Below are 55935 nucleotides of genomic sequence, written 5' to 3' on the forward strand. Positions count from 1 at the left end.
GGTGGTCGGCGGGGAGACCGCCGGCATTCCCTTCGGCGCCTGGATCGCCGACCGGATGCTGGCGCCCATGGCCTATGTGCGGAAGAAGCCGAAGGGCTTCGGCCGCAATGCGCAGATCGAGGGCGAGGTGCCGGTGGGCAAGCAGACGCTGCTGGTGGAGGACCTGACCACCGACGGCGCCAGCAAGATCCGCTTCGCGACGGCGCTGCGCGAGGCGGGTGCGATCTGCGACCATACCTTCGTGGTGTTCTACTACGGCGTCTTCCCCGGCAGCTTCGAGCAGATGAAGGCGATGGGCCTGAACCTGCACCATCTCTGCACCTGGTGGGACGTGCTGGAGGTGTGCCGGGAGCGTCCCTATTTCTCCGAAGGCGCGCTGAAGGAAGTGCGCAAGTTCCTGGAGGACCCGGTGGGCTGGTCGAAGGCGCATGGCGGCATCGGCAGCCTGGCGGAGGCGCGGCCGAAGGACGCAGCGGAGTAGGCGTTGTATCCGCATGGCGCCGGTGCCCTTCACGGAGGAGTGGATGGTTGCTCCACGCGCGGCCATCCGGATTCCGCGCGGCGATGTCGGTGAGTCGCTGATTGCCGGGATCGACACTTCGGTCCCGGGACGTCTGAAGGGGCGACGCAACTGGCACCGCGAGCGTTACTGTATCGCCGCGTTTATGCGGCATCTCTGTGCCACAGCACCGAATGTGTTCCCGGCCGAGTTGATACGTCAGCAATCACCGGACTTCATGCTGGTGTCGGAGGTTTACACGCGGGCTTTGGCGATCGAACGTACAGATGCATCTGCGGTCGAGTTCCAGGACCGTCTCGACGCAGAGGCGACGCTTTCCGATCCGGAGGCGAAATTTCTACCTCCTCACGGCTCTGGTTCCGCCGACACGTGGAGGCGGGACCTCCGCTCCGCAGTACAGCGCAAGAGTTCACCGAATCGCTGGCGCTATTCCGTGCCGGGGAGCGCCCGCTGCCTGCTCGCTCATGAACTGATGGAGAGCTTCATGTTCGTCGATGACGATGAGGCGCACCTCGCACGCGGCGTGCTGGCAGACGCACAGAGCACAGGGATCGAACTTGACTGCATAGCAGTGATCCGGGGAAGCGAGGTCAGGGTATGGGCTGGAAAATCCGCCGCGGACTTGCTGAGGTCGTGAACGTCGCAGCGTGCAGCCGATCGCTGGTGATCGTCGGGATGGTCGCCGCCGCGCCTGCCCTCGCGCAGCAGCGCGAGCAGCTCACCATCGGCATCACGCAGTATCCCGCCACGCTGCACCCGAACATCGAGAGCATGGCGGCGAAGTCCTACGTGCTCGGCTTCACGCGCCGGCCGCTTACCGTCTACGACCAGGACTGGCGCCTGACATGCCTGGGCTGCGAGACGCTGCCCTCCCTCGAAAACGGGCTGGCGGAGCGCGAGACCACGCCGGATGGCAAGGACGGCATCCGCGTCACCTGGCGCCTCCGCGAGGACTGGCGCTGGGGCGACGGCACGCCGGTGAGCGCGGAGGACCTGCTCTTCGCCTGGCGGGCCGGGCGCGACTTCTCGACCGGCTTCGGCGGCAGCGAGTTCTACCGCACCGCCTATGAGGCGATCGTGGTGGACCCGCGCACCATCACGCTACGCTTCGACCGCGTCACCTTCGAATACGCCTCCGCCGGCGACTGGCAGCCGCTGCCCGCGCATATCGAGCGCAGCCGCTGGGAGCAGGAGCCGCGCAGCTATCGCACGCGCAGCGCCTATGAGACGGAGCCGACCAATCCCGGCCTGTGGAACGGCCCCTATCGCGTGGCGTCCGTGCAGCCCGGCGCCGGCATCACGCTGGAGCGCAACGACGCCTGGAACGGCCCCGCACCCGCCTTCCGCCGCATCGCGGTGCGCACCGTCGAGAACACCGCGGCGCTTGAAGCGCAGCTGCTGGCCGGGCAGCTCGACATGATCGCCGGCGAGCTCGGCCTGCCACTCGACCAGGCCGCCGCGCTGGAACGCCGCGCGCGCAATCGCTTCCGCGTCCACTACAAGCCGGGCCTGATCTACGAGCATCTCGACGTGAACCATGACACGCCGATGCTGGCGGACCGCCGCCTGCGACAGGCGCTGATCCTCTCGCTCGACCGCGCGCAGATCGTGCAGCGGCTTTTCGGGGGCCGTCAGCCGGTGGCGCACACCAATGTCAATCCGCTCGACTGGGTGCACGACAACGACGTGCGGCAATGGCCCTTCGACCTCGCGCGCGCCGGCGCCGTGCTCGACGAGGCGGGCTGGCGCATGGCCCCCGACGGCATCCGCCGCAATGAGGCCGGGGAGCGGCTGACCATCGAGCTGATGACCACCGCCGGCAACCGCTCGCGGGAGGCGGTGCAGCAGGTGGTCCAGGGCATGTGGCGGCAGGCCGGCATCGAGGCGCGCATCAGGAACGAGCCGCCGCGCGTGCTGTTCGGCGAGACGCTCTCGAAGCGCCGCTTCACCGGCGCGGTGATGTTCGCCTGGATCAGCGCGCCGGAAAGCGTGCCGCGCACCACGCTGCACTCCGACGAGATTCCCCGCCCCGAGCGCAACTGGTCGGGCCAGAACTACACCGGCTTCCGCAACGCGGAGGTGGACGCGCTGCTGCAGGCAATCCCGATCGAGCTGGACCGCGAGAAGCGCCGCGCGCTCTGGCACCGGCTGCAGGCGATCTACGCCGAGGAACTGCCGGCGATCCCGCTGTGGTTCCGCGCCGATGCGCATGTCTGGCCGACCTGGCTCGATGGCGTGCGGCCGACCGGGCATCTCGCGCCGTCCTCGCTCTGGGCCGAGGAGTGGCGGGTACGGTGATCCGCCTGCTCGGCGCGCGCCTGGTGCAGATCGCGGTGACGATGGCGGTGCTCTCCTTCGCCATGTTCCTGCTGATCGGGCTGATGCCGGGCGATCCGATCGACCTCGCCATCGCCGGCGATCCGCGCCTGACCGCGGAGGATGCGGCGCGGCTGCGGGCGCTGCACGGGTTGGACCAGCCGCTGCTCGCGCGCTACGCCGCCTGGGCGGGCGCGCTGCTGGAAGGGCGCTTCGGGCATTCGCGGCTGTTCGCGCAGCCGGTGGCCGACATCATCCTGCCTGCACTTGGCTCCACGCTGGTGCTGCTCGGCGCGGCACTGGCGGTGGCGGCGACGCTTGGCATCGGGCTCGGGCTGCTGGCGGCGGCACGGCCGCGGCTCGCGCCGCTGGTGGATGCCATCGCCATCCTCGGGCAGTCGGCGCCGTCCTTCTGGCTCGGTATCCTGCTCATCATCCTCTTTGCGGTGACGCTCGGCTGGCTGCCGGCGGGCGGGACGAGCGAGACCGGCGGGCTCGACCGGCTGCGCTTCCTGCTGCTGCCGGTGGTGACGCTCGCCATCGCCAACCTCGCCGCCTATGCGCGCCATTCGGCTTCCGCGGTCGGCCTTGCGCTGCGCGAGCCCTGGGTGACGGCAGCGCGCGCCCGCGGCAATGCCGAGGCGCGGGTGCTGCTGCGCCACGCCCTTCCCAATGCCGCGGTGCCGATCCTGCAGGTCGCGGCGCTGGATGCCGGTGCGCTGGTCGGCGGGGCGCTGATCACCGAGACGCTGTTCGCGCGCCCCGGCATGGGCAAGCTGATCTACGATGCCGTGATGGGGAACGACACCAACCTGGCGCTCATCGCGCTGCTGCTGGTGGCGCTGGTGACGATGCTGGCGACGCTGGCAGCGGACCTGGCGCAGCGCGCGCTGGATCCGCGACTGAGGGACGCATGAGGTTGGCGCTCGGCGTCGCGCTGCTGCTTCTGCTGGCGCTCGCCGCGCTGGGTGCGCCGCTGGTGGAATCCTGGCTCGGCCATGATCCCTTCGCGCCGGACCTGTTCAAGCGGCATGAGCCGGCTTCGGCGGAACACCCGCTCGGCACCGACGATCTCGGGCGCGACCTGCTGCTTCGGCTGCTCCATGGCGCGCGAATCTCGCTCGCGGTCGGGCTGGTGACGGCGCTGGCGGCGACCACGCTCGGCACCCTCATCGGGCTGCTCGCGGCGTGGCGCGGCGGCGCATTGGATGCGGCGCTGATGCGGCTGGCGGACGGCATGCTCGCACTGCCGGCGTTGCCGGTGCTGGTGGTGCTGGCCGCGGCCGATACCGGGCGCATCGGCCTGCCGCGCGGCGAGCCGGCCTCCGATATCATCCGCATCGTCGCGATCCTGACGGTCTTCGGCTGGGTGGGCGTGGCGCGGCTGGCGCGGGCGGCCGCGCTCTCGGTGCTCGCTCGCGACTATGTGCGCGCGGCGCGCGCGCTCGGCGCCTCCGAGGCACGCGTGCTGCTGCGGCACGTGCTGCCGAATGTCGCCGGGCCGGTGGCGGTGGCAACGGCGCTCGCGGTCGCGGGCGCGATCCTGGCGGAGAGCACGCTGTCCTTCCTCGGTCTGGGCATCGCGCCGCCGGCGGCGAGCTGGGGGAACATGCTGGCCAACGCGCAGGACCTGGTGTTCAGCGCGCCCTGGGCAGCGGTCTGGCCGGGGCTGGCGATCCTGCTGGCGGTCGCAGGCTGCACGCTGGTGGCGGACGGGATCCGGCGTTAGAGGTTCGGGGCAGAGGGGAACGCCATGCAGAGCAATGCCGAGCGGATCCTGACGACCCACACCGGCAGCCTGCCCCGTCCGCGCGCGCTCACCCGCCTGTATGCGAGGCGCGCCAGGGGCGAGGCGGTGGACCTGGCGGAGCTGCATGCCGCCGCCCGTGCCGCGGTGCAGGCCATCGTCCCGAAGCAGCTCGCCGCCGGCATCGACATCCCCAATGACGGCGAGCAGGGGCGTGAATCCTTCGTGCTCTACCTGCGCGATCGCCTCACGGGCCTTGGTGGCGAGAGCCGGCGCGTGCCCTTCCAGGACGTCGCCGCCTACCCCGACTTCCAGGAAGAGTTGAAAGCCAGCTTCGCGGGCAGGGAGACGGCGAGCCTCACCTCCCACCTGCCGGCTGCGATCGGTCCCGTGGCCTATGTCGGCGCCGAGGCGATGCGGGCGGAATGCGCGGAGTTCCGCAACGCGCTGAGCGCAGCCGGCGCGGGGCAGCGTCAGGCCTTCATGGCCGCGCCCTCCCCCGGCATCGTCGCCGCCGTGGTGCAGAACAAGCACTACGACACCGACGACGCCTACCTCGCCGCACTGGCAAAGGCGCTGCGGGCGGAATACGCGGCGATCATCGAGGCCGGCTTCACCCTGCAGCTGGACTGCCCGGATCTCGCGCTGGAGCGGCACGGCGCCTGGCAGGACCGGCCGCTCTCCGACTTCCTGGATTTCTGCACGCGCGTCGTTGCCGCGATCAACGGCGCCATCGAGGGTCTGCCGCGCGAGCGCATCCGGCTGCATGTGTGCTGGGGCAACTACGAGGCGCCGCACGATGCCGACGTGCCCTTCGAGGAGATCTGGCCGGTGATCCGCCAGCTGCAGGTCGGCGCCTTCGTGCTGCCCTTCGCCAATCCGCGCCACGCGCATGAGCACCGGGTGTTCCGAAAGCTGCCGCTGGCGGAGGACCAGGTCCTGGTCGCCGGCGTGATCGACACCCTGACCAACTTCGTCGAGCACCCCGAGGTGGTCGCCGAGCGGCTGGAGCGCATCGCGCAGAGCATCGGCGACCCGACGCGACTGATGGCCGGCACGGATTGCGGCTTCGACACCTCCGCCGGGCGCGGCCGCGTGGCGGCGGATGTGGTCTGGGCGAAGCTGCGCAGCATGGCGGAAGGCGCGCGCCTGGCGTCCGACCGCCTGCTCGGCAAGGGGCGCACTTGATGTGCTGGCTCTGCGGCATCAGGCGCCCGCCCCAAAAGCCGAAACCGAAGCCGGCGGAACCGGCGAATGGGAGAGAGACCATGAAGCGACGCACCATCCTCGCCTCCACCGCCGCAGCGCTCGCCGCACCCGGCCTGGCCCGCGCGCAGGGCGCGGACTGGCCGGGCAACCGGCAGGTCCGCATCGTGATCACCTACCCGCCCGGCGGCACCAGCGACTTCGTGGCGCGACTCTACGCGCAGCAGCTCGGCAAGCAGACCGGCGGCAACTTCATCGTGGAGAACCGTTCGGGCGGCGGCGGCGTGGTCGGCTGGACCAACGTGGTGCGCTCCGCCAATGACGGCACGACGCTGCTGCTGACAGACAACTCGCTCGCCACGGCGCCGCCGCTCTATCCCAATCTCGGCTTCGACGTCATGACCGACTTCACGCCGGTCTCGCTGCTGCTGGACTACCCGACGGTCTTCGTGGTCCCCGGCAATTCACCGGCCCGCAGCCTGCGCGACTACGTGGAGATGGTGCGCGGCAAGCCGGCGGACCAGAACTTCTACGGCTCGATGGGCGCCGGCTCCTCGCCGCATCTCTACACGGAGTACCTGCAGGACATCGCCGGCATCCGCATGACGCACGTGCCCTATCGCGGCATGGGCCCGGCCTTCGCCGACCTGCTGGCCGGGCGCGTCGGCCTGCTGATCGCCGCCCCCGCCACGGTGATGGGCGCGGTGCGCGATGGCCGCGCGCGGGCCATCGCCATCGGCACCACCCATGGGCGCATCCCGCTGCTGCCGGACGTGCCAACGGCGAAGGAGCAGAGCTTCGATTTCACCTATTCCTTCTGGTACGGCATGCTCGGCCCGAAGGGGATGAACCCCGCGCTGGTCACGCGCATCAAGGCGGAGCTCGACAAGGTGCTCGCCACGCCGGAGGTGCGGGAGCGCTTCGTGCAGCAGGGCGCAACACCGGTGGCGGGTGACGGCGATGCGCTGCGCGCGGTGATGCAGAGCGACCTGGCGCGTTGGAGCGAGGTGATCCGCGTCAAGGGCATCACCATCCAGAACTAAAAAGTTCGAGGGGCGCCGCGTCTCCGCGGCGCCCCCTTTCGCCTGCGATGCGGCAGTTCAGCTGCCGATCTCGCCGCCGCCCTTCTTCACAACCGCGATCACGGACGGCCGCGGCGGCATGCCGTCGGCGAAGTCCGGCCAGCGGGTGGAAGGACGGTCGAAGGTGCTGCCGGCGCTCTCGGCCGGATGCTGGATCGCCAGGAACACCGTGTTGCCATCCGGCGTGAAGCAGGGGCCGCAGACCTCGGCTCCGATCGGCGCCTGGTAGAACAGGCGCGTCAGCGCGCGGCCATAGCCGGAGGTGTCGGCGCCGTAGAGGCCGTCCGCCACGCCGGCCGCGCTCGGCGCGCCGTCGGTGGCGATCCAGATGCGGCCCTTCTTGTCGAAGGCGCAGTTGTCCGGGCAGGAGAGCCAGCCCTGGTCGGAGGTGGCGCGATGGTAGCGCGCACCGGCGTCCACGCCCGGCTTGCCGGCCATCAGGAACATCTCCCACCGGCCTTCCGTGGCGGCATGGTCCACGCGCGCCGTGCCGGCACCCGGAGGGATGATCTCGATGATGTGGCCCTGGGTGTTGGCGGCGCGGGGATTGGCCGCGTTCACCTGCTGCGCCGTGCGACGGGAGTTGTTGGTCAGCAGGACATAGATCCGCCCGTTCACCGGGTTCGGCTCCACGTCTTCGGGCCGGTCCATCGGCGTGGCGCCGAGCAGGTCGGCGGCGCGGCGGGTGTTGATGGCCACCTCGGCCTGGCTGGCGAAGCCGTTCGCCGCGGTGAGTGGGCCCTGGCCATGCGTCAGCGCCAGCCACTCCACCTTACCGTCGTCGAGGAACTTGGCAGCGTAGAGCGTGCCGTCATCCAGCAGGTCCCGGTTCGCCGCGCGGTCGTTCGGGTTCCACGGGCGCGCGGTGACGAACTTGTAGACGTAGTCGAAGCGCTCGTCGTCGCCCATGTAGATCACCACGCGGCCATCGGCGCTGAGGGCGTGGTGGCAGCCCTCATGCTTGAAGCGGCCGAGCGCGGTGCGCTTCACCGGCACGCTCTGCGGGTCATAGGGGTCGAATTCGACGATCCAGCCGAAGCGGTTGGGCTCGTTCGGCTCCTTGTCGAGGTTGAAGCGATCCATGGTGTTCGGCCAGGCATAGGAGGCGCGGCGCGCGATGCCGTAGCGCTTGTAGGCCTCGGCCTGCGGGCCGGTCTCGGCGGCGGCACCACCGAAATACTGGTTGAAGTTCTCCTCGGCGGTCAGCACCGTGCCCCAGGGCGTGTTGCCGCCGGCACAGTTGTTCAGCGTGCCGCGAACGCGGGTGCCGGTGGCATCGGCCGAAGTCCGCATCAGCGCATGGCCCGCGGCGGGGCCGCTGATGCGCATCTCGGTCTCGCCGGTGATCCGGCGATTGTAGCGGCTGTCGCGGACATAGTTCCAGGCGCCGTTCTGCTTGCGGATCTCGACCACCGCCATGCCATGCGCCATCAGCTCGACCTGCGCCTGCTCCGGCGTCACGCGCTGGCGGGCGGCGCTGCCGGCGGGCATGCCGGGGAACATCAGCTGCGTCGAGCAGTATTCGTGATTGACGCAGAGCAGCCCGTGCTCGGAGCTGTTCGAGCCGGCGGGCAGCGGCATGAAGTCCAGATAGTCGCAGTTGTAGCCGAACTGCTGCGCCTGGGCGGCGCCGGTCTGCGCGCGCGGATCGAAGGCCGGCGCGTCGGAGGAGAGCGGATCGCCCCAGCGGATGATCGTCTGGCTTTCGTAGCCATCCGCCACCGCGTCGCGCTGGCCGAGTTGGTGACGCAGCTCGGTGAAGGTCAGGCTGGAGGGGCCGTTGGCCTGCGCCAGTGCCGGCTCGGCGGCAGCGACCAGCTGGTCGGTGAGCGTCGCCGCGGCGGCAGCGCCGCCAAGGCCGAGCAGCGCGGCGCGGCGGGTCAACCGGCGCTCGGCGATCTCGCCGATGGTCTCGTTCGGCGCGGGATTGCTGCCGATATCCTCGATCTCGGTCGGCTCGTGGTCCGGCGGAAGCATGTCGGGCATGGGGCCTCTGTCCTGCTGGGGCGCGCGGGAGCGGCGCGCCGTCGCGGGAGCCATAGACATGCTTGGCGAAAGGCCGATGACGGAATGATGATGCAGCGATGACGCTGCACGAGCGAACGGATCATGCCGGCCCGGCCTATCCGCCGTAGCGCGTTGCCTTCCAGAAGCCGGGCGGCGTCTCCGTCATGCGGCGCAGGCCGGTGCGGTCGAGCGCGAGGCCGATCTCGCGCGTCGCCGCCTCCATCACCTCCTCCTCGTCCACGCTGAGCACGCAGCGGCCGGCCATCACCACGCGGCCGCCGACCAGCACGGTATCCACGTCGGAGCCGACGGCGAAGCAGACCAGGCGATAGAGCGGCATGTCGCCCGGCCAGAGATGCGGCCTGCGCAGCTCCACGATGGCGATGTCGGCGCGCTTGCCGGGCTCAAGGCTGCCGATCTCGGCCTCCAGACCCAGCGCGCGGGCGGCATCGCAGGTGATCATCTCAAGCGCCTTGCCGGGCGGCAGCACCTTGGCGTCGCGGAAATGGCGGCGGTGGTAGTGCATCGCCTGGAACATGTGGCGGAACATGTCGAAGCTGCGATCCGGCGCCGTGCCGTCAGAGCAGATGGCCACCGTCGCGCCCGCATCCATCAGCTCGATCGCCGGGCAGCGGCCAGTGATGGACATGTTGGCGGAGGGGTTGTGCGCGATCTTCGTGCCGGTTTCCGCAACGATGCGGATCTCGTCCTCATGCAGGTCTATGCAGTGGGAAAGCAACGCATCGGGGCCGAGCAGCCCCGCCGCATGCGCCGCACGCACCGTGCCACCCTTGTGGCCATCCTGGGTGAAGCCGACGCCGAGCCGCCGCGACAGCGCGCGCACCTCGCGCGCCGCGGCATCGTAGAGGCCCTCGGTCTCCGGCGTGACGCCATGCCGGCCCGGATAGGCGACCGGCGCGCAGAGCATGATGCGGCTCATCCCGTCATGCGCGCCGTGGCGCGACGCAACCAGCGCCTCGCAGACCTCCATCTGGCGTTCGAGCGTGATGTCGAGCGGTTCCGCAGCGTCGCCATTCCAGCGGTGGAAGCGGTTCGGATAGGGCGGCGGCGAGACGCCGGGGCAGAGCACGCTGCGCACGCCGACGCGCCGGTAGCCCTCGCAATGCGCTTCGGCATGCGCCGGCTCGTCGGTGCGCGAGCCATAGGCGCCGAAGATGGACAGGCCGGTGGTGACGCCGGCCTTCAGCCGCTCGAGCGCCGCCAACGCGCCGTCGGCGCCCCAGAAGTCGGGCGTGGCGCCGCGCGGGTAGATGGTCTCGACCGCTTCGGTCCAGCGCGCGGAATCGCCGCCGCCCAGCGTCTTCACGAGCGTGTGGCCGGCATGGGCGTGCGCGTCGATCAGGCCCGGCAGCACGGCCTTGCCACGCGCGGAGATCTCCGGCGTGCCGGGATGCGCATCGCGCAGCGCGGGCGTCTCGCCCACCGCAGCGATGCGGCCACCTTCGACCAGCACGGCGCCGTGTTCGATCACCCGGCGATCCGCATCCATCGTGACGACGAGGCCGTCCGCCACCAGCACCCGATCCTGCATCTGCCGCTTCTCCCGCCTTCGACGGAGAGCTTAGCACCACTGCGCCGTGCGGTCAGGCGTCGTAGGCCAGGCGGCAGCCGAGATGCCCCGCGGAGGTGTCGGGGCTGCGGCCGCTGCGCGCGGCGATGCGGTAGCGATAGCAGTAGCTGCGATGGCAGAGATAGGAACCGCCCTTCATCACCCGCTCGCGCTCCGCCGTCGCTGCGCGGTTGCGCTGCTTCGCGGCGGCGGAGAGCGAACGCACGCGGAAGGCGTCGGCGCACCACTCCCAGACATTGCCGCAGATGTTGAACAGGCCGTAGCCATTGGGTGCGAAAGCATCCACCGGTGCGGTGCCGATCCAGCCATCGGCGGCGGTGTTGCGGCGGGGGAAGTCGCCCTGCCAGATGTTGCAGGGCGCGCCGGTGTCGTCCGGCTCCGCATCGCCCCAGGGGAAGCGTGCATGGTCGTTGCCGCCCTTGGCGGCGTGCTCCCACTCCGCCTCGGTGGGCAGGCGGCCGCCGGCCCAGGTGGCGAAGGCGGCGGCGTCGTTCCAGGCAATGTGGACCGCCGGGTGGCCGGCGCGCTGCGCGACATCCGACCCTGGGCCTTCCGGCGCCGCCCAATAGGCGCCGTCCACCTTGCCCCACCAGGGCGTGCCGGGTGGGGTGGGCGCATCGAGACCCTTCGGCACGAACAGGTGGAACACGTAGGACCAGCCATAGCGCTCGGCCTCCGTGCGGTAGCCGGTGGCGGCGACGAAGGCGGCGAAGCGGCGGTTGGTGACGGCATGCGCATCCATGCGGAAGGGGCGCAGCATCACGCGCCGGGCCGGGCCCTCGCCATCCTCGCGCAGCTCCGGCGCATCGGTGCCGATGGTGGCGCTGCCGCCGGGGATCGCGACCGTCTCGGCGCGATCGCGACCGCCTCCATGGAGTGCCGGCGCCGCGGGGACGGCCCGCGCTTCGCGCCCGCCCGCGGGGCAGCAGGTCATGCGCCCTCCAGGGCGGCGAGCCGCGCGCGGCGCACTGCCGAGAGGTGACGGCGCATCGCCGCGCGAGCCCCGGCTGCATCGCCGGCGGCGATGGCGCTGGCGATCGCCGCATGCTCTGCCAGGTTGTCGCCGCGGCGCGCCGGCGAGACGGCGAGGTCGGTCAGCCGGCTGGCCAGCGGTGCCGTCTGGTCGCGCCACAGCGAGGCGACCAGGCGCGCCAGCGCGGTATTGCCCGAGGTCTCGGCGACCGCCAGGTGGAAGCCGCGATCGGCCTCCTCATCCGGCCGGCCGGCGGCGCGGGCCGCGGCGAGGCGGGCGAAGGCCTCGGCCACCGCGGCGCGGGCGGGCGGATCGCGGCGCGCGGCGCGGGCGGCGCATTCCGGCTCGACCAGCAGCCGCGCCTCCAGCACATCGAAGGGGCCAGGCGAGTCGGCCGACGGCGCCGGCGGCTGCGGCGCGGGCGTGCGGACATAGACGCCCGAGCCGCCGCGCACCTCGACCAGGCCTTCGAGTTCCAGGGCGATCAGCGCCTCGCGCAGCGAGGGGCGGCTGACCGCGAGGCGCTGGGCGAGTTCGCGCTCACCGGGCAGGCGGCTGCCGGGCGGCAGGTCGCCTCGCGCGATCATCGCCGCGATCTGCTCGGCGATGCGGCGGAACAGGCGACGGGGCTCGATGGGTTCGAAGGGCATGGTCTCCGGCGCGCGACGCAGCGTGTTGACACCTGTTTCGCATCGGCGCCAGCATGGATCAACTGGTCAGGCCACTTTGCCACATCACCACGGGAGGAAACCATGTCCGATCACCGTTCCGGTATCGCCGCGCGGCCAGGCCGGCGTGCCGTGCTGCAGGGGATGGCGGGCGCGCTCGCGCTTCCCAGCCTCGCATGGGCCCAGGGCGAGTGGCCGGCGCGCAACATCCGCATCGTCGTGCCCTTCGCGCCGGGCGGCTCCTCCGATGTCTCGGCAAGGCTGGTGGCGAATCACCTCTCGGCGCGGCTTGGCCGACCGGTGGTGGTGGAGAACAAGCCCGGTGCCGCGACGGTGGTCGGCACGCAGGAGGTCGCACGCAGCGCACCGGATGGCTACACGCTGCTGCTGACGCCGCCGCCCTTCGCCATCATCCCCTTCGCCTATGCCAGCCTGCCCTTCGATTCCGAGCGCGACTTCCGCCCGGTGTCGCTGCTGGTGCTGAGCCCGAACGCGCTGCTGGTGCGTGGCGAGCTGCCGGCGCGCAACGTCGCGGAGTTCATCGCACTGGCGAAGTCGCGGCCCGGCGCGCTGAACTACGCCTCGCCGGGGAACGGATCGCTGCCGCATGTGGCGTTCGAACTGCTCAAGCTGCGCGCCGGCATCGACCTGACGCATGTGCCCTATCGCGGCGGCGGCCCGGCGGTGGCAGACCTCGCCGGCGGGCGCGTGGATGCGATGATCGCAAGCCCGCTCGAGGCCGCCGGGCAGGTGCAGGCCGGGCGCGTGCGGGCGCTGATGGTGGCGGGAAACACCCGCATCTCCGCCTGGCCCGAGGTGCCAACCGCGGACGAAGCGGGGCTGGCGGGCTTCTCGACGCCGGGCTGGTTCGGCCTCACTGCGCCTTCCGGCGTGCCGGACGCGATCGTGGCGCGGCTCAACGCGGAAATCCGCGCGGTGCTCGGCATGGAGGAGGTGACGAAGCGCCTGGCCGACATGGGCGCGCGCGCGGCACCGGGCTCGCCGGAGGAATTCGGCCAGCTGATCGCGGCGCAGCGCACGCAATGGGCCGAAGCGGTGCGCGCGGCGGGAATCCGCATCGAATGACGGTGCGGCCGAACATCCTCTGGATCTGCACCGACCAGCAGCGTTGGGACACGGTGGGCGCGCTGGGCAACACGCACATCCGCACGCCCGCGGTGGACCGGCTCTGCGCCGGCGGCACGGCGTTCAACCGCGCCTACACGCAGTCGCCGATCTGCACGCCATCGCGGGCTTCCATGCTGACCGGGAAATACCCGGCGAGCCACCACGTCTATCGCAACGGCAACGCCTTCTTCCCGCCGGGGGAGGTGTTGGTCACGAAGCTGCTGGCGGATGCCGGTTATGATTGCGGGCTGATCGGCAAGCTGCACCTCTCCGCTGCGAAATACCACGAGAAGCGGCCGGATGACGGCTACCGCGTGTTCCACTGGAACCACCACCCGACACCGGATGCCGCGCGCGGCGACGCCTACGAGCATTGGCTGCGGCACGAGAAGAAGGTGGATCCGCAGGCGCTCTATCGCGACAAGGGCGCCTTCTGCGCCGCCGGCGTGCCGGCCGAGTACCACCAATCCACCTGGTGCGGCGAGATGGCCACGCGTTTCATCACCGACAGGCGTGACGGGCCGTGGTGCCTCTCGCTGAATTTCTTCGACCCGCACGCGCCCTTCGATGCACCGCCGGAGGCGCTGGCGAAGGTGGACGCCGCCTCGCTTCCGCTGCCGCTGTGGCGCGCCAGCGATGCGGAGCGCTGGCGCGACTTCTCCCGCGTTGACCAGCAGCAGAAGAAGCCGGTGGATCCCACCATCCGCCGCAACGCCGTTCCTGCCCCGCCGCCGGCGCATCGCGACCACGACAAGGTGGCGAGCCATGTGCCGGAGGATTACGACGCGCTGCAGGTGAAGGCGAACTACTACGCCATGATCGAGCACCTGGATGCGCAGGTCGCCCGCATCATGGAGGCGCTGGAGGCCAGCGGGCAGCGCGAGAACACGATCGTGCTGTTCCACTCCGACCATGGCGAGTTGCTGGGCGACCACGGCCTGGTGCTGAAGGGCTGCCGCTTCTTCGACGGCCTGGTGCGCGTGCCGATGGTGTGGTCCTGGCCCGGCCGGGTCCGCGAGCGGCTGACCAGCGACGCGCTGGTGGAACTCGTGGACATCGCGCCGACGCTGCTGGAAGCGGCGGGGCTCGAGGTGCCCTGGCAGATGCAGGGGCGCTCCCTGCTGCCGATCCTGGAAGGCCGCACCGATCCTCACACGCACAAGGCGTGCGTGGTCAGCGAGTTCAAGGACAGCATCGGCGGCCACCCGGACCACACGCATGGCTCGATGGTGTTCGACGGGCGATACAAGTCCATCGTCTACCACGGCCATCCGAAGGGCGAGATCTTCGACCACGCCAACGACCCCGGCGAGTTCGAAAACCTCTGGGGTGATGCGGCGCTGCGGGCGGATCGGCTGCAGCACCACCTGGATGCGCTGGCCGCCACCATCAGCGCCGGGCCACCGCGCAGCGCGCTGTACTGATTTTCAGGCAAGGAGAGACAGGATGCGACGCAGAACCCTCGGCCTGCTGGCCGCCGCCGCGCTCGCCGCGCCACGCACGGCGCGTGCCGCCTGGCCGGAGAGGCCGGTGACGGTGGTCGTCCCCTATCCACCCGGCGGCAACAACGACATCCTCGCCCGGCTGGTCGGCCCGGTGGTGGAGCGAGAGATCGGCCAGCCGCTCGTGGTGGAAAATCGCGGCGGCGGCGGCGGCACGATCGGCGCCGCGGCGGCATCCCGCGCGGCGGCCGATGGCTACACGCTGCTGTTCGCGGATATCGGCAACCTGGCAATCGCGCCGCACCTCTTCGCGCGCCTGCCCTACGACCCGAATGCCTTCACGCCGGTGATCCGGCTCACCGAGGTCTCGTTGCTGGTTGGCGTGCCGAAGGACAGTCCGCACCGCACCATGGCCGATCTCGTCGCCGCCGCGCGCGCCCGGCCGGAAGCGCTGAACTTCGGCACGCCCGGACCGGGCACGGCCGGCCATCTCGCGACGCAGATGCTGATGGGTCTCGCCGGCATCCGCATGACGCACATTCCCTTCCGCGGCAGCGCGCCAGCGGCACAGGAGCTGGTGGCCGGCCGCATCGACCTGCTGATCGACGGCACGCTGCTGCCGGCAGTCTCGCAGGGCACGGTGCGCGCCCTGGCGGTGACCGGCGCCCGCCGCAGCCCCTTCACGCCCGACCTGCCGACCATCGCCGAGGCCGGCGTGCCGGGCTACGCCTTCGCCTCCTGGCACGGCGTGGTCGCGCCGCGCGGCACACCGCCGGAGGCCATCGCGAAGCTCAACGCCGCCTTCAACGCGGCGGTCCGCGACCCGGCCGTGCTCGCCCGCGCGCGCCAGCTCGGGCTGCCGCTGGTCGGCGGCAGCGCCGCCGATTTCGACACCTGGATCAAGGCGGAGCGCGAGAAGTTCGGCCCGCTGGTGCAGGCGAGCGGAGCGCGCGTGGAGTGACGCGCCCAAACATCCTGTTCGTCACGGTGGACCAGTGGCCGGCCTCGCTGACCGGCTACGAGGGCCACCCGACGATCCTCACGCCCACCCTCGACCAGTTGGCGCGCAACGGCGTGCGCTATTCGCGCGCCTATTCCGAATGCCCGATCTGCATCCCGGCGCGGCGCACGATGATGACAGGCACGACCGCGAAGCAGCACGGCGACCGCAGCTTCGACCCGGCGCTGCGCATGCCGGACCTGCCGACGTTGCCGGGACTGCTGCGCGATGCGGGCTACCAGACGCTTGCGGTCGGCAAGTTGCATGTCTATCCGCCGCGCGACCGCATCGGGTTCGAGGAAGTCCACCTGGCCGAGGAAGGCCGCCCGCATCTCGGCGGCTATGACGACCACGAGCTCTATGTCAGCGACCAGGGCTTCCCGGGCCAGGGCTTCGCGCATGGCATGAACAACAACGACTATCTCTGGCGGCCCTGGCACCTGCCGGAGCACTGCCACGTGACGAACTGGGCCACGTGGAAGCTGTGCCGCGAGATCAAGCGGCGCGACCCGACGCGACCTGCCTTCTGGCATCTCTCCTACACTGCGCCGCACCCGCCGCTGATCCCGCTGCAGGCGTACCTGGACATCTACCGCGATGCCGAGCCGCCGCCGCCAGCGTGGGGCGAATGGGCGGAAGACGAGGCGACGCAGCCCTATGCGCTGCGCGCCATCCGCGACTACTGGGCGCATGTGAAGCCGCATCATCTGCGCGGCATCCAGCGGGCTTTCATGGCGCTCTGCACGCATATCGACCACCAACTGCGCCTGGTGATCGGCACGCTGCGCGAGGAAGGGCTGCTGGACGAGACGGCCATCCTGTTCACCGGCGACCATGGCGACATGCTCGGTGCGCACGGGCTCTGGGCGAAGCGCCTCTACTACGAGGACAGCGCGCGCGTGCCGACGTTGCTGATCGGACCGGCGGGCGATGCACGCACGCCGGCGGGCACGGTGGATGACCGGCTGGTGGGGCAGGCCGATATCCTGCCGACGCTGCTCGACTTCGCTGGCGTGGAGACGCCGGCGCATGTCGAGGGGCTCTCCATGGTCGGCGGCACGCGGCGGGAGGTGCTGCTCGGCGCCTGCCGCGAGGATGCCTCCGCCACGCGGATGGCGACGGAAGGGCGCTACAAGCTGCTGTGGTATCCCTGCGGCAATGTCGTCCAGCTGTTCGACCTGCAGGAGGATCCGGGCGAGTTGCACGACCGCAGCGCCGACCCTTCGCTCGCACCGGTACGGGCGAGGCTGGAGGCGGCGCTGGTGGAGGGCGCCTGGGGCGCTGACCTCGACTGGGTGCGCGACGGCAGGCTGGTCGGCATGCCGGCGCGGGAGTTCCGCGGCCAGGTGAATCGTGGCCTCTCCGGCCAGCGCGGGCACCACTTCCCGCCGCCGCCGATCATGGATGCGAGCGTGGTGGTGGGCACGCCAGGCTAGCCGGCGGCGCGGCGCATCGCAGTGGGGTAGAGTCGACCGCCCTCGGCGGTGCGCATCGTCTCCAGCACGAAGCCACGCGGTAGCGCGAGCAGCGCCTCCGCGGGCGGTGCGTCGGCGCCTGCCTCCCAGGCTTCACGTAGAGCGCGGCCCTCCATGCCATCGGTGCCGAGGCCGAGCAGGTGCAGCACGCTCGGCGCGATGTCGGTGAGGTCGCAGGGCGCGGCGATCACCGCGGCACGCCGTATCGGGCCGCCCTGCATCACCAGCACCGTCGCGAGCTCTGCGCGATGCAGCCCGCCATGCATGCCGCCGCCTTCCGGCACGTCGGGCGCGTCGAAGGGTGCATGGCCGGGCAGGCCCCACTCGTCGGGTTCCTCGCTGCCGGCAAAGGTGACGACCAGGTCGGCGCTGCGCGCGTGCCCACTGCCGAGGGTGGAGAGGGCCAGCGCGGCGCCTTCGGGCAGGATGGCGGGGTCGCGCGCCAGCAGCGGCCCGCACCATGGCTGCATGGCGAGCCATCCGGCGACGTCGCGCACCGGCGCCGGGTCGCGGAACCAGAGGCCAGGTGCCGCGGCGGGCGCGACGACCACATCCACCTCAGGTGAAAGACCGGTGCCGGCGCGGAAGCCGGCGCGGCGCAGCTCGGCTTCCAGCGAGAGCTTGCCGCGGCCGGTGACATGCCCGTGGTCCGATAGCACGACCAGCACGATCTCCGCCGCGTCCGGCTGCGCATCGCGCCAGGCGACGACCTGGCCGACAATGGCATCCGCCGCGCGCAGCGCCTCGCGCGCATGCGGCGCGCGCAGGCCGCCCCAATGGAAGGAGACGTCGGGCTCCGACAGCCAGACCAGCGTCACGTCGGGGCGCAGCTCCGGCAGCACATGCTCGAGCAGGATGCGCGCGGCGTGGCTGAGGCGCGGGAGGTTCGGCACGGCATGCGGCGGCGTCTCGCCGAAGCGCGCGCGCATCGCCGCCGCCGTCTCGCCCTCCACATCCTCTACGTTCCAGCGGAACATGCCGAGGCGATCGGCTGCCGGATGCAGCAGCCGCGCCGCGCCGGCCGTGCCGGCGCTGACGAGCGCGAGGCTGCGCCCCCCCGCGGCAAGCCGCTCGCCGAGGCTCGGCCGCTGCAGCGGCGATTCGTCGCCACGCGCCATCGCCATCACGTCCGTGACGAGCTTGGTGCGCAGCAGGCGGTCGGGCGCAACGCTGGCGTCGAACAGCGTGTTCGCCACCATGCCATGCCCGCCGGGACGGCAGCCGGTGATGAGCGACGGCGTCGCCACCCGCGTCTCGGAGGGGAAGATGCTGCGCGCATTGGCGAAGCGCGTGCCTTCCGCCGCCAGCGCGGCGAGCTGCGGCGTGGCCTCGGGAGAGACCATGTCGGGACGCAGCCCATCCAGGGCGAGCATGACGAAGCGGTGCATGGATGTTGACTCTCAGCGAAGCGTCGGGTCGAGGCGGTCGCGCAGCCAGTCGCCGATCAGCGAAACCGACAGCGTGGTCACCACGATGGTGATCGCCGGCGCCAGCAGAATCCAGGGCGCGCGGGTGAGATATTCGCGCCCATAGCCCACCATCGAGCCGAGCGAGGTTTCCGGCGGCTGCACACCGAGGCCGAGGAAGCTGAGGCCGCTCTCCAGCAGGATGATCTCCGGGAAGGCGAGCGTCATCGAGACGATCAGCGTTGAGGCGATGTTCGGCAGCACATGGCGTCCGTAGATCCGCCAGGGCGAGGCGCCGAGCTGCCGCACCGCCGCCGCATAGCCCTGCGCGCCGGCACTCAGCGCCAGGCCGCGGGCGATGCGGGCATAGCGCTCCCACGCATGCAGGCCCAGCAGACAGATCAGCAGCACCATGGAGTTGCCGAAGAAGGCGAGCACCGAAAGCGCGAGGATCAGGAAGGGCAGGCTGGCGGAGAAATCGACCAGCGCGAGCACCGCCTGCTCCACCAGTCCGCGGAAATGTGCGGCCAGGAAGCCGAGCGAAGTGCCGACCAGCGCGCCGATGATCGTCGCGCCGAAGGCGATCAGCAGGCTCGTGCGGATCGAGTAGATCAGCCGCGCCAGCACGTCGCGGCCGAGCTCGTCCGTGCCGAGCGGATGCAGCCAGGTGCCGCCGAAGCCGATCGGCGGCGAGAGACGGTTGCGCAGGTCGAGCGCGGTATAGGCGTAGGGGCTGATCAGATCGGCGAGCAGCGCGACGACCAGCATCAGCGACAGCCAGACCAGGCCGAACAGCACCATCGGCGGCGGGCCCGCCTGACGGCGCAGTGGCGGCGCGGCAACAGCGACGGGGAGCGGGGCTTCCGGCATGTCAGAGGCCTCCCGCCGCGCGCGGCTGGTTGCGCAGCCTGGGGTCAAGCAGGCCGTAGAGCAGGTCCACCACCAGGTTCGCCATCACCATCGTCGCCGCCACCAGCAGCAGGATACACTGCACGACCGCCAAGTCCCGGTTCGCGACGGCGACCACCAGCAGCCGCCCGACGCCCGGCCAGGAGAAGACGCTCTCCACCACCACCGCGCCGGCGATCAGGGAGCCGACCATGAAGCCGATGATGGTCACGGTCGGGATCGCGGCGTTCGGCAGCGCATGCCCCGTCACCACCGCGCGCCAGGGCACGCCCTTGGCGCTGGCGGTGCGGATATAGGGTTGGCCCAGCACCTCCAGCATCGCGCTGCGCGTGAAGCGGGCGAGCACCGCGGCCCCGCCGAAGCCGAGTGTCACCACCGGCAGGATGGCGTGCTTCCAGCTCTCCTGCCCGCCCGAAGGCAGCCAGCCGAACTGCACCGCGAAGACCAGCACCAGCAGCAGGCCGAGCACGAAGGAAGGCACGGTGAATCCGGCGACGGCCACCACCATCACCATGCGGTCGGCCAGCGAGTTGCGGTGCAGCGCCGCATAGACGCCGGCCGGAATGCCGAGCGCGAGCTTCACGGCGAGCGCCGGCAAGGTCAGCGCTAGCGTCGCCGGGATGCGCTCCAGCACCAGCACGATCGCGTCGCGCCCGTCCCGCATCGAGCGGCCGAGATCGCCGCTCAGGATGGCGCCGAAGTAGTGGAAGTACTGCTCCCACACCGGCCGGTCGAGGCCCCAGGCGGTGCGGAAGGCGTCCACCGCCTCAGGCGGTGCATCGGCACCCATGATGATCTGCGCCGGATCGCCCGAGAGGCGCAGCACAACGAAGGCGAAGGTGACGACCAGCGCGATGGTCAGCGCCGCCCGCAGCACACGCACGGCCAGGAAACGGAGCATGTCAGGCCGCCTTGCGCAGTTCGGGAAGGCCGCTGCCAGCAGGAACCTCGCCCTGCGCCACGTGGCAGGCGACGAGCCGGCCATCGCCGGGGCGCGGCTTCAGCGCGGGTGATTCCCGCGCGCACAAGGCGGACGCCACCGGGCAGCGCGGGTGGAACGAACAGCCGGAGGGACGGTCGGCGGGGTTCGGCGGATCGCCCTGCAGCACGATGCGCTGGCCGCCGCGGCCGGGATGCGGGATGGAGGAAACCAGTGCGCGCGCATAGGGGTGGGCGGGATCGTGCAGCACCGCGTCCGGCTCACCCTCTTCGATGATGCGGCCGAGATACATCACGGCGACGCGGTGGCTCACCTGCCGCACGGCGCGCAAATCGTGGCTGACGAACAGCATGGCGGTGCCGAAGCGCTCCTGCAGCTCCACCAGCAGGTTGAGCACCTGCGCCTGGATCGAGACATCGAGCGCGCTGATCGGCTCGTCGCAAACGAGAAGGTCGGGTGAGGTGGCGAGCGCGCGGGCCAGCACCGCGCGCTGGCGCTGGCCGCCGGACAGCTCATGCGGATAGCGCGTCGCCTGATCGGGGCGCAGGCCGACATCGCGCAGCAGCGTCTCCACCCGGCCGGCGCGCTCGGACGGCGTTCCGATGCCGTGGATCTCGAGCGGCTCGGAGACCTGTGCGCCGATCGGCAGGCGGCGGTCGAGTGCGCCGAGCGGATCCTGGAACACCATCTGCATGCGCGCGCGCTGCGCCCGCCAGGCGGCCGAGCGCGGTGGCGGCAGCAGCTTGCCGTCGAAGCTGACGCTGCCTTCGTCCGGCGCCTCCATACCGAGCACGAGCCGACCGGCGGTGGACTTGCCGCAGCCGGACTCGCCCACCAGGCCCAGCGTGCGCCCGCGCTCCAGCCGCAGCGACACACGATCCACCGCGCGCACCTCGACCTCGCGACCGAACACGCCACGCCGCATGGCATAGCGCCGCACCAACCCGTCAGCTTCCAGAAGCGACGTACCGGCCCTCATGCGGAGAGCCTCTCGGCGATGGCGGGTGCGACCGTCGCGCGGATGCAGGCGGCGTGGTGGGCACGGTCGAGCGGCACTGCGGGCGGCGTGCCCGCGTCGCAGGCGGCGAGGCGCTGCGGGCAGCGGGGCGCGAAGGCGCAACCCGGCGGCATCGCCCAGGGTTCCGGCACGCCGCCGGGGATCGCCAATAGCCGGCGGCGCGGCCCGTCGATCGGCGGCAGCGCGCCGAGCAGGCCGCGCGTGTAGGGGTGCGTGGGCTGGGCGAACAGCCGCGAGGTCGGTGCCTGCTCGACGATGCGGCCGGCATACATCACCGCCACCTTCTCGCAGGCATCGGCGACCACGCCGAGGTCGTGCGAGATCAGCACCAGCGCCATGCCGGTATCGCGACGCAGCGACTGCAGCAGGTCGAGGATCTGCGCCTGGATGGTGACGTCGAGCGCCGTGGTCGGCTCGTCGGCCACGAGCAGCTCCGGCCGGCCGGCGAGCGCGATGGCAATCATCACGCGCTGGTTCTGCCCACCCGAAAGTTCATGCGGATAGGCATCGAGGCGGCGCGCCGCATCGGGGATGCCGACCTGGTCGAGCAGGCGCTTCGCTTCCGCGCGCGCCGGCGCGCCGGACATGCCGCGATGCAGCCGCAGCGCTTCCATCACCTGACGCCCGAGGCGATGCACGGGGTTGAGGCTGCTTGCCGGATCCTGGAAGATCATCGCGATCCGGCCGCCGCGCACCTTCTCCAGCACCGCCGCCGGCGCGCCGAGAAGCTCCGCGCCGCCGAGCCGAACGCTGCCCGAGATCTCCGCGCGGCCGGGCAGCAGGCCGAGCGCGGCGAGCCAGGTAACGGACTTGCCGCAGCCCGACTCGCCCACCATGCCCACCGCCTCGCCCGGCGCGACCGAGAGGTCGATGCCGCGCAGCGCGGCCTGGCCGTCGAAGGCGACGCGCAGGCCGCGCAGCTCGACCAGCGGCGCCGGCGCGCTCATGTGCCGAACCTGAGATTGCCGCCGCGGAAATCCATCGCCCAGCCCTTTGAGGCGCGCCAGGCGATGTCCTTGCGCTTGGCGGTGAAAGCGGCGGCGTGGTGCAGCACGATATAGCCGGGATCCTCGCGCTCCAGCAGTTCCAGGATGCGGCGGAACAGCGCGCGGCGGCGGGTCATGTCGGTCTCGACCTCCAGCGCCGCGCTGGCGCGGTCGAGCTCTGGGTTCACCCATTCGCCAGTGCGGGTCGCCTCGGTACGCGGGCCGAAGCTGCGCAGGATGCCCGCCACCGGATCGCCGAACAGCGAGGTGTTGGACCAGTCGCGCACGCCGCGTCCCGGCGAGCGTTCCGTCACCTGGGTGAAGTTCTCCTTCATCTCGATCTGCACGTTGATCCCGGCGGCGCGCCAGCCTTCGATGACGATCTGCGCGTTCGAGACCTGGTTGGTGTAGTAGTTGTTCAGCAGCCGCCAGGTGATTGGCTCCCCGCGGTAGTTGGCCTCGCGCAGCAGGCGGCGCGCCTCGGCGGGATCGTGGCGCGGATTCTCCCAGTCGCGGAGATACATCGCGCCGTAGCTTTCCATCTGCATGCCGCGCGGGATCGCGGTGCGGCCGGCCCACAGCGCCTGCACGATCGCCTCCCGGTCCACCAGGTGCGACATCGCGCGACGGATGCGCGCATCGGCCAGCACCGGATTCGTCTTGTCGAAGGCGATCTTGCGGATGTTGTTGATCGGGCTGCCCTGCACCTCGAAGCGCGCATCGCGTTCCACCACCTCCACCTGGTCGGGCGGAATGTCGCAGGCGAAATCGAACTCGCCGGAGAACAGGCCGTTCACGCGGCCCGAGACCTCCGGCACCTCCACCAAGCGGATGCGCCGGACCGGCGGGCGGCCGCCCCAATATGCGTCATGCGCCTCGAAGGTGAGCGAGACGTCGGGGCGGTATTCGGCGATCGCGTAGGGCCCCGTACCGATCGGCTGGCGCCCCCAGGCAAGCCAGCTCGGCGCGGCGTCGAAGGCGGCGCGCGAGAGGATGGCGCCGACGCTCTGCGCAAGGCGCCCCTCCAGCGTCACATCGGGCGTGCGGTTGACGTAGCGGACGGTGTGGCGGTCCACCACCTCGATGCGCGCGAGGCCGGGATAGGTGCGGCGCGCCACCGCGATCACCTCCGCCGGCGGCTCCTTGCCGGTGGTACCGGCGAGCACGGTGCTCTGGCCGCGACCGCTATGGCCTTCGGTGCCGAACAGTCGCGGGCCGAAGGAGAAGGCGACATCCTCGGCCGTCATCTCCCGCCCATCATGGAAGCGCACGCCCGGGCGCAGGGTGAACTCGACGGTCGTCGCATCCACCCGGCGCCACGCGGTGGCAAGACCGGGACGCAGCGACAGGTCGCCGATCCAGTCCGTCTCGATCAGCGGCTCGGCGTAGATGTGGTGGATGCGGAATCCGACATTGGACTGTTCGCGCGGGGGCTCCAGCGTGTTGGAGTTGGAAAGGCGCTGCACCGCGATGGTGAGCACAGGCCTGTCATCCGCCTGCGCATGGCCGATGCGGGGCAGCGTGGTGACGGCAGCGGCGAACAGCGCCGCGCGGCGGGTGATGGCGGCCATTGCTCAGGCTCCCCAGTTCGTGCCGCGGAAGTCCATCACGAAGGACTGCGCGGGCCGCCAGGCGATGTCGCGCCGCTTGGCGGTGAAGTTGGCGTTGCGGTGCAGGACGACGTAGCCGGGATCCTCGCGCTCGATGATCTCCAGCATGCGGCGCCAGACAAGGATGCGGCGCGGGCGGTCCACGCTGGTCTCGAGCTCGGCGGCAAGCGCGCCGAACTCCTCGTTGCGCCATTGGTTGCGCACCCAGGGTGCGCCGGCGCGGCCCCAGGTGCCGGACATCTGGATCGAAGGGTCGTTGACCACCGCGGCCGCCGACCAGTCATGCACGCCACGCGTCTCGGGCTCGCCACCCTGGATCTGGCCCCAGTTCTCCACCATCTGGAGCTGGACGTTGAGGCCCACGGCCCGCCAGCCCTCGACCATGATCTGCGCCGTCGCGGTCTGGTTGGTGTAGTAGTTGTCGAGGCAGCGATAGGGGATCGGCTGGCCGCGATAGCCGGCCTCGCGCAGCAGGCGGCGGGCCTCGGCGGGGTCGAAGCGCGGCACCTCGATGTCGCGAAGATACATTTCGCCGTAGAATTCCCATTGCAGGCCGCGCGGGACGCTGGTGCGTCCGCCCCACAGCGCGGCGACGATCGCTTCGCGATCCACCGAGTGGCTCATCGCACGCCGCACCAGCGGATCTGCGAGCACTGGATGCGACTTGTTGAAGACCAGGTAGCGCGTGTTGTTGATCGGGCCGCCGACGACCTCGAAGCGGCGGTCGCGCTCGATCCCGGCGATCTGGTCGGGCGGGATGTCGGAGGCGAACTCCGCCTCGCCCGAGAACAGCATGTTGACCCGGCTGGCAACCTCCGGGATCTCGGCGAAGCGCAGCCGGCGCAATGGCGGGCGGCCTTGCCAATGATCATCGAAGGCATCCAGCACCAGCGCCTGGTCCGGGCGGTACTCGGCGATGCGATAGGGGCCGGTACCGATCGGGCGGCGCGCCCAATCCATCCAGGATGGTGCCTGCTCGAAGGCGCCGCGAGGCGCGATCACCGCGATGGTGCGCACCATGCGGCCTTCCAGCACCACATCCGGCACCTTGCTGACCACACGCACCCGGTGCGGCCCTAGCGCCTCGATTCGCTCGAAACCGGGGAAGGCACGGCGCGCGGCCTGCACCACCGGCGTCGGCACCTCCCGCGCGCCGCCGCCCCACATCCGCTCCGGCCCGAAGGAGAAGGCGACGTCCTCGGCGGTGAAGGCGGCGCCGTCGTGAAAGCGCACGCCCTCCCGCAGGTCGAACTCCACCACCTGGTCGTCCACGCGCCGCCAGGCGGTGGCCAGGCCCGGGCGCAGCGACATGTCGCCGACCCAGTCCGTGTCCACCAGCGGCTCGACATAGTTGCGGAAGATCCGCGTGCCGACATTGGACTGTTCGCGCAGCATCTCCAGCGTGTTCGACGTCGAGATGTTCTGCACGGCCACCGTGATCGCCGGCCGGCCGTCGGCCTGCGCAATCGCGAAGCGTGGCAGCGTGGCGACGCCGGCGGCAGCGGCCAGCAGATCACGGCGGCGCATGGCGTCAGGCCCCCCAGTTGCCGGGCCGGAAATCCATCGCGAAGGCGGGGCTCGCTTTCCAGGCGGTGTCGCGGCGCTTCGCGGTGAAGGTCGCGTTCTGGTGCAGCACCGTGTAGGCGGGGTCCTCGCGCTCCGCGATCTCCAGCATGCGGCGGAACACCGCGCGGCGGCGGGCCCGGTCGGTGCTGGTCTCGAGCTCGCCCGAAAGGCGGTTGAACTCGGCATTCGTCCACTCGCCGACCTGCTGCTGCTGACCGTTCGGGCCATGCTGGTTGACGAGCGAGGAGACCGGGTCGTTGAAGGGCGCGCTGTTGGACCAGTCGCGGATGCCGCGCTGCGTCTCGCGGCTGAAGATCTGCGCCCAGTTCTCGACCATCTGGATCTCGACGTTGAGACCCGCCTGGCGCCACATCTCCACCAGGATCTGCGCGGTGCCGACCTGGTTGGTGTAGTAGTTGTTCAGCAGGCGATAGGGGATCGGCTCGCCGCGGTAGCCGGCCTCGCGCACCAGCTTGCGTGCCTCCGCCAGGTCGAAGCGCGGCACGCTCCAGTCGGCGTGGAACATCTCGCCGTAGTAGTCCCACTGCAGGCCCTTCGGCACCACGGTGCGGCCTGCCCAGAGGCTGTCGACGATCGCCTGGCGGTCGATGCTGTGGGTCAGCGCGCGGCGGACGCGCGGGTCGCGCATTGCAGGCTGCGCCTGATCGAAGCAGCTGAGGCGGTGGTTCAGGATGGTGCCGCCCTGCACCTCGAAGGCACGGTTGCGCTCGATGCCGGAGATCTGGTCCGGCGGAATGTCGCAGGCAAAGGTGTATTCGCCGGAGAGCAGGCCGTTGATGCGGCTGGCGACTTCCGGCACCTCGACGAAGCGGATCTGACGCAGCGGCGGGCGACCACCCCAATACTGGTCATGCGCCACCAGAGTCAGCGACACGTCGGGGCGGAACTCCGCCACCATGTAGGGTCCGGTGGTGATGGGCTTGCGCGCCCAATCGAGCCATGTCGCCGCCTCCGAGAAGCCGCGGCGCGAGCAGATGTCGCTGCCGTAGCGGGCAAGGCGGCCTTCCATCGTCACGTCGGGCGTGCGGTTGACGAAGCGGACGGTGTGCCGGTCCACCGCCTCCACCTTGTCCAACGCCGGCCAGTTGCGGCGTGCGACGGCGATCACCTCTGGCGGCAGCTCCTTGCCCTGCGGCCCCTGGCCGGGAATGCGCGCGAACAGCGTGCCGGAGGTTGGCGCGCCCTCCCCCGTGCCGAACATGCGCTCGCGGCCGAAGGAGAAGACCACATCCTCCGCGGTCAGCTCGTCGCCATTGTGGAAGCGCACGCCGGGCCGCAGCGAGAGCTCCACCGTGCGGTCGTCGATCCGGCGCCATTCGGTGGCGAGCGAGGGCACGCTCTCGAGGTTGCCGAGCCAGTTCCGGCCGATCAGGCCTTCCCACAACGAGGAATAGAACACGCGCTCGCCGACATTGGACTGTTCGCGCAGCACTTCGAGCGTGTTGCTGTTCACCACCTTCTGCACGGCGATGACGATGCTGGGGCGCTGGTCGGCCTGGGCGATAGCGAAGCGCGGCAGCACGGCCAGCGCGGGCGTGGCCAGCAGGAGGCGACGACGGATCATGGGTTCTCTCCTCGCAGGTTGGAAGCGGGTCACTCGGCGGCGCGGGGAAGGCCGGTCTGCGGAACGGCGACACGCTCCTCCAGCCCTTGCGGCGTCGCGCGGTAATGGGTCAGCGTGCGCTCGGCGTGCTGCATGCGCTTGGACAGCGCCTTCTGCGCGTAGTCCTTCACCAGGCCGGCATGCGCCCGATCTTCCGCCAGGTTCTCGAAGCAGTGCGGATCTCGCGCCAGGTCGAAGAACAACGGGGGCAACGCGGCGAAGTGCACGTATTTGTACCTTTCGTCCTGCACCACGCAGAGAGAGCTCTCGTCCATGTGCAGGCCGAGGCTGCTCTCCGGCTTCGAGTAGTGGACGTCGCGGAAGTCGTATTCGTAGAACAGTACATCGCGCCAATCGGACGGCGCCGGTCCTTCAAGCAGCGGCAGGATGGAACGCCCGTCGCAGGCGCGAGGTATGGTGCCGCCGAGCGCCTCGAGGATGGTCGGCATCACGTCCACGCTCTCGGTGAAGGCATCCTCGATCGCACCAGGCCGGTCATTGCGGCCGGCATCCTTCACCACCAGCGGAATACGGAAGCTCTCGTCGTGGTAGCCGATTTTGCCGAGCAGCCAGTGGTCGCCGAGTTGCTCGCCATGATCGGAGGTGAAGACGATCATCGTGTCGTCCCACTGGCCGTTCTGGTCGAGCCACGCGAAGACACGGCCGAGGCAGTCGTCGATCTCCGTGATGAGGCCGGCATAGGTGGCGCGCATCTGCCGGATGGCGCCCTCCTCTAGCGCCGTCGCCGCGCCGCCGGCGCCATGGAAGAACGAGCCCTGGCTGATGCCGCGCAGGTAGTGGCGCAGCAGCGGATGCTGCGCCGCCTCCTCTTCCCAGCGCGCGCGACGGACCGGCGCGGGCATGTCGGCGGCGGCGTACATCGCGTGGTAGGGCGCCGGCGCGATGAAGGGCGGGTGCGGGCGGTAGTAGCCGAGATGCAGGAACCAGGGCTTGCCGTTGCGGCCCTTCAGGTAGGTCAGCGCACGCTCGGTGAAGTAGGTGCTGTCGGAGAGCTCGGCGGGAATTCGGCAAGGGCGGTCGGTGACGCCGGGCACCGCATCCTCGCCTTCCGGCAGCCAGATGTCCTCGCGCCGCGGCGGCAGCTTGTAGCCCTGATGCGCAAGCCAGCCGAAATAGCCGTCCATATGCGGCTCGAAGGCGCCAACGCTGCGGAAGCCGTCCATTAGGTCGCCGAGGGTGGTGAAGCGAGGATCGCGCGGACCGCTGGTGCGGGGATCGGGCGTCGTCGTCGTGTAGCCTATGAGCGCCGGATCGTAGCCGGCGAGGCGCAGTTGCTTGCCGAGGTTGGTGTGGCGTGCATCAAGCGGCACCGTGTTCTGCACCGCACGATGGTTCATCAGGTAGAGGCCGGTCAGCAGGCTGGCGCGCGCCGGGCCGCAGGGCACGGTTGCGGTCACGTGGTTGCGGAAGGTCACGCCCTCGCGGCAGAGCCTGTCCAGGTTCGGCGTACGAAGGAAACCGGCGCCGAGCGCAGGGACGAAGTCCGCGCGCCACTGGTCAACAACGATGAGGAGAACGTTCTTTCGCTGCCGCATCACGATCCGCCCGAAGCTCTGTGGCCGCGGGCTTAACGGGTATCGGCGACAACCGCGTGACGGCTGTGCTTATCCTTCGTGACGCATGCCGGGGTCGTGCCGCGCGCAGAACGCAGGTGCCGACAAGTGACGGATGTCGTCGAGTGCTTCTGCCAATGCGTCGCGCGGCCAGTCCCACCACGCAATACGCAGAAGCGATTGGCGCACCTCCTCCTCGAAACGGAAGCGGAGCACGCGTGCGGGGTTCCCGACAGTGACAGCGAAGGGCGGAACGTCCTTCGTCACCACCGCGCCGGCGCCGATCACGGCACCCGTGCCGATTGTCACGCCGGGCAGCACGATCGCGCCGTGGCCGAGCCAAACGTCGTGCCCAAGCGTCACGCGGTGTTCGCGGCGCCAGTCGAAGAAGCCGGCCTCGTCCATGCCAAGCCCATAGGCGCTGGCGCGGTAGGTGAAGTGGCTCATCGCCACGCGGTCCAGAGGGTGATTGCCCGGATTGATTCGCGTGTGGCTCGCGATCGAACAGAACTTGCCGATAGTCGCGTAGATGATCTGGCTGTCCTGCACGACGTAGGAGTAGTCGCCGAACTCCACCTCCGCGAGCGTGGTGCGCGCGCCAACCTCGGTATAGATGCCGAGGCGCGAATCGCGCACGCGCGCGGTCGGATCGATGAAGGGCTCAAGCCCCAGGCGCTTCTTCGCCGTGCCGGGGTCCTGTTGGCTGGTGACGCCGGTCATGCCCTGATCAGCTTCAGGCGGATGCGACGGCTTGCCCAATCGATGGCGGCGACGGTGACCAGGATCAGCAATACGATGAACGCCGCCTCGTCCCAGTTGTTCAGGCGAATGCGGTCGCCGAGCGCCAGCCCGATGCCACCGGCGCCCACCACGCCAAGGATGGTGGCCGATCGCGTGTTGCTCTCGAAGGTGTAGAGCAGCTGCGAGAGCATCACCGGCGCCGCCTGCGGAATCAGCCCGAAGCGGATTGCCTGCAGGCGCGAACCGCCGGCCGCGCGCACACCCTCCACCTGCCGCCGATCGGCAGATTCCAGCGCCTCCGAGAAGACCTTGGCAAGCAATCCGATATCCGGCACTGCAAGTGCGAGGATTCCGGCAAAGGGCCCCATGCCGACGGCGGAGACGAAGATCAGTGCCCAGACCAGGCTGTCCACGCCGCGCAGCGCGTCGTAGCTGCGGCGGACGGTGAAGCGCAGCAGCGTGCTCGCCACCACGTTGCCCGCCCCGAAGAAGCTGAGCGGCAAGGCAACGGTCGCGGCGAGCAGCGTGCCGAGGAACGCCATCGCGACCGTCTCGGCCAGCGCGTCGAGCAGATCGCCGAGCGCGCCGCCCGGCGATGGAGGCCACATCAGGCCAACCAGCCAGCCGAGCTTGCCGAGCCCATCCAGGATCCGCTCCGGCGTGGCGTCCACGCGCCAGAGGCCGAGCACCAGCAGCAGAAAGCCGGCGGCGAAGAACAGCGGGGTGCGCGAGAGCATCATGTGACGCGTAGCGCCTCCGCCCCCAGAATCCGGTGCCGCAGCCGAGCGCAGAGCTGGTCGATCAACGCCACTGTCCCGAGGATCAGCAGCACGATCGCGGAGATGTCCGGGTATTCGAACTGGCGGACGGCCAGGTAGAGCTCCTCGCCGATGCCACCGGCGCCGACGATGCCGAGGACGCTCGCCTCGCGCACGTTGATCTCGAACCTGAGCAGCCCGAAGGAGAGCACGCCCGGCAGCGATTGCGGCAGCACGCCGAAGCGCATCGCCTGCGCCCAGCTGCCTCCGGCGGAGCGGACCGCCTCCACGGTGCGCAGGTCGGCGTTCTCGTGCACCTCGGCAAAGAGCTTCCCGAGGGCGCCCATGGTGTGCAGCGCAACCGCCAGCATCCCCGCGAAAGGGCCGAGACCAAAGGCGTAGACGAAGATCAGCGCGAAGACGAGGGTCGGCACGGTGCGCGCGAATTCGAGCAGCCGCCGGGCGCCGGTGACGGCCCAGCGCGGCGCGAGCGTGGCCGCCGCGGCGAAGGACAGCATCAGTCCCGCAAAGGCGCCGAGCACAGTGCCCGTGTAGGCGATCAGCACCGTATCCAGCAGCAGCCCGACCCAGATATCGAGGCCCCACATCCACTCGGCGAAGTCACCACCCAGGGTCTCGATGCGCAGGGTCGGGATGGTGCGTGCGATATAGTCCCCTGCCCGCGGCAGGCCGTCGGCCAGGCGGCGAAGGTCCACTTGGCCGATCTGCGCGGCCACACCGACCGCAACGACGAACAGAGCCAGCCAAGCCAGTGCGCGCCGACGGCGCGCGACCATCTCGCCCTGCCAGAGCCGCGCGACCGTCTCGGCGGTGGGGCTCAAGAGCGGCGCTCGCGCCGCCGCGTCTGGTTCTCCTGCACCATGCTGATCACGTCTTCATAGTCCTCGTGCTTCGCCAGCGCGAAGCCGGCGGTGTTGCTGCTGAGCTCGCGCATCACCTCCGGCGCCTCGGTGGGCATCGCCTGCATCATGGCCACGAAGTCGCGGCGCAGATCCTCCGGCACCTCGATGCGCGAGACGGTTGGCGAGTTTGGAATAAGCGGGCTGCGCCAGACGATGCGCGTGCTGTTCGGCTGGATCATGCCCTTCTCTGCCATGCGTTGGATGTTGCCGCTCGCATCGTTGTTCCAGAAGGTTGCGCCGGCGTCATAGGTGCCGTTCAGCACCGCGATCACCGACTGCTCATGGCTGCCGGAGAAGCCGGTACGGCTGAAGAACTGGCCCGGCTCAATGCCCTCCTTGCGGAGGAAGTAGTTCGGCGCGGCAAAGCCGGAGGCGGAGTTCGGGTCGGCGAAGGCGAAGGAGCGGCCGCGCAGGTCGGCGAGATTCCGGAACGGGCTGTCCGCCTTGACGAAGATGACGGAGTAGTAGCCCTCGGCGCCATCGCGGCCGCGATGGCGCAGCAGCGGCACCACCCGTTCGCCCATCGACCGCCGCGCGAGCGCATAGGCCGCAGGGCCGAGATGAGCGAATTCGAGCTGCGAGGCGCGCAGCGCCTCCACCACGGCGGCGTAGTCGGTGCCGCGGAAGATGCGCATCGGAACCCCGAGCTTCCGCTCCGCAAAGGCGGCGAGGTTCTGGTAGCGGGCGATGGCGTCGCGTTCGTTCTCCGAGGAGATGATGCCGTAGCGAAGTTCACGGAACTGCGCGCGCCAGCCCGCCTGCGCGCGAGCGGCCACAGGCGTGGAAAGCAGGGCTGTTGCGGCCAGCAGCGTGGCGCGGCGACGGATCATGTGCGGTCTCCTGCAGACGGCATCGGGCGAGTGCGGGAGAGGCCGCGCGCCGCGAGGCGATTGCAGCCGCCGGAGGTGCGCACCCCGTCCTGCACTCCGACGGGCGCTGACCTAACCGGCTTCGATTGCAGCGGCTTGACAGTCGCATGACGATACCGCGTCGGCTTGTCGCGCCGCGGGCAGTCGGGCCGCGCCCGCGAGCGCCGGCGCCGTGATATGCCTCAGGCCATGCCGACGGCTGGCAGACGCTCCTTCCGCGCATCGTCGGGGCGCGACGCGATCATTGCCTCCAGTTCCTTGCGCCGCTGCGCATAGGCGGGGTCGTCGGCGACGTTCGTCGTCTCATGCGGGTCGCGCACCAGGTCGTACATCTCCGCCGCGCCGGTGATCGCCTCGATGGTCAGCTTGTCGCGTGCCGTGCGCACCGTGCGCAGTTCCAGCGGCACGCCGCAGCGGCTGTCGGCCAGGTCCCATTCGGAGAAGGCGAACTCGCGTCGCTCATCGCCGCGTGCCACCGCCAGCAGGCTGCGCGAATGCCAGCTCTCCGGCCGCGCCACGCCGGCCATGTCGAGGAAGGTGGCCGCCATGTCGAGCGTCGAGACCGGCTCGTCGCACACCGTGCCGCGCGGCAGGCCTGGCCCGCGCATGATGCCAACCACGCGCAGCAACCCGTCATAGGCCATGGGCCCCTTCAGCAGCAGCCCGTGGTCGCCCAGCCAATCGCCATGGTCGGACACGACGACGACCAGCGTATTCTCCGCCAGGCCCAGCCGGTGCAGCTCGGTCAGGATACGGCCGATGTTGTGGTCGGCCAGCGAGATCATGCCGTAGTAGTTGGCGATCACCTCGCGCAGCTGCTCGTCGGTGAGCACCGGCGTGCGGCTGTGCTTGGCACGGAAGTCGCGCAGCGTCTTGTCGGCGAGGTTCGGCACGCCCTCCAGGCTGGCGCGGTGCCACCACGGCCGCCGGTCGAGGTCGAGCGTGCGGTGCGGCGGCAGGTCCACATCCTCCGGCCGGTGCAGCAGGCTCCAGGGCACCGGGCAGTCGAAGGGGTGGTGCGGATCGGGGATCGAGGCCCAGAGGCAGAAGGGCCGGTCGCGACGTTCCTGCAGGAAGGACACGCTGCGGTCGGCGACCCAGGTGGAGTTGTGCCAGGCCGGCGGCAGCGCGGAATGCCAGGTCTGCGGCGCGCCCTTCACGTCCGGGCCAGCATTGGTGGCGTAGAGGCGGTTCTTCAGCTCGCCATGGCCATCGCCATGGTACCAGGCCTCATAGGATTGGCCGCTCGGCGGCACCATCGGCGGGAAGGTGTTGTGGCCCTCCACCACCAGCTCGACGCGCTGGAAACCCATATAGGGGCCGGTCCAGTTCGGCCCGTAGAGGTGCATGCTCTGGCGGCATTCCGGCGTGCCGGTCGGCTGGAAGGTGTGCGCGGTGGCGAAATGCGCCTTGCCGATCAGCGCGGTGTCGTAGCCGGCGCGCGCCAGCTCCGCCGCGAATCCTCGCCGCGCCGGCGCCTCCGGCAGGTCTATGCCGTTGTCGCAGACGCCATGCGTGCGCGGCAGCAGGCCGGTGAGGATGGAGGCGCGCGTCGGCTGGCAGACCAGGTTCGGCGTGATGCAGGAGCGGAGCAGCACTCCCTCCGCTGCGAGCAGGTCGAGATGCGGCGTGTGCACCTTTCGCCCCATGGCACCGAGGCAATCGCCGCGCTGCTGGTCGGTGGAGATGAACAGGATGTTCGGGCGGCTGTCGAGCAAGCGGGCGGCTCCGGTCTATGCGGTCGGGAGGATTGGCGGGTGGCGTGGGCGGGCGGCGGGGCTCACTCGATCCGCACATTGGCGGCGCGCGCGGCGTTGCCCCACTGCGCACGCTCCTGCGCCATGAAGGCGTCGAAGGGGCCGGCTGCCATGTGCCGCACGCTGAGCCCCTGGGCACCAAGCTTCTGCACCACGTCGGGCCGCTTCAGCGCCTCGGCGACGGCCTCGCCGACATGGCGCACCACCTCCGTCGGCAGGCCGCGCGGGCCGACCAGGCCGTACCACACCGCCAGCGCCAGATCCGGCAGCCCCGCCTCCGCGATGGTCGGCACGTCAGGCGCCGTCGGCGAGCGCGTGGCGGTGCTGACGGCCAGCGCACGCAGCCGCCCCTCTCGCAGATGCGGAATCAGAGGCGGCAGGCCGATGGAGCCGACCGACATCTGCCCGCCGAGCAGCGCGGCCGTGGCCGGCCCGCCGCCGCGGAAGCCCACATGTGTCACGCGGAAACCCATGCGCTGCGCCAGGATCTCCATGCCGAGATGGTGCTGGCTGCCGACATTCGGACTGGCGAACAGCACCGGATCGGGCTGCGTCTTCGCCCAGGCCGCGAGTTCCGTCAGCGTGCGCGCCGGAACCGAGGGGTGGACGACGAAGACGAAGGGAAACTCGGCGAGCAGCGCGATGGCAGTGAAGTCGTTCGCGGGGTCGAAGGCTATCTGGCGGAACAGCACGGGGTTGATCGCCATCATCGCGGCATCGTTTATCAGCAGGGTGTAGCCGTCGGCCGGGGCGCGGGCGCAGGTCTCGGCGGCGATGTTGCCGCCGGCCCCGGTGCGGTTCTCGACGGCGAAGCCGCGCGGGAAGGCGGCGCCCATGGCCTCGGTGAGGATGCGCGCGGTGATGTCGGTCGCGCCGCCCGGCGCGGAGCCGACCAGGATGCGCACCGGCCGGCTGGGATAGGCCGACTGCGCGTGGGCGGGCCGCGCGAGCGGGGCGAGGGCCAGGGCGCCAAGCAAGGCCTGGCGTCGTGCAACCGGCATGGGGTTCCTCCTCCAGGCGAGCCTCCGTCGGGCGCGGAGCCGCATTGCGCCAAGGCTGCTGTGGCGGCAGCTTGCTGTCCAATGCATTGTTTGGCTCTCATTGATGCCTTTGGAGGCATGGATGCTCGACCTGCGCGCCCTGCGGCGTTTCGCGACATTGGCCGATGAACGCCATTTCGGCCGCGCCGCCGCCCGGCTCGGCATGGGCCAGCCGCAGCTGAGCCGCGCCCTGCAGGCGCTGGAACGCGAAATCGGCGTGCGGCTGCTCGCCCGCAGCAGCCGTGAGGTCGCGCTGACCGAGGCCGGCGCCGCGCTGCTGGAGGATAGCCAGCGGCTGCTCGCCATCGCCGAGGCCGCGCCGCAGCGCGCGCGCCAGGCGGCGCGCGGCGAGAGCGGGAGGCTGGCGCTCGGCTTCTCCGGCTCTTGTGCCTACGCCTTCCTGCCCGCCGCGATCGAGGGATTCCGCCGCAGCCATCCCGGCATCGAGTTCGCGCTGCGCGAGATGTCCGCCACGCGGCAGGTCGAGGCGTTGCGGGAGGCCAGCTGCGACCTCTGCCTGCTGCGCGCCGCGCGCATCCCGGACGGCTTCGCCGGCGCGCTGGTCTTCGAGGAGAAGCTGGTCGCCGCGCTGCCGCGCACCCACCGGCTCGCCGGGCGCAGCCGGCTCGATCCGGGGGCGCTGCGCACCGCGGATTTTGTCGCCTTCCCCGCGCGAGACAGCACGGAGTTCCACCGGCAACTCATCACCGTATGCGCCGATGCGGGGTTCGCGCCGCGCATCGTGCAGGAGGTCTCGCCGATGCACGCGCTGATCGGCCTGGTCGGCGCCGGCGTTGGCGCGGCCATCGTGCCGGCCTCCGTGCGGAAGCTGCACTTCGCAGGCGTGGTCTATCGCCCGCTCGCCGGCGTGGCGGAGCGCTCGCGGGTCTTCGCCGTCTGGCGGCCGGACCGGCTGCCGGCGCCGGCGCGCGCCTTCGCGGCGCATCTCGGCGTCCAGCACGGCTGATCGAAGCGGATCACTCCGCGGCCTCGCCGACAAGCCAATCGCGGAAGGCGCCCGCCTGCGGACGACTGCGGCCGGGCGGCAGCAGCAGCCAGTAATGCTCGCCCGTCTCGGCATCTCGCCCAGGCAGGCGCTTCAGACGACGCCGCCGGAGTTCCTCCGCAACGAAGGCGGGCGGGCAGATCACCGCGCCGAGCCCCTCGAGCGCCGCCTGGATTGCCAGGGAGGTGCTCTCGAACAACAAGGGAGGCGGCGCCTCTGGCCGCACCGGCTGCACGGCGTCCCACACTGCCCAGTCGCGCGGCCGCACCCGGCTGCCGAGCCGCGTCAGCCCCCCTGCCCCGGCACGCCGCAACGCCGCCGGCATGGCGAAGGGGGCGAGCGTCACCGCCTGCAGCCGCGCCGCGCCCGTGGCGGGCGGCCCGGCGGCGCTGCGGATCGCCGCATCCAGCCCCTCGCGCGCGAAATCCACGACCGGGGCAGTTGAGGTGACCAGCTCGATCTCCAGCTCCGGATGCAGCGCGCGGAAGCGCGGCAGGCGCGGGATCAGCCAGCGCAGCGCCCAGGTGGTGTAGGCGCGCACGCGGAGTGGCGCGGCCGGGCCGGCCGCCAGCTCGGCTGTCGCGGTGCGGATCGCCCCGAATGCGGAAGAGAGCGCCGCCGCATAGCGCTCGCCGGCCTCGGTCAGCACCACCGCGTTCGCCCCCCGCCGCAGCAGGGCGGTGCCGAGGGCGGCTTCCAGCTCGCGGATGCGGCGGCTGATGGCGGGCTGCGTGACGTTCAGCCGCTGCGCGGCTGCCGTCAGGCTGCCGGTTTCCGCGACAAGCGCGAAGGCGCGCAATGCGGCGAGCGGTGGCAGCGGGTCTCGCATACCCCCAGCATAACGCCGTGTTGGGGTGGGGCAAAGATTATGCGCTGGCGCGGCCTTCACGCCGGGCGCAGACACGTGGCCAGAACAGCATCGCCCGCGCCATCGCGCCGGGCCGGGAGGAAGCATCCATGCGCCGTCGCCATGTCCTCGCCTTCGCCACCACGCTGGCCCTGCCGGGCCTGGCGCGCGCGCAGCCGGAAGCCTTCCCCTCCCGCCCCATCCGCCTGGTGATCCCCTTCACCGCCGGCGGCAGCAACGACATCGTCGGGCGGATGCTCGCCGAGGCGATGGCGGCGCGCCTCGGCCAGTCGGTAATCGTGGAGAATCGCGGCGGCGCCGGCGGGCTGCTCGGCAACGACCTCGTCGCCAAGGCGCAGCCCGATGGCTACACGGTGCTGCTCGCCGGCAGCGGCAGCTTCCTGATCTCCTCGCTGGTGCAGCCGCGCCTGCCCTACGACCCGGAGCGCGATTTCGCGCCGATCGGCTACATCGGCGCCGCGCCGAACGTGATCACTGTCCATCCCGGCGTGAACGCCCGCACGCTCGGCGAATTGCAGGCGGTGGCGAAGGCCGCGCCCGCGCCGCTGCGCTTCGGCTCACCGGGCGTCGGCACCACCGGCCATGCGCTCGGCGCGATGATCGGCGTCGTACTCGGCGTGGACCTCGAGGCGGTGCACTACCGCGGCACCGGCCCCGCACTGACCGATGTGCTCGCCGGCCGCCTGCAGATCCTCACCAACGCCTCCGCCCCGCTGCAGCCACATATCGCCGCCGGCCGACTGCGCGCGCTGGCGATTGCCGGCAAGACGCGCAGCGCCGCGCTGCCCGACATCCCGACCAGCGTGGAGCAGGGCTTCCCCGAGCTCGACAGCGCCACCTGGTATGCGCTGCTCGCCACCGGCGGCACGCCGCCCGACCGGATCGCGTTACTGCACAAGGCACTGAACGAGACGCTGGCCGACCCGGCCATCCGCAGCCGCCTGGTGGAGAACGGCGTGGACGAGATCGCGCCGAGCCGGACGCCCGCCGATCTCGCGACGCTGCTGGTGGAGGAGCGCACGCGCTGGCGGCGGGTGGTGCAGCGCGCCAACCTCCGCATCGACTAGCAAAGGATCGTAAGGATGAGCGAGGGAACCGCCATCGCCTACGCGGTGGAGGATGGGGTGGCCACGCTCCGCCTCGACCGGCCGGAGCGGCGCAACGCCATCGACGACGCGATGCGCGGCGAGATGATCGCGGCGCTGGAGGCGGCGGCCTCCGATCCGGCGGTGCGCGCGCTGGTCATCACCGGCAGCGGCACGGCGTTCTGCGCCGGTGGCGATGTGCGCGGCATGCAGCAGCGCCTGTCGGCGCCGCAGGAGGATGTCGCCTTCAACGGCTGGAGCCGGCAGCAGCGCACGCATCGCGCAGTGGCGCTGCTGCACAACCTGCCGAAGCCCACCATTGCCGCGGTGAACGGCGCGGCGGCGGGCCTCGGCTGCGACGTGGCGCTCTCCTGCGACTTCGTCATCGCCGCCGAGGCGGCGAATTTCACCATGAGCTTCATCGCCCGCGGCCTGATCCCCGATGGCGGCGGCATGTATTTCCTGCCCCGCCGCGTCGGCCTGGCGCGTGCAAAGGAGCTGGTGTTCAGCGGTCGGCGTGTCGGCGCGGCGGAGGCACTGTCGATCGGCATGATCGAACGCGTGGTGCCGGATGCCGAGCTGCTGCCGGCCGCACAGGATTGGGCGCGGCAGCTTTCTGCCGGCTCACCGGCTGCGCTGGCGCTGGCCAAGTCGGTGATGGACCGCTCGCTGGAGATGTCGTTCGAGCAGGTTCTGGCGGAAGGCGCGAAGGCGCAGGCTCTCTGCTACACCACCGGCGAGCACCGCGCCTCGGTTGCCGCCTTCCTGGCGAAGTCGAAGAAGCCATGAGCGATCTCTGGCGCCTGCTGCGGCCGCGCAGCGTGGCGGTGATCGGCGCCTCGGCCGATCCGTCCAAGACCACGGGGCGGCCGGTCGGCTATCTGCAGCGCCACGGCTTCGACGGCGCGATCTGGCCGGTCAATCCCCGCGCCGCCGAGATTGCCGGCCTGCGCTGCTTTGCCGATGTCGCCAGCCTGCCCGCCGCGCCCGACGTGGCGATCGTGCTGGTCGGGCCGGAACGCGCCGAGGGCGCGGTGCGCGAGCTTGCCGGGCGCGGCACGGCGGCGGCGATCGTGCTCGCCGGCGGCTATGCCGAGAGCGGCGGCGACGGCCCGGCACGGCAGGCGGCGCTGCGCGAAGCCGCGGGCGCGATGCGCCTGCTCGGCCCGAACACGATCGGGCTGGTGAACCTAGCGGACCATATCGTGCTCTCCGCCTCCGGCGCGCTGGAGGTGGAGGACCTGCCACCGGGGCGCGTCTCGCTGGTTTCGCAATCCGGCGGAATCCTCGGCGCGGTTCTGTCGCGCGGCGCGGCGCAGGGCATCGGCTTCGCGCGGCTGGTCTCCACGGGCAACGAGGCGGATCTCGACGTCGCGGATTTCGTGGACCTGCTGGCCGAGGACGACGCGACCGCGGTGATCGCGCTCTACATCGAAGGCCTGCGGCGGCCGGAGGCGTTCCGCGCGGCCGCGCGCAAGGCAGCGGCGGCCGGCAAGCCGATCGTCGCCTTCAAGGTCGGACGGTCGGAGGCCGGCGCGCAGGCGGCGATCTCGCACACCGGCGCGCTCTCCGGTGCGGATCGGCTGTATGGGGCGCTGTTCCGCCAACTCGGCGTGATCCGCGCAGAGCGCTTCTCGGACCTGCTCGATATTCCTGCCGCACTGGCGATGGGGCGGCGCGCAAAGGGCCGGCGCGTGGCGGTGCTGACCTCGACCGGCGGCGCGGGCGCGCTGCTGGCGGACAGCTTCGGCATGGCCGGCTTCGACCTGCCGCCACCGGACGCCGGAGCCGCGGCAAAGCTCGCCGCGCTGACCGGCGAGCCGGCGCCGTCGAACCCGCTGGACCTGACGCTGGCCGGCCTCAAGCCGGAGGTGATGCGCGGCGCGATCGAGGCGCTGCTGGCGAGCCCGACCTATGATGCCCTGGCGGTGGTGGTCGGCTCCTCCGCGCTGGCGCAGCCGCGGTTGGCAGCGGATGCCATCGCCGCCTGCCAGGCGGGCAGCGACAAGCCGCTGCTCGCCTATCTTAGCCCGCACGCCCCCGCCATCGGCAACGCACTGCAGCGCCAGGGCATCCCGGCGCTGACGGCGCCCGAAGCGGCTGCCGCCGTGCTGGCTGCGCTGGCTGCACCGGCGCCGCATGTCGCGCCCGAAGCGGTTCCGCAGCCGCTACCTGCCGGCCTGCCGCCCGGCACGCTCGACGAGGCGGAGAGCAAGGCGCTGTTCGCACGCTTCGGCATCCCCGCCGTGCGCGAGGAAGCCTGCGCAACGCCGCAGCACGCAGCCGAAGCCGCGCAGCGGATCGGCGGGCGCGTGGTGGTGAAGGCGCTGTCGCGCCAACTGGCGCACAAGAGCGATGTCGGCGGTGTGAGGCTCGGCCTCACGCCGGATCAGGTCGCGGATGCGGGCGCCGAGATCCTGCAGCGCGTCGCCGCGGCGACCGGCCAGGCGCCGGAGGGCCTGCTGGTGCAGGAGCAGGTGGCGGTCGGTGTGGAGGTTATCCTCGGGCTGACGCGCGATCCGCTGCTCGGCACCTCGATCCTGATCGGCATGGGCGGCGTGGCGGCGGAGCTGTTCGGCGACACCGCGCTCCGCCTGCTGCCGCTGTCGCGCGGGGAGGCGGAGGCGATGGTGGGGGAGTTGCGCGGCGCCCCGCTGCTGCGTGGCTTCCGCGGCCGCCCTCCGGCCGACATGCCGGCGCTGATCCAGGCCGTGCTGGACTTCGCCGCAATGGGCGAGGCGCTGGGCGAGCGACTGGTGGAAGCGGAGATCAACCCACTCTTCGTGCTGCCCGAAGGCCAGGGCGTGCGCGCGGCGGATGGGCTGGCGGTGCTGGTGGCCGGCTGATCGTCAGCTCGCCGCAAAGGCGGCGCGGATCGCGGGGTCGCGGCAAGGCCGCGCCCTGCTGCCTCGCAGGGCGCTGAGCAAGCTCAGGTTTCGAGCATGCGCCGCAGCAGCTCGACATCCTCGGCGAAGGCGCTGTCCTGCTGCATGAGCTCCGCGATGCGGCTGACGGCGTGCATCACTGTGGTGTGGTCGCGCCCGCCGAACCGCCGGCCGATCTCGGGCAGCGAGCGGGTGGTGAGCTGCTTCGCCAGGTACATCGCCACCTGGCGCGGCCGCGCCACGTTGCGCGCGCGACGCGGGGAGGACATGTCGCTGAGCCGGATGTTGTAGTGCTCGGCGACCTTCTTCTGGATCTCCTCGATCGTCACGCGCCGGTCATGCGCGCGCAGCACATCGTGCAGCACCTCCTGCGCGCCTTCGAGCGTCACCGGGCGGCCGAACAGGTTGGCGTGGGCGATCAGCCGGTTCAGCGCACCCTCCAGCTCCCGCACGTTGGAGGTGATCTTGTGCGCCAGGAACTCCAGCACCTTGGGCGGCACCGGCACGCCCGCCTGTTGCACCTTCGCCTGCAGGATCGAGATGCGCAGCTCATAGGTGGTGGCATGCAGGTCGGCCACCATGCCCTGGCCGAGCCTGGTGCGCAGCCGGTCCTCGATGCCCGCCAGATCGGAGGGCGGCTTGTCGGAGGAGACGACGATCTGCTTGCCGGCATCCACCAGCGCGTTGAAGGTGTGGAAGAACTCCTCCTGCGTGTTGTCCTTGCCGATCAGGAACTGCAGGTCGTCGATCAGCAGCACGTCCACGCTGCGCAGCGATTCCTTGAACTCCATCGTGGACTGGCTGCGCAGTGCGGCGATGAAGCGGTACATGAACTTCTCGGCGCTCATATAGGCGACCGAGAGCGGCCCGCGGCCGTTGGAGCCATGCTCGCGGATCGCCCAGGCGATGGCGTGCATCAGATGCGTCTTGCCCAGCCCGACGCCGCCATACAGGAACAGCGGGTTGAAGCCCGGGCTCGCTGGCCGCTCGGCCACGCGGCGCGCGCAGGCATGGGCGAACTCATTGGGCTTGCCGACCACGAAGGTGTCGAAGGTGAAGCGCGGATCGAGCGACGCCGACCAATCGCCACGCCCATCCGGCGCACGCGGCTCGGCAGGACGTCCGAGCGGCTCGGCAAGCCCGGCCTCCACTGGCTCCGCCCGCGGGCGGGCGGTCGCCACGCCATCTCCAACCGGCGTCGGTGCCGCCTGTCCGTCAGGTCGTGCCGCGGCGGCGCGCGGCTCCGGTGTCACGCGGAACTCGACACGGCGCACGGCCGGCATCTCGGCCTGCCACAGCGCCTGCAGCCGGTCGCCGTAATGGCCGCGCACCCAGTCGCGCAGGAAGCGGGTGGGCAGCACAACCACCACCTCCTCGCCCTGCAGCGTGGAAAGGGTCATCTGACGGAGCCAGGAGCGGTACTCGACCTCTCCCACCTCCTCGCGCAGCCGGCCACGGATCCGGGCCCACACCTCGGCCAACTGGCCCTGGGCGGGGGGAGAGGCCGGACCGACCGCATTCTCCATGGGACGCACCTGCCACCCTCACCAGCCCGTCTTTGGACCAGACCTCGACCCGCCTGCCAACCGCGGAGCTTCCGCCTGGAAGAGACGACGCATGCAGCCACGGGATGCGCCGACCGCCCTGACGTTACCGCGACCACGGCGCCCGGCGCAAATGCTTACTTTGCCCCCGCAAAGTACTGTGACGGCAAAAGAGCACTACTGCGCATGCACAGAATGCATACACCAAGTAATCAACATTGAATGCGCTTTGCGTCGCGCCGGGCGCCCCGGCAAGCCATGGGCGGCCATCTAATGCGGGCGCGGGAGGTCTGGCAACGGGACCGGAGCGCGAACCTGCGCCCGGTCCCGACGCAGTGTCAGGCCTGGGCGGCCGCCGCCAGAGCCTTGATGCGCGTGGAGAGCCGCGAGAGCTTCCGCGCCACCGTGTTGTCGTGCATCACGCCCTTGGTCGCCGCGCGCTGCAGCTCGGGCTGTGCGGCGCGGAACGCCTCCTGAGCGGCGCCCTTGTCGCCGGAGGCGATCGCCTGTTCCACCTTCCGGAGGAAGGTGCGGACACGCGACTTGCGCGCGCGGTTGCGCGCGGTCCGCTTCTCGATCTGCCGGATGCGCTTCCGCGCGGAGTCCGTATTCGCCATGGGCTGCGTGTCTGACCAGAAATATGTGGTGAGCCGGCAGGACCCCTCCCGCCAGCGAAGGCGCGGGTTCTAGCCCTGACGCCGCGCGCGAGTCAATGCCGGAAGTCCGGACGGGAAGGCCCGCATCACTGGTGGCGGAACTTCGCCGGTCGCTTCTCCGCGAAGGCCGCCATGCCTTCCTTCTGGTCCTCGGTGGCGAACAGGCTGAGGAACAGGCGCCGCTCGAAGCGCACGCCTTCCTTCAGCGTCATCTCGTAGGCGGCGTTCACCGCTTCCTTCGCCATCGCCACAGAAGGGCCGGAGAGGCTTGCGATCTTCTCGCCCATCCTCACCGCCTCGGCGAGCAGATCGGCCACCGGCACCACGCGGCAGACGAGATTGGACCTTTCCGCCTCGGCCGCATCCATCATGCGGCCGGTGAGGATCATCTCCATCGCCTTGGACTTGCCGACCGCGCGCGTCAGGCGCTGCGAGCCGCCGGCGCCGGGGATAATGCCCAGGTTGATCTCCGGCTGTCCGAACTTCGCGTTGTCCGCCGCGAGGATGAGGTCGCACATCATGGCGAGCTCGCAGCCGCCGCCGAGCGCGAAGCCGGCGACCGCAGCGACCACCGGCTTCTGGATGGTCAGCACCGCTTCCCAGCGCTTGCCGATGAAGTCGTCGAAATAGACCGCGGGGTAGGTGCGGTCCTTCATCTCCTTGATGTCCGCCCCGGCGGCGAAGGCCTTCTCGCTGCCGGTCAGCACGATGCAGCCGATGCCCTCATTGGCGTCATAGGCGCGCAGCGCCTGGCCGAGCTCCTCCATCAACTGGTCGCACAGCGCATTCAGCGCCTTCGGCCGGTTCAGGGTGATCAGGCCGACGCGGCCCCGGGTCTCGACCAGGATCATATCGTAGGCCATGGCGCGTCCTCGCAAGGCATGAACAGGGCCAAGCGGTCGCCCGGATCAGGCCGGAAGTCAACGCTGCGTCCGCGATGCGCGCAGAGCGCAGGCAGCTGCAGGCTGCCGAGCACCCGAGGGCTGAATCGCGGCGCCCCTATCTCTGCGTCCGCGGGCACCAGAAGGTGGAACGCCCCGCCTGAACCATCCGCTGAACACCCTTGCAGCCGCTGTCAGGGCCCGGACAGAGCGGGCAGGGCTGGCCCTCTCGATCATAGACCGCGAAGCGATCCTGGAAGCGCCCGAGTTCGCCATCGGCGCGCACGTAATCGCGAAGCGATGATCCGCCCGCGCCGATCGCCTCGTTCAGCACCGCCCTGATCGCCGGCACCAGCCGCGCCGCGCGCTTCCCGGTGACGGTATGGGCCAGGCGGCGGGGCGAGATGCCTGCGCGGAACAGCGCCTCCGCCACATAGATGTTGCCGAGCCCCGCCACCACGCTCTGGTCGAGCAGCGCCGCCTTGATCGGCGTGCGCTTGCCGGCCAGCGCGGCAGCGAGGACCGCCGGCGTGAAGCCATCCTCCAGCGGTTCGGGGCCGAGGCCGGCGAGCAGCCGGTGGCGGTCCTCCTCGGCGGTCGGCATCAGGTCCACGCAGCCGAAGCGGCGCGGATCCACGAAGCCGATGCGCGTGCCGTCCTCGGTCTCCATCACCAGGTGCTCATGCGCCTCCGGCGGCTGATTGTGGCCACGCGCATCGGAGAAGCGCCCCGTCGGCCCCATCCAGGGCACGCGCGGCCCTTCCTCCGGCCGCGCCACCAGCCGCCCGGACATGCCGAGATGGATCAGCAGGCTCTCCCCGGTATCGAGCCGGACGAGGATGTATTTGCCCCGCCGCCGGAAGCCGGTGACGACCGCGCCCGTCAGCCGGCGCGCGAGGCCTTCCGGGAAGGGCCAGCGCATGTCGGGACGGGTGGTCTCGGCGCGGGCGATGCGCCGCCCCTCCAGCACGGCGGCGAGGCCGCGCATCACCGTCTCGACCTCGGGAAGCTCGGGCATGGAATCCCCCTCCCCGCTTCCTTGCCCTGCCCCACGCCTTCCGCCAAGTTGCCGGCCATGAACGAGACAACCGATTTCGGCTTCCGCGAGGTCCCGAAGGCCGAGAAGGCCTCCCTCGTCCGCCAGGTCTTCGACAGCGTGGCGCCGCGCTACGACCTGATGAACGACCTGATGTCGCTCGGCATCCATCGGATCTGGAAGCGCATCTTCGTCAACGCCATCGCCGCCTCTCCGCGGGAGACGCTGCTCGACCTCGCGGGCGGCACCGGTGACATCGCCTTCGGCGCGCTGGCGGCCGGCGCCGGCCATGTCATCCTGACCGACGTGAACGCGGAGATGCTCGAGGTCGCGCGCAAGCGCGCGCTCGACCGCGGCATCGTGCGCGGGATCGAGTTCGCGGTGGTGGATGCCGAGCGCATCCCGCTGCCCGACCGCAGCGTGGAGAAGGTCTCGATCGCCTTCGGCCTGCGCAACTGTACCGACAAGGACGCCGTGCTGCGCGAGGCGCGGCGCGTGCTGCGCCCGGGCGGGCGCTTCCATTGCCTGGAGTTCTCGAAACTGGAGGTCGCGGCCCTCGCCTCGCTCTACGAGAGCTGGAACTTCCGGATCCTGCCGGAGATCGGCGCACGCGTGGCGAACGACCGCGACAGCTACCAATACCTCGCCGAGAGCATCCGCAAATTCCCCGACCAGACGACGCTGGCCGGCATGATGGAGCGCGCCGGGCTGGAGCGTGTGGCACACCGCAACCTCTCGGGCGGCATCGTCGCCATCCACACCGGCTGGAGGCTGTGAGCCAGCTCGACCATGTGCGGGCGGCTTTCGCCCGGCAGGGCTTCATGCGCAACCTGGGCGGCCGCCTGGTGGACCTCGCCGCCGGATGCTGCGTGATCGAGTGCGGCTTTCGCGACGACCTCACCCAGCATCACGGCCTGTTCCATGCCGGCGTGCTGACCACGCTGGCCGACAATGCCTGCGGCTTCGCGGCGATGTCCCTGCTGCCCGAGGGCGGGGAGGTGCTGAGCGTCGAGTTCAAGACCAGTTTCCTCCGCCCGGGCGCCGGCATCGCGGCGATCGCGCGCGGCGAGGTGCTCAAGCCCGGGCGGACGCTCAGCTTCTGCCGAGCGGACGTGCACATGCGCCAGGCGGATGGGCGGGAGGTGCTAGCCGCGACGATGCTCGCCACGATGATGGCGGCGCAGCCGGACCCGCGCTGAGTCCGGCCCTTCAGGCCGGCGGGCGCTGCCCGGCTTCCGGTGCGGGCGCCGGCGCCGTGGCCTCGACAAGTGCCCCCGCGATGGCGCGGGCGAAGGCGTCGCAGATCGCCAGCGCCGTTGTCCCCGCCGGCAGCATGACGACCGGCGTGACGAAGGGGGCGGCCGCCCCGCCCCCGCCGACGATCCCGGCTGCGATGCCGCTGCGGCTGCGCGTCTCGAACCTGGCCGTCAGGGTGCCGAGCCGGGCCGGCCCGCGCAGATCCACCACCATCGCCTGCAGGTCCAGCGCGTAGCGATGACCGCCCAGGCGTGCGATGCCGATGCCGCCACTGCCGCCGAAGGTCTCGGTTGCGGGCTCCTCCACCGTCGTCTCGCTGCGGTCGCGCACCGCAACCAGCCATTCGAAGCCGAGTGAGCCGGCGAAGGCCGGTAGCGGGCCATCGGTCAGCGCCGCCTGCGCCACCTCGGCAAGCGCCGCGGCCGTGTCGTCATCGAGCAGTGGCGATGGGGAAAGGCCCGTGGGAAGGCTGGCTTGCAGCCCACTGCCGATGCAGTCCCGAAGTGCCAGGGCATGCAGACCGGGCTCGAGCAGCAGCAGGGCAAGGCGGGCGCGGCGGCCGAGCGGATGCGCGGCATGCGTCAATCCGCCCTTCAGCTCCGGCCCGTAGGCCGCGAGCCGGATCGGGTCGATCGCAAGCACGCAGCCGGGCAGCAGCAGGAGGGCCAGGCAGCAGGCAAAGGCAAGGCGCGGCATGGCGGCGTTTTCTCCCCCAACCGCGCCATGCTGGGCCGGGCCGCAGCCTGTCGCCTTGATCCGCGTCATGCGCTGGCCCCTCGCCGGACCCCGCGGCAGGCTGTAGGTTGCACCCGCCATGAGCCTTTCCGGCCGCAAGATCCTCCTCGTCGTCTCGGGCAGCGTCGCCGCCTACAAGGCGCTCGAGCTGATCCGCCTGCTGCGCAAGGACGGCGCGGAGGTGACGCCGGTGCTGACCGCAGGCGGCGCGCGCTTCGTCACGAAGGAGGCGCTGGCCGGCATCTCCGGCAGCCGCGTGCATGACGACCTCTGGGCGGCCGAGGCCGAGATCGGCCATATCCGCCTGGCGCGCTGGCCGGACCTGGCCGTGGCCGCGCCGGCCAGCGCCAACCTGCTGGCGCGCATGGCCCAGGGCATCGCGGACGACCTCGCGACCACCGTGCTGCTCGCCACTCGCGCGGTACTGCTCGCGGCACCGGCGATGAACCCCGCGATGTGGGCGCATCCGGCGACGCGCGCGAACATTGCCGCGCTGGCCTCGCGCGGCGTCGTCTTCGTCGGTCCTGAGGAAGGCTCGATGGCCGAGCCCGAGAGCGGGCTGGGGCGACTCGCGGAGCCGGCCGCGATCCTCGCCGCGATCGAACGGCACTTCGCCGCCGGGCCGCTTGCCGGCCGCCACGTGGTGGTGACCAGCGGGCCGACACATGAGCCGATCGACCCGGTGCGCTACATCGCCAACCGCAGCAGCGGCCGGCAGGGGCACGCCATCGCGGCCGCGCTCGCCGCGCTCGGTGCGCGAGTCACGCTGGTGAGCGGGCCGGTCGCCATGCCCGACCCGTCCAGCGTGACGGTGCGGCGCATCGAGAGCGCACGGCAGATGCTGGCCGCGGTGGAGGCCGCGCTGCCCGCCGATGCCGCGATCTTCGCTGCCGCCGTGGCGGACTTCCGGCCGGAGGCGGCGCCCACGCAGAAGATCAAGAAGGTCCCCGGCGCCCCGCCGCCGGAGATCCGCCTTGCGCTCAACCCCGATATCCTGGCCAGCATCGCCGCGCACCCAACGCAGCGCCCGCGCCTGGTGGTCGGCTTCGCCGCGGAGACCGAGAAGGTCGTCGAGCACGCGCGGCAGAAGCGTGCGCGGAAGGGCTGCGACTGGATCGTCGCGAACGATGTCTCCGGTGACGTGATGGGAGGCGCGGAGAACGCGGTGCACCTGGTCACCGCGACGGGCGTGGAGGATTGGCCGCGCATGCCCAAGGAAGACGTCGCGCGCCTTCTCGCCGCGCGCATCGCGGAGGCGTTGTCCTGACATGGTCGAGGTTCTCGTCACCCGCCTGCCGCATGCGGAAGGCCTACCCCTGCCCGGCTACGCCACCGAGGGGGCGGCGGGCATGGACCTGCTCGCCGCCGTGGCCAGGCCGCAGGTGGTCCCGCCCGGCGGCCGTACGCTGGTGCCGACCGGCCTGCGCATCGCCCTGCCGCGCGGCTACGAGTTGCAGGTGCGGCCGCGCTCCGGCCTCGCGCTCAAGCATGGCATCACGCTGCCGAACACGCCGGGCACGGTGGACGAGGACTACCGCGGCGAGTTGCAGGTGATCGTGCTGAACGCCGGCACCGAGCCCTTCACCATCGAGCGCGGCATGCGCATCGCCCAGGCCGTGGTCGCCCCGGTCACGCGCGCAAGCTGGCGCGAGGTGGAGACGCTGCCCGACAGCACCCGGGGCGAGGGCGGCTTCGGCAGCACCGGCACGCGCTGAAGCACGTCAACCGCACGAAAGGCGGGCTGCACACCGGCGAGGTCGGCGTGAAGGTCGCCGCGACCGGCTGAGGGACACCTTCGGCGTCGACGGAGAGACATCGCGCCCGCGTGGCTGGAGGACGCGCTGCACTGCCACCCCGCCATCACGCAGGCGATCGGCGCGCCGCACCTGCGCCTGGTCGAAGTGCCCCCTGCCTGGTGTTGCTGACCACCGGCGCCAGGGGCGAGGCCCGAGCAGATCATTGCCGGCCGCCGGGAGAGTTGCGCCGGCGCGCGCATGCCGCGCCACGTGCGCAGAGCGGACGGCTTCAGACGCACCGGCGTGACCGGCAGCTCCAAGGATCAGAAGTCCAGGTTGCGTGAACTCGCACTGGACGATCTCCGCCTATAATCCTAGGAGGCGCCCATGAGCATCCGCAAGAAACCCAGTCGGGCCGCGATCTTCGACCGCAGCCAGGATTACGACGCACGCCGCGCCTCCATTCTCGCCGAGGCGGCGAGGCAGTTCAACCAGCGCGGCTTCGCGCTCTGCTCGATCGACGCGATCGCCGAGCGCCTGCGCATCACCAAGCCGGCCGTCTACTACTACTTCCGCAACAAGCAGGAGCTTCTCTATGAGTGCTACGTGCACGCCTTCGACCTGGCGGACCAGGCGCTGGACCGTGCGACGCTCGATGGCCGCACCGGGCTGGAGAGGCTGGAGCTCTACGTCCGCGCCTACCTGCTGAACGGCGCCACGCCGGATTCGCACATCGTGCCGCTGCGCGAACAGCGGGCGCTGCCGCCCAACCTCCGCCAGAGGCTGGACCGCCGCCGGCGCGCCCGGCGCGACCGGCTGCGCGCGCTGGTCGCCGAAGGCATAGCCGACGGCTCGCTCCGCCCCTGCGACCCCAAGGTGGTGGTCAGCGCCTGGGCCGGTGCGGTCGGCTGGATCCTGGAGAGCTTTGACCCGCGCGGCCCGCTCGGCTTCGGGGAGGTCGCGGAACAGCTCATCGCCATGCTGCTGCACGGGCTGGCCGCCGAGCGGAAGCCCTGAGTCCGTACACCTCTGCAACGGCGCGAGCCTGACCACCAGTATCCGCGACCTTTGCCGAGACCACCATCACTGTCCGGCCGCGCCGCGCTCCCGCGCCAGCGCCGCGGCGGACATCCTCCGTGGAGAGCGGGTTGAGTTCGCTGCCGCTTGAAAGGATGCGGCCGCGGATGCCGAAGATACTGTTGTGCGGCACCGGCGGCTCTTGGGCACGCACATCCGCCAGCCGGGCGCGACAGAACGGTCGGACCGGGCCCGCTTGCCCGCAACCGCGGTCCGCCGGGCATCTGGTGGCAGCCGTCACGCCAGCCGGCGCCATGACCCGAGCCCACTCCTTGTTGCGCTTCAGGCGTCGCCAGTAAGATCGAGGTAGTCGCGCGCGGCGCGGTCCAGCAACCCATCGAGATCCGGCTGCCCCATCTGATCCCAGAACACCTCGTATTCGATAGCGCCGCCGTAGCCGGCTGCGTCGAGGTCGCGCAGGAACAGGCCAACATCGGCCGGGCCAGCGGCCAATTCCGCTCGCCGCGGAGCGGTGCCATCGGCCGGCACCGCAAGTCCGCAGATCTGCACGACCAGGATGTCGTTCGTCGCGGCGGCAATGGTCGGCGTCAGATCCTCGTCCCACCAGGAGTGGTAAAGATCAAGCGTCAGCCCGACCTCCGGATGCCGCACGGCCAGCGCGCGCGCATGCGACACCTGATTGATGCACCCCTTGGTGCCGAGTGCAATCGGGTGCATCGGCTCCAGCGCCAGGCGCACCGCGGCCGCGCGCGCCCGCCGCGCCAGCCGTTCCAGACCCTCCGCTGCGCTGGCACGCGCATCGCGCAGCGGCGGCGCGGCGCCTCCTGCGGTAGCGGCGTGCAACGTCCCGCCAAGGATCGCATTGATCGGCGCACCGAGTGCCTGTGCCGCATCGAACAGCAGATCGTCGAGCGCGGCCTGCGCCGCCGCCGCGGCCGGGTCGGCGTGCAGCACATATCCCGTGCTGTTGAGCGACGTGCAGGCAAGCCCATGCATGCGCAGCAGATCCGCCAGTGCATCAGGTGGCAGGGCGTGCAGCGCGCGCGCAGTGAGCCCTACACCGCCGACGCCACGCGCCGCCGCCATGGCACAAAAGCGCTCGATGCCGCAGTCGGGTGGCGCCATGTAGAAGTTGAAGGAAAGCCGGCGCAGACGCTCCGCCGCTGTCCCGCCGAAAATACCCGATCGCCCCGCCATCTGATCCTAGCTCGACAACAGCACAACATCTGCAGGCGACCACTCGAGCCGCACCGTATCACCTTCTGCCAACTCGCGCTCCGGCTCACCGTTCGGTGTGTCCGCCGTCAGCGTCACACCGTCCGCCGCGCGGCAGGTGAAGCGAAGGCTCGAGCCCATATACGTCTTCTCCTGGATTGTCGCGGCGATGCCACCTTCCGACGCGCCCGGCGGCCTGACGCGCAGCTTCTCGTAGCGCAGCACCGCCAGCACCTTGCCGTCGGTGCTTGGCGTCGGCGGCGCATGACCGGTGATGGCCAGACTGCTCGCAGCCTCCGCCTCCGCCAAGCCGTCCTGCATCCGCCCGGTGAGCCTGGCCTCGATCAGGTTGGCATGGCCGACGAAGGTCGCGACGAAGCGGTTGGCCGGGCGCTCGTAGATCTCTGCCGGCGTGCCGACCTGCTGCAGCCGGCCTGCGCTCATTACGGCAATGCGGTCCGACATCGCCATTGCCTCGCCCTGGTCGTGGGTTACGAAGACGAAAGTCGCGCCAAGCTGACGCTGCAGCCGTCGCAGTTCCTCCTGCATCTGCAGACGCAGTTGCAGGTCGAGAGCGCCAAGCGGTTCATCGAGCAGCAGCACGGCCGGGTCATTCACCAACGCGCGCGCCATGGCGACGCGCTGGCGCTGCCCGCCCGAAAGCTGGTCAACGCGGCGGTCGCCATAGCCCTCGAGGCGGACGAGACGCAGCGCCTCCTCTACCCGTCGCATCGCCTCGCCGCGGCCCGCGCCCTTCATGCGCAGGCCGAAGCCGACATTCTCGCGCACGCCAAGATGCGGAAAGAGCGCGAGGTGCTGGAAGATCATGTTCGTGGGGCGCTCGTACGGGGCGAGATGCAGCACGCTACGTCCCTCGATCAAGATGTCGCCCTCGGTCGGCGCCTCGAAGCCGCCGATGGCGCGCAGCAGCGTGGTCTTCCCGCAGCCTGATGGGCCGAGCAGCGAGAAGAACTCGCCTCGCCTGATGTCGAGCGAGACGTCGTCCAGCGCCGCGACGCTGCCGAAGCGCTTCCCGATCTTCCGGATGGAGACGGCGACGGAAGCCGCCGCCTCCCGGTCCTCGCGTGGCACGCTCTGCTCCCGTTCGATCAGGCCGCCTTGAACCTGCCCCAGGCCTCGATCCAGCGATCCATCGCCGCAGGGAAGGCGTAGCGGTGCAGCGGGATGCCGCGCTTCTCCACGTCGTAGCCGAGCCGCGCCTGGTCGGCCGCCGAGAAGGAGGCCGCAACATCACCGTTGGTGACGGGGTACTGCGTCTCCTCGCCAAGCTTCCTGCCGAACTCCTCGGACAGCGCAGCGTTGATCGCGGCATGCGCCAGATCCACGTTGCGGGAGTCGCGTGGGATGAAGGCCGAGTGAGTGAACACCAGCAGCCCTTCGCGCGGCCAGTTGTTGGTCACGTTCATGCCCTGCCGCTGCAGCGCGGCACGCATCGGGATCCAGCCGAAGACCGCATCCACCTCGCGCGAGGACATCAGGTTCACCGCCTCGGCAAAGCTGCCCCAGATGGTGCGGAAGTTGCGCTTCTTGGAAATCAGGAACTGCGTCACGCGGTTGAGGTCCGCCTGCGACATCGTCTCTGGCGAACGGATGCCGAGATGCAGCGCCGTGAGGCAGATGGACTGGTACGGGTCGTCACGCAGCGCCACCCGGCCGGCGTACTTGTCGTCGAACAGCACGCCCCAGGACTGCGTCAGCGGGTCGGCCTCGGGGATCTTGTCGCGGTTGTAGACGACACTGTCATAGCCCCAGACCACCGGGAGCATGAAGGTGGTGTTGCCGCGCCTGGTGATCTCGGACTGGAACAGTGGCGAGATCTTCGTCGCATTCGGGATCTTCGCGAGATCGAGCGGCCGCGCCAGCTCCTGCCCGGCGCGTTCGCGCAGGACCGGCGCCTGGATGAAGCCGGTGGTGGAAAACATCATGTCGTATCGGCTGGTGCCGCCCGGCGCCATCAGTTTCGCTGCCGTGTCGGTCGGCGAGACATAGGGCAGGTTCTCGACGCGGGCGTTGATCTGTCGTTCCAGGATGGCGCGCGCGCCATCGGGCAGGAAAGGGCCGGGCATCACCGCCGTCAGGCGCTGCTGCTGCGCGGCGGCCGGATGCGCGCCGGCGGCCGCTAGCGCGGCACCGCCCGCGAGGCCGAGGGCGGTCCGCCGCCCGACTGCATGTTCCATCATGGTCACCTCCTCTGTTCTGCCTGTTGTCAAACTCATGCGGAGCGATCGGCCCTGCGGCCGATCGCGAAGGCTGCCAGCGAGATGGCGGTGGAGACCAGGATGATCACCACCGCCATGGCCGGCAGGTGTGGTGCGATTTCGTCCACCACCAGCAGCCAGAATAACACCGGGATGGTCCGGTCATGGCCGCTGACGAAGACGGTGCGGATGAACTCGTCGAAGGATAGCGTAAAGGCGAACAACGCGGTCGCGATGATGGCCGGCCTCAGGATTGGCCAGACGACGTGGCGGAACACCTTCATCGGCGTTGCGCCGAGATCCATCGCCGCCTCCTCAAGCGTGCGATCGAAGCCGTGCACACGCGGGTAGAGCGTCAGGAAGGCGAAGGGCAGCACGTAGTTGACATGCGCCACCAGCACCGTTGTCCAGAGGTCGGACCGGATTTCGAAGTAGCCGAAGAAGATCAGCAGCACCACGCCGCCGACGATGCCGGGCAGCAGCACCGGCAGCAGGATCAGGTTCAGTACCAGCGACTGGCCTCGCACGCCATGCCGGAATCCGAGCGCGAGCAACAGCGCCAGCGAGGTGGAGAGCACACCTGCCGCGGCACCGACCGCCATGGAATTGCCGAAGGCCGCCAGCAGGTCCGAGGAGCCGATCACCTGCTCGTACCACTTCACCGTCGCGCCCCGCAGCGGGAAGCCTGTCGCCGTGCTGTCGTTGAAGGACAGCACCAGGATCACCAGCAGCGGCAGATAGAGGAACAGCAGGAAGGCGCCGGTATAGAGGCCGAGCGCCGCACGCCACCAGCGATATGGGTCGCGCGGGCGCGGGGCGGCGCTCACTTCTTCCCTCCGGTAAAGACCTCGGCAATGCCGATCCAGCGGCCCGCGACCAAAAGCAGCACACCGACAATCGCCACCAGCGTGACCGAAAGCGCGGCGCCGAGCGCCCAGTTGTTGTTGGACAGGAACTGCGACGCGATCATGTTGCCGAGCATGATGCCGGACGTACCGCCAAGCAGCCGTGGCGTGACATAGGCCGAGACCGCCAGCAGGAACACCATGATGCTGCCCGAAAGCACGCCCGGCCATGACAGCGGCAGCACGACGTGGCGGAACGTCTGCCACGGCCGCGCCCCGAGATCGGCCGAGGCCTCCAGCAGCTTCGGATCGATACGCCCGAGCGAGAGGTAGATCGGTAGCGTCATGAACAGCGTGTAGACGTAGACGAGACCGAGGTAGACCGCGCCCTCGTTGTACAGCAGCCACTCGATCGGCGTCTCGACGACGCCGAGCGACATCAGCGACTGGTTTATGAGCCCGTTGCGCCCAAGGATCGGCAGCCACACGAAGGTGCGCACCACGTAGCTGATCCAGAACGGCACAAAGACAGCCACCAGGCAGATCGCCCGCCAAGCCCCGCGACGCGTCGCCAGGAACCATGCAAGCGGGTAGGAAAACACGAGTGAAAGCAGCGTGGTCAGCGCCGCCATCCTGAGCGTCTTGACGATCAGATCGAGATAGAGGGGTTCCTCGACGATGCGCACATAGCTGTCGAAGACGAAATCGGGCGTGGTGCCGAAGATGGAGGAGCGCCAGAACGACACCGCAACCATGAACATCACCGGCGCGAGGCCGAATACCAGCAGCCACGCCACGCCTGGCAGCATTAACCAGAACGGCTGGCCGATCGGCCGCACGCCGGGGAAGGGTCGGAGGCGCCGTTCGGCGGGCATCGGTCAACCAGCTCCTGCCGCGCCGCGCAACGCGCGCGTCGCCGCCTCGTCCACCGCTGTCGCGCCGGGATCCAGCGCAACGCCATAGTCGCGGCGGGCGGCTTCCACGCTCACCTTGCCTTCGCGCACATCGGCCAGCACCGCGGCAGGATCCCGCTGAAATGGCGCGCCATAACCACCGCCGCCGCCGAGTGTGAACTTCAGCCGGTCCCCGGCATGCAGCCGCCGATAGATGCCATGCTCGGCCGGCGCGCCATTCACCCACAGCCCGCCGCCACGCCCGGCCTGGCCGCCGACGCGGCCAGCGATCGGGAAGCTGCCGTCCTCAGTACGTCCGTTCAGCCGCACGGAGGTTTCGATGTAGCCGCCGAGCAGGTCGGCATCGAGCACCTCGAACTCGACCTCCTGGCCGAAGCCGCCGCGGAAGCGGCCCGGGCCGGCGCTGTCGGTCACCAACTCCTTGCGGCGATAGACGATCGGCGCCTCGCGCTCTGTCACCTCCACGGGGATGTTCGCGGTATTGTTCGGGAAGCAGAGGGTCGGCCAGCCATCCTGCCGCACGCTGCCGCCGAAGCCGCCGGAATGCTGCGAGATCGCGAGGAAGCTGCGCCCGTCCCGCCACCGGCCGTGCAGGTACATCTCGTTCGCCGGGCAGCCGCCATTGCCGCCGAGCACGGCCTCCGGCAGCACCTGTTCCAGCGCGCCGTAGATCACCTCCGGCAGCAGGTGGGAGATCATGGTGCGGCCCCAGGTCGAGGCCGGCGGGCGGCTGTTCACCGCCGTGCCCTCAGGCGCGACGATGGTAATGACACGCATGCAGCCGTCGTTGTTCGGCACCTCCGGGTCGAGCGCCAGCTTGATCGGGTAGGCACTGTAGGACCGCGTCATGTTGAGCGTGCAGTTCACCGCAGCACGCACCTCGCCGGAGGTGCCGGAGAAGTCGATCGTCACATGGTCGCCGGCGATGGTCAGCGCGACGCGGATCAGGATCTGCTCGCCGGTGACAGGCAGCGGCGGCAGAAGCGCTTCGCTGCGCCAGGTGCCCTTCGGCAGCCGCGCGATCCTGGCGCGCAGGCTGCGCTCGCTGCGCGCGGTGATCTCCGCGCCCAGCTCGCCCAGGTCCTCGAGGCCGGTCTCCTCCAGCATCGCCACCAGGCCGCGCGTGCAGACATTGTTGG

51 protein-coding genes (2 of these 51 cut by a window edge) are annotated in these 55935 nt (G+C 70.6%); 20 read left to right on the forward strand and 31 right to left on the reverse strand.

Annotation, left to right across the window (positions count from 1 at the left end):
- The 7 genes from ACESM1_RS07245 to ACESM1_RS07275 form a co-directional block, all read left to right on the forward strand.
- Nucleotides 1-481 carry the 3' portion of an orotate phosphoribosyltransferase gene (locus ACESM1_RS07245; protein WP_372619022.1) on the forward strand. Its footprint begins 242 nt before the window's first position, so 481 of the gene's 723 nt are visible here — the last part of the coding sequence; its start codon lies off the left edge, out of view; the stop codon is at nt 479-481.
- A 13-nt stretch (nt 482-494) separates the two neighbouring features.
- Nucleotides 495-1157, forward strand: a complete 663-nt coding sequence (locus ACESM1_RS07250) for a hypothetical protein (protein ID WP_372619023.1) — start codon at nt 495-497, stop codon at nt 1155-1157.
- Nucleotides 1154-2818 (forward strand): peptide ABC transporter substrate-binding protein, encoded by a 1665-nt coding sequence (locus tag ACESM1_RS07255; RefSeq protein ID WP_372619024.1) that lies wholly within the window; start codon nt 1154-1156, stop codon nt 2816-2818. Before ACESM1_RS07250 ends, ACESM1_RS07255 begins: the two co-directional genes overlap by 4 nt.
- A complete protein-coding gene (locus ACESM1_RS07260) occupies nt 2815-3753 on the forward strand; it encodes an ABC transporter permease (RefSeq protein WP_372619025.1) in 939 nt (312 codons plus the stop codon). The genes ACESM1_RS07255 and ACESM1_RS07260 overlap by 4 nt, the downstream gene beginning before the upstream one ends.
- Nucleotides 3750-4565 carry an ABC transporter permease gene (locus ACESM1_RS07265; RefSeq protein WP_372619026.1) on the forward strand — a complete coding sequence of 272 codons (816 nt, stop codon included), beginning with the start codon at nt 3750-3752 and terminating at the stop codon, nt 4563-4565. Before ACESM1_RS07260 ends, ACESM1_RS07265 begins: the two co-directional genes overlap by 4 nt.
- A gap of 24 nt (nt 4566-4589) precedes the next feature.
- A complete protein-coding gene (locus ACESM1_RS07270; RefSeq protein ID WP_372619027.1) occupies nt 4590-5771 on the forward strand; it encodes an epoxyalkane--coenzyme M transferase in 1182 nt (393 codons plus the stop codon).
- A gap of 80 nt (nt 5772-5851) precedes the next feature.
- The gene (locus ACESM1_RS07275; RefSeq protein ID WP_372619028.1) at nt 5852-6832 is read left to right on the forward strand and encodes a Bug family tripartite tricarboxylate transporter substrate binding protein; all 981 of its coding nucleotides are present in this window, start codon (nt 5852-5854) and stop codon (nt 6830-6832) included.
- Nucleotides 6833-6889: 57 nt separating this feature from the next.
- On the opposite strand, the gene ACESM1_RS07280 is transcribed toward ACESM1_RS07275, so the two are convergent.
- From ACESM1_RS07280 to ACESM1_RS07295, 4 genes are all read right to left on the reverse strand, one after another.
- A complete protein-coding gene (locus ACESM1_RS07280) occupies nt 6890-8857 on the reverse strand; it encodes a PhoX family protein (RefSeq protein ID WP_372619029.1) in 1968 nt (655 codons plus the stop codon).
- A gap of 136 nt (nt 8858-8993) precedes the next feature.
- Nucleotides 8994-10430 carry an amidohydrolase family protein gene (locus ACESM1_RS07285; RefSeq protein WP_372619030.1) on the reverse strand — a complete coding sequence of 479 codons (1437 nt, stop codon included), beginning with the start codon at nt 10428-10430 and terminating at the stop codon, nt 8994-8996.
- 52 nt (nt 10431-10482) lie between these two features.
- On the reverse strand, nt 10483-11403 hold the full coding sequence (locus ACESM1_RS07290; protein ID WP_372619031.1) for a formylglycine-generating enzyme family protein: 921 nt from the start codon (nt 11401-11403) through the stop codon (nt 10483-10485).
- On the reverse strand, nt 11400-12092 hold the full coding sequence (locus ACESM1_RS07295) for a FadR/GntR family transcriptional regulator (RefSeq protein ID WP_372619032.1): 693 nt from the start codon (nt 12090-12092) through the stop codon (nt 11400-11402). Before ACESM1_RS07295 ends, ACESM1_RS07290 begins: the two co-directional genes overlap by 4 nt.
- 102 nt (nt 12093-12194) lie before the next feature.
- Here ACESM1_RS07295 and ACESM1_RS07300 point away from each other — a divergent pair, with 102 nt between their 5' ends.
- The 4 genes from ACESM1_RS07300 to ACESM1_RS07315 are packed head-to-tail and all read left to right on the forward strand — an operon-like array spanning nt 12195 to nt 17116.
- Nucleotides 12195-13196 (forward strand): Bug family tripartite tricarboxylate transporter substrate binding protein, encoded by a 1002-nt coding sequence (locus ACESM1_RS07300; RefSeq protein ID WP_372619033.1) that lies wholly within the window; start codon nt 12195-12197, stop codon nt 13194-13196.
- A complete protein-coding gene (locus tag ACESM1_RS07305; protein ID WP_372619034.1) occupies nt 13193-14662 on the forward strand; it encodes a sulfatase in 1470 nt (489 codons plus the stop codon). Before ACESM1_RS07300 ends, ACESM1_RS07305 begins: the two co-directional genes overlap by 4 nt.
- A gap of 22 nt (nt 14663-14684) precedes the next feature.
- On the forward strand, nt 14685-15641 hold the full coding sequence (locus tag ACESM1_RS07310; RefSeq protein ID WP_372619035.1) for a Bug family tripartite tricarboxylate transporter substrate binding protein: 957 nt from the start codon (nt 14685-14687) through the stop codon (nt 15639-15641).
- Nucleotides 15638-17116 carry a sulfatase-like hydrolase/transferase gene (locus ACESM1_RS07315; protein ID WP_372619036.1) on the forward strand — a complete coding sequence of 493 codons (1479 nt, stop codon included), beginning with the start codon at nt 15638-15640 and terminating at the stop codon, nt 17114-17116. Before ACESM1_RS07310 ends, ACESM1_RS07315 begins: the two co-directional genes overlap by 4 nt.
- Here the strand turns inward: ACESM1_RS07315 and ACESM1_RS07320 are convergent.
- From ACESM1_RS07320 to ACESM1_RS07390, 15 genes are all read right to left on the reverse strand, one after another.
- Entirely contained in the window at nt 17113-18543 is a 1431-nt protein-coding gene (locus ACESM1_RS07320; RefSeq protein ID WP_372619037.1) for an alkaline phosphatase family protein, read from the reverse strand. The genes ACESM1_RS07315 and ACESM1_RS07320 overlap by 4 nt on opposite strands.
- A 12-nt stretch (nt 18544-18555) precedes the next feature.
- Nucleotides 18556-19431 (reverse strand): ABC transporter permease, encoded by an 876-nt coding sequence (locus ACESM1_RS07325; protein ID WP_372619038.1) that lies wholly within the window; start codon nt 19429-19431, stop codon nt 18556-18558.
- A 1-nt stretch (nt 19432) separates the two neighbouring features.
- Entirely contained in the window at nt 19433-20371 is a 939-nt protein-coding gene (locus ACESM1_RS07330) for an ABC transporter permease (protein WP_372619039.1), read from the reverse strand.
- Nucleotide 20372: 1 nt separating this feature from the next.
- Nucleotides 20373-21389: an ABC transporter ATP-binding protein gene (locus ACESM1_RS07335; RefSeq protein WP_372619040.1), complete on the reverse strand. Its 1017-nt coding sequence runs from the start codon at nt 21387-21389 to the stop codon at nt 20373-20375.
- The gene (locus ACESM1_RS07340; RefSeq protein ID WP_372619041.1) at nt 21386-22375 is read right to left on the reverse strand and encodes an ABC transporter ATP-binding protein; all 990 of its coding nucleotides are present in this window, start codon (nt 22373-22375) and stop codon (nt 21386-21388) included. The genes ACESM1_RS07335 and ACESM1_RS07340 overlap by 4 nt, the downstream gene beginning before the upstream one ends.
- Nucleotides 22372-23985, reverse strand: coding sequence for an ABC transporter substrate-binding protein (locus ACESM1_RS07345; RefSeq protein WP_372619042.1), 1614 nt, complete (start codon nt 23983-23985; stop codon nt 22372-22374). The genes ACESM1_RS07340 and ACESM1_RS07345 overlap by 4 nt, the downstream gene beginning before the upstream one ends.
- Before the next feature lie 3 nt (nt 23986-23988).
- Nucleotides 23989-25551: an ABC transporter substrate-binding protein gene (locus tag ACESM1_RS07350; RefSeq protein WP_372619043.1), complete on the reverse strand. Its 1563-nt coding sequence runs from the start codon at nt 25549-25551 to the stop codon at nt 23989-23991.
- Nucleotides 25552-25555: 4 nt separating this feature from the next.
- Nucleotides 25556-27175 carry an ABC transporter substrate-binding protein gene (locus ACESM1_RS07355; RefSeq protein ID WP_372619044.1) on the reverse strand — a complete coding sequence of 540 codons (1620 nt, stop codon included), beginning with the start codon at nt 27173-27175 and terminating at the stop codon, nt 25556-25558.
- 29 nt (nt 27176-27204) lie between these two features.
- Complete coding sequence (gene pehA / locus ACESM1_RS07360) at nt 27205-28770, reverse strand: phosphoric/sulfuric ester hydrolase PehA (protein WP_372619045.1); 1566 nt, start codon at nt 28768-28770, stop codon at nt 27205-27207.
- A gap of 69 nt (nt 28771-28839) precedes the next feature.
- On the reverse strand, nt 28840-29508 hold the full coding sequence (locus ACESM1_RS07365) for a DapH/DapD/GlmU-related protein (protein ID WP_372619046.1): 669 nt from the start codon (nt 29506-29508) through the stop codon (nt 28840-28842).
- Entirely contained in the window at nt 29505-30269 is a 765-nt protein-coding gene (gene phnE / locus ACESM1_RS07370) for a phosphonate ABC transporter, permease protein PhnE (protein WP_372619047.1), read from the reverse strand. Before phnE (ACESM1_RS07370) ends, ACESM1_RS07365 begins: the two co-directional genes overlap by 4 nt.
- Entirely contained in the window at nt 30266-31129 is an 864-nt protein-coding gene (gene phnE, locus ACESM1_RS07375) for a phosphonate ABC transporter, permease protein PhnE (protein WP_372619048.1), read from the reverse strand. The genes phnE (ACESM1_RS07370) and phnE (ACESM1_RS07375) overlap by 4 nt, the downstream gene beginning before the upstream one ends.
- Nucleotides 31126-32040, reverse strand: a complete 915-nt coding sequence (phnD, locus tag ACESM1_RS07380; RefSeq protein WP_372619049.1) for a phosphate/phosphite/phosphonate ABC transporter substrate-binding protein — start codon at nt 32038-32040, stop codon at nt 31126-31128. Before phnD ends, phnE (ACESM1_RS07375) begins: the two co-directional genes overlap by 4 nt.
- A gap of 221 nt (nt 32041-32261) precedes the next feature.
- On the reverse strand, nt 32262-33797 hold the full coding sequence (locus ACESM1_RS07385; RefSeq protein ID WP_372619050.1) for a sulfatase: 1536 nt from the start codon (nt 33795-33797) through the stop codon (nt 32262-32264).
- Between the two features lie 62 nt (nt 33798-33859).
- A complete protein-coding gene (locus tag ACESM1_RS07390; protein ID WP_372619051.1) occupies nt 33860-34837 on the reverse strand; it encodes a Bug family tripartite tricarboxylate transporter substrate binding protein in 978 nt (325 codons plus the stop codon).
- A 121-nt stretch (nt 34838-34958) separates the two neighbouring features.
- Between ACESM1_RS07390 and ACESM1_RS07395 the strand changes: the two genes are divergently transcribed.
- Nucleotides 34959-35843, forward strand: a complete 885-nt coding sequence (locus ACESM1_RS07395) for a LysR family transcriptional regulator (protein ID WP_372619052.1) — start codon at nt 34959-34961, stop codon at nt 35841-35843.
- A gap of 10 nt (nt 35844-35853) precedes the next feature.
- Here ACESM1_RS07395 and ACESM1_RS07400 read toward each other — a convergent pair whose 3' ends face one another.
- Nucleotides 35854-36711, reverse strand: a complete 858-nt coding sequence (locus tag ACESM1_RS07400) for a LysR family transcriptional regulator (protein WP_372619053.1) — start codon at nt 36709-36711, stop codon at nt 35854-35856.
- Nucleotides 36712-36839: 128 nt separating this feature from the next.
- Here ACESM1_RS07400 and ACESM1_RS07405 point away from each other — a divergent pair, with 128 nt between their 5' ends.
- From ACESM1_RS07405 to ACESM1_RS07415, 3 genes are read left to right on the forward strand one after another with little or no spacing between them, the layout of a single operon-like run.
- Nucleotides 36840-37817: a Bug family tripartite tricarboxylate transporter substrate binding protein gene (locus ACESM1_RS07405; protein ID WP_372619054.1), complete on the forward strand. Its 978-nt coding sequence runs from the start codon at nt 36840-36842 to the stop codon at nt 37815-37817.
- Between the two features lie 15 nt (nt 37818-37832).
- Nucleotides 37833-38624 carry an enoyl-CoA hydratase/isomerase family protein gene (locus ACESM1_RS07410; RefSeq protein ID WP_372619055.1) on the forward strand — a complete coding sequence of 264 codons (792 nt, stop codon included), beginning with the start codon at nt 37833-37835 and terminating at the stop codon, nt 38622-38624.
- On the forward strand, nt 38621-40681 hold the full coding sequence (locus ACESM1_RS07415; protein ID WP_372619056.1) for an acetate--CoA ligase family protein: 2061 nt from the start codon (nt 38621-38623) through the stop codon (nt 40679-40681). Before ACESM1_RS07410 ends, ACESM1_RS07415 begins: the two co-directional genes overlap by 4 nt.
- Nucleotides 40682-40764: 83 nt before the next feature.
- Here the strand turns inward: ACESM1_RS07415 and dnaA are convergent, their stop codons facing one another.
- The 4 genes from dnaA to mutM all read right to left on the reverse strand — a co-directional run bounded on the left by dnaA (nt 40765) and on the right by mutM (nt 44819).
- Nucleotides 40765-42246 carry a chromosomal replication initiator protein DnaA gene (dnaA, locus tag ACESM1_RS07420; RefSeq protein ID WP_372619057.1) on the reverse strand — a complete coding sequence of 494 codons (1482 nt, stop codon included), beginning with the start codon at nt 42244-42246 and terminating at the stop codon, nt 40765-40767.
- 356 nt (nt 42247-42602) lie between these two features.
- Complete coding sequence (gene rpsT, locus ACESM1_RS07425) at nt 42603-42881, reverse strand: 30S ribosomal protein S20 (RefSeq protein ID WP_372619058.1); 279 nt, start codon at nt 42879-42881, stop codon at nt 42603-42605.
- Nucleotides 42882-43006: 125 nt separating this feature from the next.
- Nucleotides 43007-43783 (reverse strand): enoyl-CoA hydratase, encoded by a 777-nt coding sequence (locus ACESM1_RS07430; RefSeq protein WP_372619059.1) that lies wholly within the window; start codon nt 43781-43783, stop codon nt 43007-43009.
- A 136-nt stretch (nt 43784-43919) separates the two neighbouring features.
- On the reverse strand, nt 43920-44819 hold the full coding sequence (gene mutM, locus ACESM1_RS07435) for a bifunctional DNA-formamidopyrimidine glycosylase/DNA-(apurinic or apyrimidinic site) lyase (RefSeq protein ID WP_372619060.1): 900 nt from the start codon (nt 44817-44819) through the stop codon (nt 43920-43922).
- 57 nt (nt 44820-44876) lie between these two features.
- On the opposite strand from mutM, the gene ACESM1_RS07440 reads away from it, so the two are divergent.
- Both ACESM1_RS07440 and ACESM1_RS07445 read left to right on the forward strand, forming a co-directional pair.
- Nucleotides 44877-45614, forward strand: a complete 738-nt coding sequence (locus ACESM1_RS07440; RefSeq protein ID WP_372619061.1) for a class I SAM-dependent methyltransferase — start codon at nt 44877-44879, stop codon at nt 45612-45614.
- Nucleotides 45611-46036 carry a PaaI family thioesterase gene (locus ACESM1_RS07445; protein ID WP_372619062.1) on the forward strand — a complete coding sequence of 142 codons (426 nt, stop codon included), beginning with the start codon at nt 45611-45613 and terminating at the stop codon, nt 46034-46036. Before ACESM1_RS07440 ends, ACESM1_RS07445 begins: the two co-directional genes overlap by 4 nt.
- A gap of 10 nt (nt 46037-46046) precedes the next feature.
- On the opposite strand, the gene ACESM1_RS07450 is transcribed toward ACESM1_RS07445, so the two are convergent.
- Nucleotides 46047-46790, reverse strand: coding sequence for a hypothetical protein (locus ACESM1_RS07450; RefSeq protein WP_372619063.1), 744 nt, complete (start codon nt 46788-46790; stop codon nt 46047-46049).
- Between the two features lie 118 nt (nt 46791-46908).
- Between ACESM1_RS07450 and coaBC the strand changes: the two genes are divergently transcribed.
- The 3 genes from coaBC to ACESM1_RS07465 all read left to right on the forward strand — a co-directional run bounded on the left by coaBC (nt 46909) and on the right by ACESM1_RS07465 (nt 49582).
- Nucleotides 46909-48096 carry a bifunctional phosphopantothenoylcysteine decarboxylase/phosphopantothenate--cysteine ligase CoaBC gene (coaBC, locus tag ACESM1_RS07455; protein WP_372619064.1) on the forward strand — a complete coding sequence of 396 codons (1188 nt, stop codon included), beginning with the start codon at nt 46909-46911 and terminating at the stop codon, nt 48094-48096.
- A 1-nt stretch (nt 48097) separates the two neighbouring features.
- A complete protein-coding gene (gene dut / locus ACESM1_RS07460; RefSeq protein WP_372619065.1) occupies nt 48098-48544 on the forward strand; it encodes a dUTP diphosphatase in 447 nt (148 codons plus the stop codon).
- 408 nt (nt 48545-48952) lie between these two features.
- Entirely contained in the window at nt 48953-49582 is a 630-nt protein-coding gene (locus ACESM1_RS07465) for a TetR/AcrR family transcriptional regulator (RefSeq protein WP_372619066.1), read from the forward strand.
- Between the two features lie 342 nt (nt 49583-49924).
- On the opposite strand, the gene ACESM1_RS07470 is transcribed toward ACESM1_RS07465, so the two are convergent.
- The 6 genes in view from ACESM1_RS07470 to ACESM1_RS07495 are tightly spaced (at most 32 nt apart) and all read right to left on the reverse strand, a layout consistent with a single transcriptional unit that may run on beyond the window.
- On the reverse strand, nt 49925-50800 hold the full coding sequence (locus ACESM1_RS07470; protein ID WP_372619067.1) for a sugar phosphate isomerase/epimerase family protein: 876 nt from the start codon (nt 50798-50800) through the stop codon (nt 49925-49927).
- A gap of 6 nt (nt 50801-50806) precedes the next feature.
- A complete protein-coding gene (locus tag ACESM1_RS07475; protein WP_372619068.1) occupies nt 50807-51910 on the reverse strand; it encodes an ABC transporter ATP-binding protein in 1104 nt (367 codons plus the stop codon).
- A 17-nt stretch (nt 51911-51927) separates the two neighbouring features.
- On the reverse strand, nt 51928-53019 hold the full coding sequence (locus ACESM1_RS07480) for a PotD/PotF family extracellular solute-binding protein (protein WP_372619069.1): 1092 nt from the start codon (nt 53017-53019) through the stop codon (nt 51928-51930).
- A 32-nt stretch (nt 53020-53051) separates the two neighbouring features.
- Nucleotides 53052-53864 carry an ABC transporter permease gene (locus ACESM1_RS07485; RefSeq protein WP_372619070.1) on the reverse strand — a complete coding sequence of 271 codons (813 nt, stop codon included), beginning with the start codon at nt 53862-53864 and terminating at the stop codon, nt 53052-53054.
- Nucleotides 53861-54757 (reverse strand): ABC transporter permease, encoded by an 897-nt coding sequence (locus tag ACESM1_RS07490; protein WP_372619071.1) that lies wholly within the window; start codon nt 54755-54757, stop codon nt 53861-53863. The genes ACESM1_RS07485 and ACESM1_RS07490 overlap by 4 nt, the downstream gene beginning before the upstream one ends.
- A 3-nt stretch (nt 54758-54760) precedes the next feature.
- Nucleotides 54761-55935, reverse strand: the 3' portion of a protein-coding gene (locus ACESM1_RS07495; RefSeq protein WP_372619072.1) for a hydantoinase B/oxoprolinase family protein. 559 nt of this gene lie beyond the right edge of the window; 1175 of the gene's 1734 nt are visible here — the last part of the coding sequence; its start codon lies beyond the right edge, outside the window — the gene reads right to left on this strand; the stop codon is at nt 54761-54763.

Origin of the sequence: Falsiroseomonas sp. (assembly GCF_041690465.1) — a bacterium.
In the GTDB taxonomy this organism is placed as follows: Bacteria; Pseudomonadota; Alphaproteobacteria; order Acetobacterales; family Acetobacteraceae; genus Falsiroseomonas.

Excerpts from the sequence above, each read along its gene's own strand:
- ACESM1_RS07290 (WP_372619031.1), bottom strand. The coding sequence starts at position 11,403 with ATGACCTGCTGCCCCGCGGGCGGGCGCGAAGCGCGGGCCGTCCCCGCG.
- dut (WP_372619065.1), top strand. The coding sequence starts at position 48,098 with ATGGTCGAGGTTCTCGTCACCCGCCTGCCGCATGCGGAAGGCCTACCC.
- ACESM1_RS07400 (WP_372619053.1), bottom strand. The coding sequence starts at position 36,711 with ATGCGAGACCCGCTGCCACCGCTCGCCGCATTGCGCGCCTTCGCGCTT.
- ACESM1_RS07320 (WP_372619037.1), bottom strand. The coding sequence starts at position 18,543 with ATGCACCGCTTCGTCATGCTCGCCCTGGATGGGCTGCGTCCCGACATG.
- ACESM1_RS07365 (WP_372619046.1), bottom strand. The coding sequence starts at position 29,508 with ATGACCGGCGTCACCAGCCAACAGGACCCCGGCACGGCGAAGAAGCGC.
- ACESM1_RS07295 (WP_372619032.1), bottom strand. The coding sequence starts at position 12,092 with ATGCCCTTCGAACCCATCGAGCCCCGTCGCCTGTTCCGCCGCATCGCC.
- pehA (WP_372619045.1), bottom strand. The coding sequence starts at position 28,770 with ATGCGGCAGCGAAAGAACGTTCTCCTCATCGTTGTTGACCAGTGGCGC.
- rpsT (WP_372619058.1), bottom strand. The coding sequence starts at position 42,881 with ATGGCGAATACGGACTCCGCGCGGAAGCGCATCCGGCAGATCGAGAAG.
- ACESM1_RS07410 (WP_372619055.1), top strand. The coding sequence starts at position 37,833 with ATGAGCGAGGGAACCGCCATCGCCTACGCGGTGGAGGATGGGGTGGCC.
- ACESM1_RS07355 (WP_372619044.1), bottom strand. The coding sequence starts at position 27,175 with ATGATCCGTCGTCGCCTCCTGCTGGCCACGCCCGCGCTGGCCGTGCTG.
- ACESM1_RS07415 (WP_372619056.1), top strand. The coding sequence starts at position 38,621 with ATGAGCGATCTCTGGCGCCTGCTGCGGCCGCGCAGCGTGGCGGTGATC.
- ACESM1_RS07465 (WP_372619066.1), top strand. The coding sequence starts at position 48,953 with ATGAGCATCCGCAAGAAACCCAGTCGGGCCGCGATCTTCGACCGCAGC.
- ACESM1_RS07310 (WP_372619035.1), top strand. The coding sequence starts at position 14,685 with ATGCGACGCAGAACCCTCGGCCTGCTGGCCGCCGCCGCGCTCGCCGCG.
- ACESM1_RS07340 (WP_372619041.1), bottom strand. The coding sequence starts at position 22,375 with ATGAGCGCGCCGGCGCCGCTGGTCGAGCTGCGCGGCCTGCGCGTCGCC.
- mutM (WP_372619060.1), bottom strand. The coding sequence starts at position 44,819 with ATGCCCGAGCTTCCCGAGGTCGAGACGGTGATGCGCGGCCTCGCCGCC.
- ACESM1_RS07490 (WP_372619071.1), bottom strand. The coding sequence starts at position 54,757 with ATGCCCGCCGAACGGCGCCTCCGACCCTTCCCCGGCGTGCGGCCGATC.
- phnE (WP_372619047.1), bottom strand. The coding sequence starts at position 30,269 with ATGATGCTCTCGCGCACCCCGCTGTTCTTCGCCGCCGGCTTTCTGCTG.
- phnD (WP_372619049.1), bottom strand. The coding sequence starts at position 32,040 with ATGATCCGTCGCCGCGCCACGCTGCTGGCCGCAACAGCCCTGCTTTCC.
- dnaA (WP_372619057.1), bottom strand. The coding sequence starts at position 42,246 with ATGGAGAATGCGGTCGGTCCGGCCTCTCCCCCCGCCCAGGGCCAGTTG.
- ACESM1_RS07275 (WP_372619028.1), top strand. The coding sequence starts at position 5,852 with ATGAAGCGACGCACCATCCTCGCCTCCACCGCCGCAGCGCTCGCCGCA.
- ACESM1_RS07330 (WP_372619039.1), bottom strand. The coding sequence starts at position 20,371 with ATGCTCCGTTTCCTGGCCGTGCGTGTGCTGCGGGCGGCGCTGACCATC.
- ACESM1_RS07470 (WP_372619067.1), bottom strand. The coding sequence starts at position 50,800 with ATGGCGGGGCGATCGGGTATTTTCGGCGGGACAGCGGCGGAGCGTCTG.
- ACESM1_RS07270 (WP_372619027.1), top strand. The coding sequence starts at position 4,590 with ATGCAGAGCAATGCCGAGCGGATCCTGACGACCCACACCGGCAGCCTG.
- ACESM1_RS07250 (WP_372619023.1), top strand. The coding sequence starts at position 495 with ATGGCGCCGGTGCCCTTCACGGAGGAGTGGATGGTTGCTCCACGCGCG.
- ACESM1_RS07325 (WP_372619038.1), bottom strand. The coding sequence starts at position 19,431 with ATGCCGGAAGCCCCGCTCCCCGTCGCTGTTGCCGCGCCGCCACTGCGC.
- ACESM1_RS07450 (WP_372619063.1), bottom strand. The coding sequence starts at position 46,790 with ATGCCGCGCCTTGCCTTTGCCTGCTGCCTGGCCCTCCTGCTGCTGCCC.
- ACESM1_RS07345 (WP_372619042.1), bottom strand. The coding sequence starts at position 23,985 with ATGGCCGCCATCACCCGCCGCGCGGCGCTGTTCGCCGCTGCCGTCACC.
- ACESM1_RS07395 (WP_372619052.1), top strand. The coding sequence starts at position 34,959 with ATGCTCGACCTGCGCGCCCTGCGGCGTTTCGCGACATTGGCCGATGAA.
- ACESM1_RS07335 (WP_372619040.1), bottom strand. The coding sequence starts at position 21,389 with ATGAGGGCCGGTACGTCGCTTCTGGAAGCTGACGGGTTGGTGCGGCGC.
- ACESM1_RS07280 (WP_372619029.1), bottom strand. The coding sequence starts at position 8,857 with ATGCCCGACATGCTTCCGCCGGACCACGAGCCGACCGAGATCGAGGAT.
- ACESM1_RS07300 (WP_372619033.1), top strand. The coding sequence starts at position 12,195 with ATGTCCGATCACCGTTCCGGTATCGCCGCGCGGCCAGGCCGGCGTGCC.
- ACESM1_RS07480 (WP_372619069.1), bottom strand. The coding sequence starts at position 53,019 with ATGATGGAACATGCAGTCGGGCGGCGGACCGCCCTCGGCCTCGCGGGC.
- ACESM1_RS07430 (WP_372619059.1), bottom strand. The coding sequence starts at position 43,783 with ATGGCCTACGATATGATCCTGGTCGAGACCCGGGGCCGCGTCGGCCTG.
- ACESM1_RS07350 (WP_372619043.1), bottom strand. The coding sequence starts at position 25,551 with ATGCGCCGCCGTGATCTGCTGGCCGCTGCCGCCGGCGTCGCCACGCTG.
- ACESM1_RS07390 (WP_372619051.1), bottom strand. The coding sequence starts at position 34,837 with ATGCCGGTTGCACGACGCCAGGCCTTGCTTGGCGCCCTGGCCCTCGCC.
- coaBC (WP_372619064.1), top strand. The coding sequence starts at position 46,909 with ATGAGCCTTTCCGGCCGCAAGATCCTCCTCGTCGTCTCGGGCAGCGTC.
- ACESM1_RS07285 (WP_372619030.1), bottom strand. The coding sequence starts at position 10,430 with ATGCAGGATCGGGTGCTGGTGGCGGACGGCCTCGTCGTCACGATGGAT.
- ACESM1_RS07265 (WP_372619026.1), top strand. The coding sequence starts at position 3,750 with ATGAGGTTGGCGCTCGGCGTCGCGCTGCTGCTTCTGCTGGCGCTCGCC.
- ACESM1_RS07440 (WP_372619061.1), top strand. The coding sequence starts at position 44,877 with ATGAACGAGACAACCGATTTCGGCTTCCGCGAGGTCCCGAAGGCCGAG.
- ACESM1_RS07405 (WP_372619054.1), top strand. The coding sequence starts at position 36,840 with ATGCGCCGTCGCCATGTCCTCGCCTTCGCCACCACGCTGGCCCTGCCG.
- ACESM1_RS07305 (WP_372619034.1), top strand. The coding sequence starts at position 13,193 with ATGACGGTGCGGCCGAACATCCTCTGGATCTGCACCGACCAGCAGCGT.